The organism is Cellulomonas pakistanensis (assembly GCF_016862755.1).
GTDB classification, from domain to species: domain Bacteria; phylum Actinomycetota; class Actinomycetes; order Actinomycetales; family Cellulomonadaceae; genus Cellulomonas; species Cellulomonas pakistanensis.
The window spans coordinates 1-56,557 of record NZ_BONO01000019.1; the positions used below are offsets into that span (position 1 = coordinate 1).

Consider the following 56,557-nt stretch of genomic DNA (forward strand, 5'->3'; position numbering starts at 1 on the left):
CGACCACCGACACGGCCCGCCCTGCGAGTCCGCGCCTGGGGACGACGCACGCCCCCTGCTCCTGTGGTCGTCTCGGCGCCCGCCCACCGTCAGGCGCGGGTGTCGCCACCCTGCGCGGGCGGCGGCTCCGACGGCGCAGGCGCCGCGGTCGACGCAGCCCCCGGTGCCCCGGACGCCGCCCCCGCCGCGGACCCCGCTCCCGCCGCGGACCCCGCTCCCGCCGCGGACCCCGCTCCCGCCGCGGACCCTGCCCCCGCCGCGGACCCCGCCCCCGCCCCGGACGCCGCCCCCGCCCCGGACGCCGGCGGCGCCACCCCCGCAGCGGAACCCGGGACCGCGACCGCCGACACCACGGCCCCCGCCGCCATCAGCCCCGCGCACCAGAGCATCGCCACGGGGTGCGCGTCCGCCAGCACGCCGGGGTCGGACAGCCCGGCGCCGACGCCCGCGACCAGCGGCAGCACCGCCACCGCGAGCAGGCCGGCCACCCGGGCGACCGCGTTGTTGGTCGCCGACGCCACGCCCGCGAGGTGGTCCGGCGCCGCGGCGAGCGCGGTCGCGGTGAGCGGGGCGACCGTCAGCACCAGGCCGACGCCGACCAGCAGCACGCCCGGGAGGACGCCGAGCAGGTAGCCCGTGTCCGTCCCGATGCCGGCGAGCAGCACGGCCCCGGCGCCCGCGAGCAGCGGCCCGACGGTCATCGGGATCCGCGGGCCGATCCGGGCACCGAGCGCCCCGCCCTGCGCGGACAGCAGCAGCATGAGCAGGGTGACCGGCAGGGACGCGATCCCGGCGGTCAGCGGCGACCACCCGGTGACCACCTGCAGCGTCACCGGCAGGAAGAAGAAGATGCCGCTGAGCGAGGCGTACACGAGCAGCGTCGCGAGGTTGACGGCCGCGAACGGTCGCCACCGGAACAGCCGCAGCGGCAGCGCGGGGTGGTCGGACCTGGCCTCGGCGAGGACGAAGGCGGCCAGCGCCAGCACGCCGACCGCGCCCACGGCGGCCACGGACCCGGTCAGCCCCTCCTCGGACCAGGCCGTCAGCGACCAGGTGAGCGCGCCGAGCCCGATGCCCGCGAGGACGGTGCCCAGCACGTCGAGCCGCCCCGACGCCTCCGGGTCGGCGGACTCGGGCACGTAGCGGACCGCGACGGCGACGACGAGCGCCGCCAGCGGGATGTTGATGCCGAACACCCAGCGCCAGCCGACCTGCTCGACGATCCAGCCGCCCAGGAACGGGGCCACCGCGCCGGCCGCGCCGCTCAGCCCCGACCAGGCGCCGATCGCCTTGGCCCGGTCCTCGGCCACGAAGGTCGCCTGCAGGATCGCCAGCGACCCCGGGGTGAGCAGCGCGCCGCCGACGCCCTGCAGGGCGCGCGCGGCGACCAGCAGCCCGACGGTCGGGGCGACGGCGCAGAGCACGGACGCGGCGGCGAACGCGACCGTCCCGACCAGGAACACCCGGCGCCGGCCGTACCGGTCGCCGAGCGACCCGCCGAGCAGCAGCAGCGCCGCCAGGGTCAGCGCGTAGCCGTTGACGGTCCACTGCAGCCCGGCGGTGGTCGCGCCGAGGTCGGCCGCGATGGCGGGCAGCGCGATGCCGACCACGGTGCCGTCGAGGAACACCAGCGCCGACCCGAGGACGGTGGCGAGCAGCGTGCCGCGGCCGGCGGGGGAGCGGAGCTCGAGCGCGCGCGGCGCGGGGGACGAGGTGGGCACGGGACCTCCTGCGGCGGCTGGGGCGTCGACGCGCGGCGCCCGGGGCAGGGCGCCCGGAGGGGCGTCGTGCCCTGCGACAGTACGGCCGCGACGGCCTCGCGGACAGCCCTCCGGGGGGCCCGGAGCACCTACCCGGCGTGTCGTTCGGTCAGCGGAGACGCGCCGCGTCGGGCACAGTAGGCGGGTGGGTGACGTCAGGGACCTTCGTTCGGCGCCGGGTGCGAGGCGTGCGGACGCGCGCGCGGAGCACGACGAGCTGGTCCTCGACGCGCGCCGATCCGCCCCGCGCGCGGCGCGGCACTGGATCATGCACCGGGTCGCCGCGTCCGGCGTCGCCGGGTCGGCCAACCAGGTGATCGAGCTGCTCACGGGCGAGGTCGTGGCCAACGCCGTCGTGCACGGGCCCGAGCACGGACGAGTCCGCGTGGCCGTCCGGATCGACCACCGCGGCGTGCGCGTGGCCGTCACGGACGAGAGTCCCGCGCGCCCGCAGGTGCAGCACCCCGCGCCCACCGCGGTCAGCGGCCGCGGCATGGCGCTGGTCGAGGCGCTGTCCCGCACCTGGGGCGTGGACGAGCACGGCGACGAGGGCAAGACCGTCTGGTTCCTGGTCGACCCCGAGGCCGACTGACCCCTCCCGCCCCGCGGCGACGACGCCGCCGCGCGGCCGGGCCCGCCGGTCAGCCGCGCCGCCGGCCCCCGCCGAGCGCCAGGTCCACCACCAGCGCGCGGTGGTCCGACATGCCCGTGTCGACGGCGACCGGCTCGCTCGACGGCTCGACCGGCCCGTCCAGCAGCACGTGGTCGATCTGCCGGTCGGGCACCTCGACGGGGAACGTGTTCACCCGGCCGACGGAGCGCCAGCCCGAGATCCGCTGCGGCGTCGCGCCCTCGAGGTTGAGGTCGCCGGTCACGGCGATCGGCCGCGGCAGCGCACGGCACGCGCGCACCAGGTGCCGCAGCTGGACGACGTTCCACGCGGTGATGAACGTGAGGTGGGTGGCGACCACGGTCAGCGGCCCCTCCGGCGTCTCGACGACCGCGGCGAGCGCGGCGCGCTGCTCGTCCTGCACCATCGACGGCCGGCGGTTCCCGCGGTGCACCATCGGCACCCGGCGGCGCAGGGTCGGCAGCGTCAGCACCCGCCAGGCGCTGACCGGGTGCCGGCTCAGCAGGGCGATGCCGTAGGCGGCGATCGCCGGCTGGTCCTCGCCGGTCGCGGCGGTCCAGGTGCCGGGGTGGCCGTGCAGCGTGGCGACGAACCGGTGCGCCTGCGCGCCCATCGCCTCGGCGGCGACCGCCGTCAGGTCGGCGCCGTGCGACCGGGGCTGGTCGCGGTCGACCTCCTGGAGCGCGAGGACGTCGGCGTCGAGCCCCCGCACGGCGGAGGCGAACCGGTCCAGGTCCACCTTGCCGTCGGTCAGGCTGCGCCCGTGCAGGATGTTGAACGTCGCGAGTCGCACGTCGGCGATTCTTCCCGTCGTCCTGCGGACGCGCGCGTCGTCGTGCAGACTCCGGGGGCATGACCTCCGAAGCCGCCACCGCGTCCGCCGCCGGCGCCGGGGTCGGACCCGGCGCCGCCGACCCGCCCGACCCGCGCACCGCGCTGCAGGACGCCCTGAGGATGGCGGCCGTCGCCCTCGAGGACGCGGGCATCCCGTTCGCCCTGGTCGGCGGGTACGCCGCGTGGGCGCGGGGCGCGCCGGAGCCCGACCACGACGCCGACTTCGCGATCTCCGAGGAGGACGTGCCGCAGGCCAAGGCGGCGCTGGCTGCGGCGGGCCTCGACGTGCAGGACCCGGCGGAGAACTGGCTGTTCAAGGCGTTCCACCACGGCGCGCTCGTCGACATCCTGTTCCGGATGGTCGGCGAGCCGATCGGCCGCGACATGCTCGCCCGGTCGGACACCATGGAGGTGCTGGCGGTCCGGATGCCGGTGCTCGACGCGACCGACATCATCTCCGCGAAGATGCGGGTGCTCGGGGAGCACTACTGCGACTTCACGCGGATGATCGCGATCGTCCGGGCGCTGCGCGAGCAGATCGACTGGGAGCGGGTCCGGGACGAGACGGCCGAGACGCCGTACGGCCGGGCCTTCCTGCTGCTGGTGCACGAGCTCGGGATCTCGCCGGTCGGGCCCGCGACGCGCTGACGGCACGCAGGGATCTCCCGGGTGCCTGCAAGGACGGGCCCGGCCGCGACACAGTAGGGGCACGGGTGCGCCTGCCGGCGCGCCCGCCGACCCCGAGGGGACCGCGAGTGCCGAGCCGTCAGCAACCCGCCGGGCCGAGCGCCGGCGCGACCGCCGGGCGCCCGGACGCCCCGGCGACCGAGCCGCGCGCGCCGGAGCCCGCCGACCCGACCCGCGAGCCGCCCGCCGGCCCCTCGGCGCCCGGACGGGACGCCGCGTGGTTCGAGGCCCTGTTCGCCGCGCACGCCACGGCCGTGCACCGGTACCTGCTGCGCCGCGGCGCCGGGGACGACGCCGAGGACCTGGCCGCCGACGTCCTGACGGTCGCCTGGCGGCGCCGCGCGGAGGTGCCGGACGAGCGCGAGCTGCCCTGGCTGTACCGCACGGCGGGCTTCGTGCTGGCCAACCATCGCCGCAAGGGCCGACCCGTGCCGGTCGAGGAGGTCCCGGACGAGCCGGACCCGGACGACCCGGCCGTGCGCGCGGTCCGCGACGAGCGGGTCCGCGAGGCCCTCGGCCGGCTCAGCGCCCGCGACCGGCAGGTCCTGCTGCTCACCGCGTGGGAGGGGCTGACCGGGGACGACCTGGCGCTCGTGCTCGGGGTGTCCCGCGGCGGGGCGGACGCGGCGCTGTCCCGGGCCCGGGCGCGGCTGCGGGAGGCGTGGGCCGCGGACTGACGGCGGCCCGCGCCGCGCGTTCTTCCCACGCGCCGTGCAAGGCCCAGGCGCCCGGCGACACAGACGGGGTGGACGCGCCCCGCGATGCACCGCCGGGGCGCACGGACCCGAGGAGACCGACGTGGACGAGCACCGCGACCACCAGCACGACCCGGCCGCCGGCACCGGCGACGACGAGGCGCTCGCGCGGCTCCGGGCCGCCGACCCGGCCGCCGGCTCCGCGCTCGACGCGGCCGCGCTCCGGGCCGAGGTCGCGCGCCGGACGGCCGAGGACCCCGCGGACCGCGACCCGGGCGCCGTCGTGCCGCTGGCCGGCCGCCGCCGGTCGCGCTGGCTGCAGGCCGCAGCCGTCGCCGCCGCGGCCGCCGTGGTGGCGGGCGCGGGCGGGTACGCCGTCGGCGCGGCGGGCGGCGACGGGGGGAGCACCGTCACGGCGGAGGCGCCGATCACGCTGTCCGGACCGGCGGCGGAGCGGGCGACGACGCTGGACGGCGCCGCGTCGACCGCCGACCTGCGCATCGCGCCGTGGTTCGGCGGTCGCACCGTGTTCTCGTCGTCCGGCCTGGCCGACGACGCCACGTCCGGGCACGCCTGGGCGTTCGACGCGGCGTCGGTCTTCTCGGCGGAGACGGCGGCCCGCGTCGCGGGCGTCCTGGGCGTCGCGGGCGAGCCGGCGCAGCAGTTCGGCGCCTGGACGGTCGGCCCGCAGGACGGGTCCGGCCCGACCGTGACCCTGCAGCCCGACGGCACCGCCGGCATCAGCTACTACGACCCGACGCGCGACCCGTGGTCCTGCGCCGCGTCCGCGCCCGACCAGACCGACCAGCCCGACGCGGGCGCGGGCGACGGGACCGCGACGCCCGAGCCCGGCGCCGCGACCCTGGACCCGTCGCTCGTCGACCCGGCGCTGCCGACGGTCGTCGCGCCGACCTGCGACCCGGCGGCGGGCCCGGCCCCGACCGGCGACGCCGCGACGTCCGCGGTGCGGGACCTGCTCGGCTCCCTGGGGGTCGACCCGGACCGCTTCCAGTACGAGGCCCTCGAGGGCGACGCCCGCGCGTCGACGGTCACGGCGTACCAGGTGCTCGACGGCCGGCAGACGGGCGTCACCTGGTCCGTCACGCTGGTCGAGGGCGGCGTGCAGTCCCTCTACGGGTCGCTGGCCCCGCTGGTCGACCTGGGGGAGTACCCGGTGGTCGGCGCGGCGACGGCGGCCGAGCGGCTGAACGACCCGCGGTTCGGCGCCGGCGGCGGTGGCGTCGTGCCGCTGGCGCGGGCCGAGGCGGCGGACGGCGGGGCCGCCGGGGCGCTGCGCGACGGGGCGTCCGACGACGCCGTGGCGCTCCCGGCGCCGGAGCCGGGCGACCCGACGGTCCCGCCGACGGCCGAGCCCGGCGCGGCGATTCCGTGGCCGGTGCAGCAGGTGACGCTCACCGGCGCGCGGCTCGGCGTCAGCATGGTGACCGGCGCGGACGGCGCGGCCCTGCTGGTGCCGGCCTACGAGCTCACCGACGCGGACGGCTCCTCGTGGAGCGTCGTCGCGGTCGAGGAGGGCTCGCTCGACCTCGCCGGGTGACCGGCGACGCACCCGGCCGCGGAGGGCGGCCGGGTGGGCAGCGGGCGCCGCAGGGGGCCCGGCGCGGGCGGGGAGCCGTGGAGGGACGGCTCCCCGCCCGCGGTGCGGGGCGGCGAGCCGGGCGACCGCGGGCGCCGGCGTCGGCGTCGGCGTCGGCGCAGCGTGCCGTGCGGTCCGGGCCGCGCCAGGGGTTGCCGAGCGGCCCGCCGCACGGCACGGTCGGTGGATGGGCCGACGACACGACCGCACCGTTGACCGCACGCGCGACCGCCGGGGCTGGGTGCCCGGCGACCCGACCGTCGCGCTGCCGCCCCCGCCGCCCGGGCGCCTGGGCACCGCCCCCGGGCTGCTGCTGCGCAGCGCGGTGCTCGGCGTCGCCGCCGGACTCCGGGCGTCCGTGGCGCTCGCGGGCCCGACTCTGGCCGACCCGTCGAACGGCACGCTCAAGCGCCTGACCGCCCGCGTCGGCGTCCTCGCGGAGCTGACCGGCGACAAGCTGCCGAGCACGCCGAGCCGCCTGGTCCCGCCCGGTCCGCAGAGCCGCGCGGTGGCGGCGGCCCTCGGTGGCGTGGCGCTCGCCCGGCAGCGGCGGCGCTCGGTCGTCCTGCCCGCGGCGACCGCGGCGCTGTTCTCCCTCGCCGGCACCACGGGCGGCGCCGCGTGGCGGGCCTGGGCCGGGCAGCGCGGGCCGGACTGGCGCGGCGCGCTCGCCGAGGACGCCGTGGCCCTGACCCTCGCGACCCTGGCGTCCCGCTCCCGCGCGCTGTAGCCGCACGCCTGCCCGCGGCGCGACCCGCCGCCTCAGCCCGCCGCGCGCGCCGTCGCCACGCGGACGTGCGCCGCCATGCCGCCGTCCCCGAACGTCGGCTCGCCGAGGGGCAGCGCCGGGTCGGCCGCGACCAGCGCCTCCCAGTCCGCGAGCCGGCGGATCGCCGTCGCCTCCTGCGCGAGCAGCACGTCCGTCAGGTGCGCCGCGTAGGCCGCGCGGTGCTTCTCGACGAGCCCGCGCACGAGGTCGAGCCGATGCTCCATGCTGCGGACGTTCGCCGACGCGGGCGCGGTCCGGTACCGGATGAGCGCCTCGGGCTCGATCGCGACCCGTCCGCCGCGGGCGAGCATCCCGAGGTACAGGTCCCAGTCCTCGAACCCGGCGCGCAGCGACTCGTCGTACCCGCCGGCCCGCTCCCACGCCGCGCGCCGCAGCACGGCGGTCCCCGGGCAGGCGTTCCGGTGCAGGAAGTCGACCAGCCGACCGCCGACCGGCCGCGCGACGCCCGTCGCGACGCCGAACAGCCCGAGCCAGGACGACGCGGCCACCACGTCGGGGTCGTCGAGCAGCGGGACGACGCGCTCCAGGAACGCCGGCGCCAGCCGGTCGTCGCCGTCGAGCACGAGCACCAGCGGCGCGCGGGTCGCGGCGATCCCGGCGTTGCGGGCCGCGCTCACCCCGGCGTTGGCCTGCCGCAGGACCCGCACGCCCTCGGCGCGCAGCCGGTCGAGCACCGCCAGCGAGCCGGAGTCGGCCGACCCGTCGTCGACGACGACGAGCTCGGCGCACGGCGCGGTCTGCGCGCGCACGGACGCGACGGCCTCCACGACCAGCTCGCGCTGGTCGTGGGCGGTGACGACGACGGCGACCTCCATGCCGGGCACGCTAGCGCCCCGCGCCGCCCCGGCTCCGCCCGCCCCGGCTCCGCCCGCCCCGGACCCGCCCGCCCCGGACCCCACGACGCCGCGGCCGGCCGGGCCCGTCGGAGGGACGGGCCCGGCCGGCCGCGGCGTGTCGGGAGGGGGACGGGTCAGCGCGCGACCTCGATCACCCGCACCTGCCCGCCGGGCACCTTGGCGGTGCCGGCGAAGGTCTCGCCGGTCAGCAGGTCGGTGCCGGTCGCGGGCAGCTCCGCGGCCTCGGCGCCGTGGTTCACGGCGACGACGTAGTCCGAGGTGTCGCCGTGCCGGCGCACGACCTCGAGCTCCGCCGGCAGGCCCGACGGCGCGAGGCCGGCGTCGGCGTACACGGCGGCGAGCAGCGGCGCCAGGCCCTCGACGGAGGGGCAGGTCGAGACGTACCAGCCGGTGCCCTCGCCGTGCGCGTGCCGGGTGACGGCGGGGGCGCCGGGCAGCGGGCCGTCGGCGTAGGTCGCGACGACCTCGGCGCCGTGCAGCACCAGGTCCTCGGTCCACACGCCCGCGGGCGTCGGGTCAGTGCCGGCGAGCGCGCCCGTCCAGGCGACCTCGACCTGCTCCCCGGCGCGCAGCGGGGCGTGCTCCTCGACCGTCACGCCCAGCGCGGGGCGCAGGAACGCCGCGAAGCCGCCCGCGGGCACCGCGTCGTCCTGGTCGACGACGCCGGAGAAGCAGCCGACGACCAGCGTGCCGCCGCCGGCGACGTAGCCGTCCAGGTTCGAGCCGGCCTCCTCGGTGAGCAGGTAGGACGCCGGGGCGACGACGAGGCGGTAGCCCGACAGGTCGTCCTCGGGGTGCGCGAAGTCGACGGTGAGGCCGTCCTGCCACAGGCGGTCGTAGTACGCGCGGATCCGCTCGCGGTGGCCGAGGTCGACCGACGGCCGCCACTCGAGGTCCTGGGCCCAGAACGACTCCCAGTCCCACAGGATCGCCACGTCGGCCCGCACCCGCGAGCCGCGGACGGGCGCGAGCTTCTGCAGGTCGGCGCCGAGCTGGACGACCTCGCGGAACACCCGGGAGCCCGTGCCGGCGTGCGGCAGCATCGCGGAGTGGAACTTCTCGGCGCCGCGGCGGCCCGCGCGCCACTGGAAGAACAGGATGCCGTCGGCCCCGCGGCCGAGGTGGGTCAGGGAGTTCCGCGCCATCTCGCCCGGGCGCTTCGCGAGGTTGCGCGGCTGCCAGTTCACGGCCGAGGTGGAGTGCTCCATCAGCAGCCACGGCTTGCCGCGGGCGACCGAGCGGGTCAGGTCGGCGGCGAGCGCCAGGCCGACGTGGCTGCGGTGGTCCTCGGCGGTCAGGTAGTGGTCGTCGGAGACGATGTCGACCTCGTCGGCCCACTTCCACAGGTCGACGGCGGGGCACTCGGCGGCCATGAAGTTCGTGGTGACGGGGATCGTCGAGTGCGCGCGGACGGCCTCGCGCTCGGCGACGAAGCACTCCCGCAGGGCGTGGTCGGTGAACCGCGCGAAGTCGAGCCGCTGCGCCGGGTTGGTCACCGACGGGGTCAGCCGCGGGACGTCGACGTGCTCCCAGGTGCCGTAGCGCTGGCCCCAGAACGCGGTGCCCCACGCGGCGTTGAGCGCGTCGAGGGTGCCGTACCGGGCCTGCAGCCAGGACCGGAACGCCGCGGCGGACGTCTCGGAGTAGTCCTCGGAGACCGGGGCGCCGTACTCGTTGTGCACGTGCCACAGGGCGATCGCCGGGTGCGAGCCGTAGCGCTGCGCGAGCTCGGTCGTGATCCGGACCGCGGCGGCGCGGTACTCGGGGGACGACGGGTTCGCCATGCCGCGGGAGCCGAAGCCGAGCACGGTGCCGGAGCGGTCGACGACCCGGGTGTGCGGGTAGGTCGCGAAGAACCAGGCCGGCGGGGAGGCGGTCGGGGTGCCGAGGTCGACCCGGATGCCGTTCGCGTGCAGCAGGTCGATCACGCGGTCGAGCCAGCCGAAGTCGAACACGCCCTCCTCGGGCTCCAGCAGCGCCCACGAGAAGATCCCGATGCTGACGAGGTTCACGCCGGCCTCGCGCATGAGCCGCACGTCCTCGGCCCAGACCTCCTCGGGCCACTGCTCGGGGTTGTAGTCGCCGCCGTAGGCGATGCCGTCCAGGCCCAGGACCCAGGGGGTGTCGGGGTGGGCGGACGTGGGCTGCGCGGTCATGGATCTCCTCGGGCGACGCTGCTTCGGGCTGAGCACGGTCCCAGTCGCAATCGCCGGGACACGAGTAGGTAACAGGAGCCTGGGCCGTGTTGACAAGCCCTGCGCCTCGCATCGTACTGTGACCGTGCACAGCCGATGTGCACAGACACAGCGCGGTGATCGCCCGCGGTGTGACGCCCCGCCGCGAGGACGCGGCGGGTCCTTGACGAGGAGGACCGATGCGCCTGCACACAGCGATGAAGACCGCAGCCGTGGTCGCCGCGACCGCGATGCTCGCGGCCGGCTGCGGCGGCGGCTCCGAGGGGGACGGCGGCTCCGCGGCCGACGGCCCCGTGGAGCTCACGTTCTGGACCTGGGCCCCCGGGATGGAGGAGACGGTCGCGGAGTGGAACGCCGCGAACCCCGACATCCAGGTGACCGTCAACAAGCAGGACGGCGGCGACCCGGCCATCACCAAGCTGCTGACCGCCATCAAGGCGGGCTCCGGCGCGCCGGACCTCATGCAGACCGAGTACCAGAAGATCCCGACGCTGGTCGCCGCGGACGCGCTCGCCGACCTGTCGGACGTGCTCCCCGAGGACCTCGCCGACCGGTACGCGGACGGCACCTGGGAGTCCGTGACGCTCGGCTCCGACGCCGTCTACGGCGTGCCGCAGGACTCCGGCCCCATGCAGTTCTACTACCGGGCCGACATCTTCGAGCAGCTCGGCCTCGAGGTCCCCGAGACCTGGGACGAGTACGCGCAGGTCGCCGAGCAGCTGCACACCGCCGACCCGAGCAAGTACCTCGGCACGTTCTCCGCGAACGACGCCGGCTGGTTCACGGGCCTCGCGCAGCAGGCCGGCGCCTCCTGGTGGGGCATCGAGGGCGACTCGTGGTCGGTCGACATCGACTCCGAGCCGACCCAGAAGGTCGCCGAGTACTGGGGCGGCCTCGTCGAGCAGGGCGTCATCGACAACAAGCCGATGTACACCCCCGAGTGGAACGCGGCGCTGAACGACGGCTCGCAGGTCGGCTGGCTGTCGGCCATCTGGGCGCCGGGCGTCCTCGAGGGCAACGCCCCCGACACCGCCGGCAAGTGGGCCATGGCCCCGATGCCGCAGTGGGAGGCCGGCGACACCGCGACGGGCAACTGGGGCGGCTCCGCCACCTCCGTGACCTCGCAGTCGGAGCACCCGGAGCAGGCCGCCGAGTTTATCGCCTGGATGAACGGCAGCCAGGAGGGCGTGAACGCCCTCGTCGAGTACGGCAGCCTGTACCCGGCCGACCTCGACGCCCAGGGCGAGGCGCTCGCCGAGCCGCCGGCCTTCTTCTCGCAGCAGGCCGACTTCTACGACATCGCGGCCGAGACGGCGCAGGGCGTGCAGCCCTTCACCTACGGCCCGAACGTCAACGTCGCGTACTCCGCGTACAACGACGAGTTCGGCAAGGCCACCGAGGCCCGGACCGCCGACGCGTTCCTGGCCGCGGTCGAGGCCATGCAGACCGCCACGGTCGACGACCTGAAGAACGCGGGCTTCTCGGTCGCCGAGTGAGCTCCCGGCCGGGGCGGGGCGCCGCACGCGTCCCGCCCCGGCCCGGCACGCCGCACGACCCCGGACACCCCCACCGCTCCCGCGGAAGGACCCCCTCGTGACCACCACCGAGCCGCGCGCGACGACCCCCGCGCCACCCGCGTCCGTCGAGCCGCGCCGCCCGCGCCGGCGGCGCACCCTCGCGCCGTACGTGTACCTCGCGCCCGCGATGACGCTGTTCACGCTGTTCCTCGCGCTGCCGATCGGCTACGCCGTCTACCTGAGCCTGCGCACCGTGAAGGTCAGCGGGCTCGGCCTCGGCTCCGGCGCGCGCCAGGAGGTGTGGGCCGGCTTCTCGAACTACTCCCGCGCGCTCGGCGACCCCGAGTTCCTCGCGTCCGTCGGCCGCGTCGCGCTGTACGGCCTCGTGCTGGTCCCGACGATGCTCGGCCTGGCCCTGCTGTTCGCGCTGCTGCTCGACGCGAAGCGCACCGGGGTCAAGGGCTTCTCCCGCGTCTCGATCTTCCTGCCCTACGCCGTGCCGTCGGTCATCGCGTCGCTGCTGTGGGGCTTCCTGTACCTGCCGCGGGTCAGCCCGTTCGAGTACGTGGCCGAGTCGCTGGGCCTGCCGACCGCCGACGTGCTGTCGTCGAACGTGATCCTGTTCGCGATCGCCAACATCGGCCTGTGGGGCGGCGTCGGCTTCAACATGATCGTCATCTACACGGCGCTCAAGGCGATCCCGCAGGAGCTGTACGAGGCCGCCCGGCTCGACGGCGCGACCGAGCGCGGCATCGCGTGGCGGATCAAGATCCCGATCGTCGCGCCGTCGCTGATCCTCACGTTCCTGTTCTCGATGATCGCGACGCTCCAGGTGTTCGCCGAGCCGACCACGCTCCGGCCGCTGACCAACACCATCTCCACCACGTGGAGCCCGCTGATGAAGGTGTACCGCGACGCCTTCACCCGCGACGACATCTACTCCGCCGCCGCGACCTCCGTCGTGATCGCGCTGGCGACGTTCGTGCTCTCGTTCGGCTTCCTGCGCCTCGTGCAGCGCCGCGCCTTCGCCCAGGAGAACGGCTGACCCATGGCGACCCTGACCTCCTCCCGCCCCGCCGCGCGCCCCGCGCGCCGGTCCGCCGGCCTCACCCCCGTCCGCGAGCGCGCGCAGCGCCCGTCGTTCTGGCCGACCGCGATCCTGCTGCTCGGTGCCCTGTACTGCCTCTTCCCGGTGCTGTGGGTGCTGATCGCGTCCACCAAGAGCGCGGGCGAGCTGTTCTCGACGTTCACGCTCGCCCCGTCCACGCACCTGTGGGACAACATCACCGAGCTGTCCGCCTACCGCGACGGCGTGTTCTGGCGGTGGATGGCGAACACCGCGCTCTACGCCGGCGTCGGCGGCCTGCTGTCCGTCGTGGTGTCGGCGATGGCGGGCTACGGCCTGGCGAAGTTCCGGTTCGCCGGCAAGTCGGCGATCTTCAACATCATCCTGGCGGGCGTGCTGGTCCCGGGCGTCGTGCTGGCGATCCCGCAGTACCTGCTGCTGGCGCAGGTCGGCCTGACCAACACGTACTGGTCGGTGCTGCTGCCGAGCATCATCAGCCCGTACGGCATCTACCTCGCGCGCATCTACGCCGCGGCCTCGGTGCCGGACGACGTGCTGGAGGCCGCCCGCACCGACGGCGCCCGCGAGTGGCGGGTGTTCACGTCGATCTCCATGCCGATGATGGTGCCCGGCCTGGTGACGGTGTTCCTGTTCCAGTTCGTCGCCATCTGGAACAACTTCATGCTGCCGTACATCATGCTCGGCGACGACCGGCTGTTCCCGCTCACGGTCGGCCTCTCGGGCCTGCTGAACCAGGGCGCCTCGCAGCCCGCCATGTACACCTCGGTGATCACCGGCGCGCTGCTGTCGATCCTGCCGCTCGCGGCGCTGTTCCTCACCCTGCAGCGGTACTGGCAGGTCGACCTCGCGGCCGGCGCCGTGAAGGCCTGACGTGCCCGTAAGGTCAGGGGTCGTGGACACGACCGCCCGCCGCCGACCCACGATCCGCGACGTCGCGGCGGCCGCCGGCGTGTCCCGCGGGACCGTGTCGCGGGTGCTGAACGGCGGGCACTGGGTGTCGCCCGAGGCGCTCGTGGCCGTGCAGGAGGCCATCCGGACGACCGGGTACTCGGCGAACCAGCACGCGCGCAGCCTGGTGACCGGCCGGGCGAACTCGGTGGCGTTCCTGCTGACCGAGCCGCAGCACCTGCTGTTCGAGGACCCGACGTTCTCGATCCTGCTGCGCGCCGCGGCCGAGGCGCTGGCGGCGCGCGAGATGCCGCTGCTGCTCATGGTCGCCGGCACGCAGCAGGAGCGGCGGCGGATCACCGACTACGTCGCGGCCGGGCACGTCGACGGCGTGCTGCTCATCTCCTCGCACCGGGGCAACCCGGTGGTCGGCGACCTGCTGCGCCAGGGCGTCCCGACGATCGCCTGCGGCGAGCCGCTCGGGTACGAGGACCGGATCGGCTGGGTGTCCGCGGACGACGAGGGCGGCGCCCGGCGGATGACCGAGCACCTGCTCGCGCGCGGCCGGTCGCGGGTCGCGACGATCACCGGGCCGATGGACACCCCGGGCGGACTCCGGCGGCTCGCCGGGTTCCGCGCGGCGCTCGGCGACGCGTACGACGAGGCGCTGGTGGCGCACGGCGACTACTCGCGGGCCTCGGGCCAGGCCGCGATGCGCGAGCTGCTCGAGCGGCGGCCCGACCTGGACGCGGTGTTCGTGGCGTCCGACCTCATGGCCGCGGGCGCGCTGGTCGCGCTGCGCGAGGCGGGCCGCTCGGTGCCGGGCGACGTGGCGGTCGGCGGGTTCGACGACTCCGGCCTGGCTGCCACCCTCGAGCCGCCGCTGACGACCATGCGGCAGCCGTTCGAGCGGATCGCGTCCGAGATGGTCCGGCTGCTGCTCGAGGTCGTCGAGGGCGCCGAGCCCGCCCGGATCACGCTGCCGACGGCCCTGGTGGAGCGCGCCTCGGCGTGAGCCCCCGCCGACGGGCGGGTCCTGCCACACTCGGGGCATGGCCGACCGTCACGCGCTGATGCTGCTCGACTCCGCGTCCCTGTACTTCCGGGCGTTCTACGGGGTCCCGGACTCGGTGAAGGCGCCCGACGGTTCGCCGGTGAACGCCGTGCGCGGGCTGCTCGACATGATCGCCCGCCTGGTCACCGACCACCGGCCCGACCGGCTGGTCGCGTGCTGGGACGAGGACTGGCGCCCGGCGTTCCGGGTCGCGGCCATCCCGTCGTACAAGGCGCACCGCGTGGTCGGCGGGGCCGAGGCGGCGGCGGCCGCGTCGTCGGACGGCGTCACGGTCGCCGAGGAGGTGCCGGACGCCCTCGCGCCGCAGGTGCCCGTCATCGCGGAGGTGCTCGCCGCGCTCGGCATCGCCCGCGCCGGCGCACCGGGGTACGAGGCCGACGACGTGATCGGCACGCTCACCGCCCGCGAGGTCGCCCGGCCGGCGGGGGAGCGGTCGCCGGTGCTGGTCGTGACCGGGGACCGGGACCTGTTCCAGCTCGTCGACGACGACGCGCCCGTGAGGGTGCTCTACACGATCCGCGGGATCAAGGACGTCGAGGTCGTCGACGGCGCGCGGCTGCGGGAGAAGTACGCCGTGGCGTCGGGCGGCGCGTACGCGGACATGGCGGTGCTGCGCGGGGACCCGAGCGACGGCCTCCCGGGCGTCGCCGGCATCGGCGAGAAGACCGCCGCCGCGATGCTCGCGAAGTACCGCGACCTGCCCGGGCTGCTGGCCGCGCGGGACGCCGGCGACCCGGGCCTCACCGCCACGCAGCGCCGGCGGCTGGTCGAGGCGGACGACTACCTCGCCGTCGCGCCCGGCGTGGTGCGGGTGGCCGCGGACGCGCCCGTGCGGCTGGCCGGCGGCGCGGACCCCGCGGCGGCGGACGCGTTCGCGCTGCCGCGGCAGCCCGTGGACGGCGCCGCGCTGGTCGACCTGACCGAGCGCTGGGGCCTGGAGTCGAGCGTCCGCCGGGTGCTGACGGCCCTCGCCAACCGCTGACGGCGCGCCCACGCGGCGCCGCCCCCGACGCCGAGTGGGCAGCGGACACGTCGAGCGGGCATCCCCTGGTTGCCCGCTCGACGCGTCGCGTGCCCACTCGGCACGCGCCGCGTCGCCGGCGCACGCGAGAGGGGGGTCACCGCCCCCCGGTGACCCCCCTCGCGGCGCGGCCGGTCCTGGATCTCCCCGGCCCGTCCGCGCCGCCCTCCCGCGCGGGGTGCGGTCCGGCCGGGGCGGGCGACCCCCGCGCCCGCCCCGCCGTGCCGCACCCGCGCGTGCGCGCCTCAGCGCACCTTCAGCACCCCCACGGTGAGCGTCGGGGTGTAGCCGCCGTCGCCGGTGTACAGCGCGGTGACCGTGGTGGTCCGGCTGACCTTCGGCAGGGTCACCGTCGCCGAGCCGTCGGTCAGCGGCACGGTCGCGACGGGCCGGACGCCCGCCAGCACCGTGATCTTGCCGCCGGCGGTCGGGGCGCCCTCGGGACCCGCGACCGTGACGGTCACCGCGGGCGTCGCGCCGCGGGAGACCGTCCAGGACGGGGTGTCGAGCGTGATCGTCGGGAACGTCGCCAGCACGCGGTAGGCCCGCTGGGTCTGCGAGCCGTCGACGTCCGCGCTGCCCGTGTACACCGCGGTGAGGGTGTGCGACCCGGCCTTCAGGTCGCGGGGCAGGGCGATCGTCGCGGTCGCCTGCGTGCCGGTGCCGGGCGCGAGCTCGCCGGTCGCGAGGACGGTGCCGCGCTCCCGGATCTCGACGGTGCCGGCCGGGACCGCGCCCTGGCCGGTGACGGTCACGGTCGCGCTCGCCTCGGAGCCGTACCGGCCCGAGTTCTGCGACAGCGTGACCTTCGTGGTCGAGCCGGCCTTCGCCACGTCCACCGTGACCGGCGCCGACTCGGACCCGGCGAACGCCGCGCTGTCCGGGGTGAACACCGCCGTCAGCGCGTGCGACCCGCCGCCCAGCCGGACCGTCGCGGTGGCCGTCCCGCCGGCGACCGGGGCCGTGGCGACCTCGGTGCCGTCCACGCGGAACGACACGGTGCCGGTGGCCTCCGCCGGGTCGACGGTCGCCGTGAGCGTGAGGTCCTTCCCGACCTTCGCCGGGCCGCGCACCTCCAGCGCGGTGGTCGTCGGCGCGGCCGCGGGCACGGCGACGTCGAGCACCTGGGCCCGGGTCGTCGGGTCGGCGTTGTGGCTGTGCAGGACCAGCAGCTGCTCGGCGGGCGCCGCCGTCGTGGTCGACCGGTGCACGGTGAGCTCGGTGGCGTCGGACGCCGCGAACCACAGCGCGTCGGTCACGCCGCCGTCGAACCAGTAGGGCGGGTCGAACGGGTCGACCGTGAACGCGTCGGCCGCGTCGACCTGGCCGCCCGGGTCGGCGGCGTAGTCCGAGAACGTCCACACCGTCGCCGTCGGGGTGGCGCCGGGCTCGAGGCCCAGCGCGCCGATCCCGACCGGCGCGACCAGCACCGAGCTGTCGAACACCGTGGTGTCGACGTCGCCGAACGCGCCGTTCACGCCCTGCACGTCCAGGGTGTCGCCGGTCTCGTAGTCGAACGTCGCGGCCACCGTGACGTCGGCGGCGTCGCTCAGCTTCTGCACCACGGTCTGCGCGTCGGTCGCCCCGTCGCCGTCGACGTCCCAGTCGATGACCGGGAGCACGGCCTGGCCGAGCGTGGCCCAGTCGCCGTCGACCGCGATGCCGACGCCGAGGTACCCGTCGGCCGGGTCGCCGCCCGCGGCGGCCTGCTGCGGGGCGGTGGACGTCCAGCCGACCCAGCGCAGGTCGCCGGACGCCACCGCGGACTCCGAGGTGACGAACCCGGGGACGTCCTCGAGCTTCGGGCTCGTGGCGCCGAGGGTCAGCGGCGCGACCAGCGACGTCCAGCCGCCGGAGTCGACGCCCCGGCCCGACAGGGTCAGCGCGGCGGTCTCCGCGCCGGCGTCCGCGAACGACACCGGGTCGGCGGTGAGCTCGGAGACGAGGCGCGGCGCGGCCTGCACCGGGACGCGGAGCTCGTCGGAGCCCGAGGTCAGCACCAGCCGGCCGGACAGCGACGCCACGTACTCGCGCGGCACGCCGCCCTGGGTGGTGGCCTGCGTCGGGTCGATCTCGCGCTCGAGGGTCGCCGGGTCGGCGGTGAGCGTCAGCGTGACCAGCCCCTGCCGGCCCGCGGGCACGGTCAGCGTCGCGGGGGAGGTGGTGATGGTTGTTGCACCGGTGGTGGTCGACGCGGCGAACGCCGTGCCGTAGGTGACGTCCTCGGTGCCGGTGTTGTGCACCGTGACCGTCTTCTTCAGCGTGACCGGCTCGTCCGCCACGTCCACGACGCCGAAGGTCACGGACACCTGGTCCGGGTCCTCCGACCCGTACGCGAGCACGGTGTCGGCGACCGCGGCGCGGGCGTCGACGCGGCCGGAGCCGACCCGCTGCGGGCCGTACGCGGTGCCGGACTGGTTCGCGCCGGTCCAGATGTCGTGCGTCGCGGTGTTCATCACCGCGGCCTTGACCTGCGCGGGCGTCCAGCCGGGCTGCGTGGCGCGGACCAGGGCCGCGATGCCGGCGACGTGCGGCGCGGACATCGAGGTGCCGGAGAGCGACTGGGCCGCGGTGCCGGTGCCGGACGCCGCCGAGAAGATCAGCGTGCCGGGCGCGGCCACGTCGGGCTTGATGATCCCGAGCGAGCCGTGCGCCCCGCGGGACGAGCCCGGGTTCAGGGCGTCGCCGATCTCGTCCGACGTGACCGAGGCGGCGAGCGACGGGCCGAGGTGCGCGACGACCCCGCCGGCCTGGATGGCGGGCAGCAGCGCGTCGGTCGACGAGGCGGTGAGCTGCGCGCCGGGGATGGTCGCGTTGCCGGCGATGCCCGCGGCGAACACGGTCGACTCGGTGCCGATCAGCACGCCGGCCGCGCCCGCGGCCTCGGCGTTGTTCCACCGCGCGCCGGAGCCGCACGCCCGGGTCGCGTCGTCGTCGTCCCACCACAGGTAGGCGATGTTCCCGGCGAGCCGGTCGGCGTACTCGGTGAGCGGGGCGCAGCCGTCCACGTTGTCGCCCAGGTACACCACGGGGGCGGTCACGTCCGCGGTGCCCGCGTAGGAGATGGAGTTCTGCGCGGACCAGGTGCCGACGAGCGCCGGGTCGGGCGCCTCGGTGACCTCGACGCCGTCGTAGGTCTGCGGGCTGCCGACCGAGTTGGCGACGGTGAGGCCCGACGCCGCGGAGCCGGGGGAGCCGCCGACGTCCGTGATGTCGGCGGAGTTGCCCGCGGACAGCACGGCGAGCGTCCCGAGGTCGGACAGCCGGTCGATGAGCAGGTTGTCCGGGTCGTCGGACGGGGTGGCCGAGGCGCCGAGCGACAGGTTGACCACGTCGAGGTGGTCGCCGAAGTCGCCGTCGCCGTCGGGGTCGGCCGCCCAGTCGAGCGCCACGCCGGTCAGGTCGGTGGACCCGCCGATGTCGCCGAACACCTTGAGCGCGTAGACGCCGGCCTCCGGTGCGGAGCCCGGGCCGACCTCCCAGTCCGTCAGGTCGGTCAGCGTGCCGTAGTCGCCGGTGAACGTCGTGCCGTCGGGCTGCACGCCGTAGCCGGCGGCGGTGCCGGCGACGTGGGTGCCGTGGCCGGAGTTGTCCGACGTGTACAGGCTGTCGATCGGGTTGGCGTCCGGCGTCGGCGTGAGCGTGGCGCCGGGCAGCTCGGAGGCGGGGTCGGCGTCGTACAGCGGGCCGGCGAAGTCGTAGCCGCCCAGGTACTTGGCCGGGTCGTACAGGCCCTCGGGGACGGGCTGCGTGCCGTCCTCCCCGTAGGCCTGCTGGTACGCCTCGACGGTGCCCGGGCCGCCGAACGCGGCGTGGGTGTAGTCGAGACCGGTGTCGATGACGCCGATCCGGACGCCCTCGCCCGTCTGGCCCGTGTCCTGCCACACCTGCAGCGCGCGCGTGAACGCGTCGGTGGAGGAGTTGTCGGCGGTCTTGGTGGTCACCCGGTACACCGCGACGACGCTGTCGGAGGTGGCGAGCTCCCGGACCTGCGCCGCGTCGCCGGTGACGAGCGCGCCCGAGACGAGGTTGGACAGGGTGGCGATGCGCTCCGGCGCCACGGCGGCCGTGCGGGCGGCGGGGTCGGCCTCGGCGGGGACGACCGCCTCGGCGACCTGCTCGACCTGCGCGGTCGCCTCCTGGACCGCGGCCGCGTCGCCGCCGTCCTCCGCGACGTCGAGGCCGGACGGGGCGTCCAGCTGCACGAACGCGGTCACGGTGCCCTCGGCGTCGGCCAGGCCCGAGGAGACCTTGCCCTCGGTGCCGGCGAGGACGTCGTCCGAGGCGACCGGGTCGCCCGCGCCGGCCGTCAGCCCGGGGTCGAGGGGGAGGGGCGGTGACGCGGCACCCGGCCCCGCGGCGGACGCGGTGGCGCCCGCTCCGAGAGTGGTGGTGGCGGCCAGCGCCAGGACGGTCAACGAGGCACGGAGCGGGCGACGCGTCATGGGGTTCCGTTCATCGGGCAGGGGCGGGCGTGCACCGCGTCGTGACTTGACGTCACGACGGAGGGTGACTGCCGCCACACGGTACGCACTTCTGGGCGATTCGTCACGGTTCCGCCACACATTCGTCGCTCAGCGCGCGCACAGGCGTCGCTAGCATGGGTGACCCGGGCCACAGGAGCGGCTGATGACATGCCTGGCCAGGGCGGCAGCCGACGCCGCGCACCTGAGGGTGGCGCGTGTGCGGATCTCGTGAAGATCGGGCCCCGGCATCGTCACGGGATCTTCGCGCGCTGGTCGCGCCGTCCTTGAACGACCCCGAGGTCCGCTGCCTAACCTCGACGACCGTGAGTGACAGCATGCCCGCCGCGCGGCGCACGTCCCGCGGCCGGCACGCAGCCCCGCGCGACGAGCGCGACCCCGCGGCCCCGGCCGCCGCGACGACACCCACGCCCGCCTTCCCCGGGGAGGTGGGCGCGGTCGTGCCCACCGGCCGGAACGACGCCCCCGGCACCCCCGCCGGCCCGAGCGCGTCGCCCGCCCCGTCCCCGATCGAAGGTGCAGCACCCGAGCCCGTGACGTCCTCCACCCCCTCCCCCCGCACGTCCCCCGACACCACGACCCCCGTCGACCACGCCCCCGTGCGCGCCCGCGGCCGCCGCGCGGCCGGCCCGGCGCAGGACGGCCCCGGCGACCTCCCCGCCCGGCGCGCGTCGGCCCCCTCCGGCCGTCGTGCCGCCGCGGCCGGCGGCCGCCGCGCCGCCGAGCCGACCGGCGGGCGCGTGTCGCACCGCGCCGACGGCCGCGCCTCGGTGCGCACCCCGGCCCGCGGCGTCCCGGTCGCGACGCTCGCGTCCGCCGACGCGCCGAACCGCGCCGAGCGACGGCGTCGCCGCGCCCCCCGCCGGTCCGCCGCGCGCATGGCGCAGGGCGCCGTCGCCGTGGGCCTGGCGCTCGGTGTCGGTGGCTTCGCCATCGCCCCCACGGCCGTCGGTGCGCGGGCGCTCGCGGGCGCCGACGCGGAGCCGACCGCCTCGCCGAGCCCGGGCGACGCCGCGACCACCGCGGCCCTCGCGCCCGAGGTCGTGCAGGAGCGCGGCGCGGCCGTCGTCCTCGCGGCCACCACCGTGCAGGAGGCCGGCGACGCCAAGGCCGACGCCGTCGCCGCCGCCGTGCCGGCCGACGCCACCGCGGCGCTCGACACCGCGGTCGCCGAGCTCGACACCCTGATCGCGGCGACCCAGGCCGAGCAGCCCGCGCTGCAGGCCCTGCAGCCGGCCGCGCCCGCCGCGCCGGTGCTCTCCGGCGAGGCCCTCGACCGGGCGGTCGCCGAGGTCGGCGCGTCCGCGCTGGCGGACGCCGCCGCCGCGGCGGGCGCCGAGTCGGCGTCCGACGACGTCGCCGCGGCGGACCCGTCCGCCGCCCCGACCGAGCCCACCGGGTCGGCCGCGGACGTCGCCGAGACCCCCGACGACCCCACCGCCGCGCGCCTGACGGCCGCGATGGGCGAGGTCGCCACGCTGACCGCCGAGCTGCAGGTCGTCACGCAGCAGGCGCAGGAGGCCCAGGCAGCGGCCGCCGCTGCCGCCGCGGCCGCCGCCGAGGCCGCCCGCAAGGAGGCCCAGCGGACGTCGCTCGAGGGCTACAGCAACGGCCAGATCCCGTCGTCGGCGCTGTGCGGCCTCGACTTCGCGCCCGGCCAGGAGCTGCGCTGCGACGCGGCCGAGGCGCTCGAGCAGCTGAACGTCGCGTTCACGCAGGCGTTCGGCACCAACCTGGTCATCACGGACTCCTACCGGTCGTACAGCCAGCAGGTCGCCTGCCGCGCGCAGAAGGGCAGCCTGTGCGCGACGCCCGGCACGTCGAACCACGGTGGCGGCGTCGCGATCGACCTGGGCGGCAACGCCTACTCGTTCGGCACCGACCAGCACGACTGGATGCTGGCGCACGCCGAGGAGTACGGCTGGACGCTGCCGGAGTGGGCCCGCGCGACCGGCTCGAAGCCGGAGCCGTGGCACTGGGAGTACGTGGGCTGACGCCCCCGCGGGCCCCGGAGGGCGCGGCGTGCGTCGGCGGTCGCGGCGTCCTACCGTGAGCAGCGCGGCGGCCGCCCGGCCGTCGAGCCACCCCTCGTGAGGAGCCCCGACATGCCCACTCGCACCGCCCGCACCGCCTGGAACGGCACCCTGAACGAGGGCGGCGGCCAGGTGGAGCTCACCAGCTCGAAGGTCGGCACCTACGACGTGTCGTTCCCGAAGCGCGCGGCCGACGAGGCCGGCGGCACCACGAGCCCCGAGGAGCTCATCGCGGCGGCGCACTCGTCCTGCTACGCGATGCAGCTCTCGGCCCTGATCGGCGAGGCGGGCGGCACGCCCGAGTCCCTCGAGGTCACCGCCGACGTGACGCTCGGCCCGGACTCCGCGGGCGGCTTCCGGATCAGCGGCATCGCGTTGACGGTCCGCGCCGAGGTCTCCGGCCTGGACGAGGCCGGCTTCCTCAAGGCCGCCGACGACGCCAAGGCGACCTGCCCGGTCAGCAAGGCGCTCACCGGCACGGAGATCACGCTGGACGCGGCGCTCGAGTCCTGAGCCGCGCCACCCCGACGCCCCCGGTCCCGCCCCTCGGCGGGCCGGGGGCGTCGTCGCGTCCGGGGGCGCGCGTCGCGGCGTCCGGGCCTCGGACGCGGGGGCACCCACCCCCGGCGCGGTGGAACACTGGCGCCGTGCCGACCGCCACGTCCCTCCCCCCGGGCGCCGATCCCCGCACGCCGCCGGGCGCCGACGCCGCCGAGCTCGTCCGCGCGCTGCGCGCCGCCGTCGGGGGAGCGGTGGACGACTCGTCACGCCGCCGCGCGGAGTACTCCACCGACGCGTCGAACTACCGGGTGGTCCCGTCCGTCGTCGTGTTCCCGCGCGACGTGGACGACGCCCTGGCCGCGCTGGAGGTCGCGCGCGGGCTCGGTGCCCCCGTGACGTCTCGCGGCGGCGGCACCTCCGTCGCCGGCAACGCCGTCGGCACGGGCGTCGTCCTCGACTGGTCCCGGCACGTGAACCGGGTGCTCGACGTCGACCCCGAGGCGCGCACCGCGCGCGTCGAGCCGGGCGTCGTCATGGCGATGCTCCAGCAGACCGCCGCGCCGCACGGGCTGCGGTTCGGCCCCGACCCGTCGACCCAGGCGCGCGCCACGCTCGGCGGGATGATCGGCAACAACGCCTGCGGGCCGCGCGCGGTGGCGTACGGGCGCACGGCGGACAACGTCCTCGAGCTCGACGTCGTCGACGGGCGGGGGCGGCGGTTCACCGCGGGGAAGGGCCTCGACCCGGTCGACGGCCTCGACGCGCTGGTTCGCGCGGAGATGGCGACGATCCGCACCGAGCTGGGCCGGTTCGGCCGCCAGGTGTCCGGGTACTCGCTCGAGCACCTGCTGCCGGAGAACGGCGCCGACCTGGCGAAGGCGCTGGTCGGCACCGAGGGCACGGTCGTCACGCTGCTCGGCGCGACCGTGCGGCTGGTGCCGGTGTCCGCCGCGCCGGTGCTCGTCGTCCTCGGCTACCCCGACATGGCGACCGCCGCGGACGCGGTGCCCGCGCTGCTGGCGCACAAGCCGCTGGCCGTCGAGGGCATGGACGCCCGGCTCGTCGACGTCGTGCGCCGGGTCAAGGGCGCCGCCGCCGTGCCGCCGCTGCCCGAGGGCGCCGGCTGGCTGATGTGCGAGGTCGGCGGCGACACCGTGGACGACGCGCTCGCCCGCGCGCAGGCCCTCGCGGCCGACGCCGGCACCCGGGCGGTCGGCGTGTTCCCGCCCGGGCCCGAGGCGGCGGCGATGTGGCGCATCCGCGAGGACGGCGCGGGCCTCGGCGGCCGGACGCCGTCCGGGGAGCAGGCCTGGCCCGGGTTCGAGGACTCCGCGGTCCCGCCCGAGCGGCTCGGCGCGTACCTGCGCGAGCTCGAGGCGCTCATGGCGCGGCACGGCGTCGACGGCCTGGCGTACGGGCACTTCGGCGACGGCTGCGTGCACCTCCGGCTCGACGTCCCGATGGAGCGGTCCGGTGACCCGATGCGCGCGTTCATGACGGACGCCGCGCACCTGGTCGCCTCGCACGGCGGCTCCCTGTCCGGCGAGCACGGCGACGGCCGGGCCCGGTCCGAGCTGCTGCCGGTCATGTACTCCCCGGAGGCCATCGGCGCCTTCGAGGCGTTCAAGGCGCTGCTCGACCCCGACGACCTGCTCAACCCCGGCGTGCTCGTCCGGCCCCGGCCGCTCGACGCCGACCTGCGCCGCCCGCACGCCCGGCCGGTCCCCGCGGGGCACGGCGGCTTCGCGTTCGGCCACGACCACGGGGACTTCACCACCGCGGTGCACCGGTGCGTGGGCGTCGGCAAGTGCCGCGCGGACTCGTCGGCGGCCGGCGGGTTCATGTGCCCGTCCTACCTCGCCACCAAGGACGAGAAGGACTCCACCCGCGGCCGCGCGCGCGTGCTGCAGGAGATGGCGAACGGCACGCTGGTGACCCGCGGCTGGTCCTCGCCCGAGGTGCACGACGTCCTCGACCTGTGCCTGTCCTGCAAGGCGTGCTCCTCGGACTGCCCGGCCGGGGTCGACATGGCCCAGTACAAGGCCGAGGTGCTGCACCGCACCTACCGCGGGCGGCTGCGCCCCGTGAACCACTACGCGCTCGGCTGGCTGCCGCGGTGGACCCGGCTCGTCACCGGGGTGCCCGGGCTCGCGCGGCTGGCCAACGCGGTGCTGGGCGTCCGGCCGCTGGCGAAGGTCGTGCTGAAGCTCGGCGGCATGGACACGCGCCGGGAGATGGTCTCGTTCGCGCCCGCGCCGTTCCGCGCGCGGGTCCGGCGGGGCGAGGTCGCGGCGCGCCGCGGCTCGGCGCCCGCGTCCCAGGGCGCGGGCGCGCTCTCGGTCACCGGCACCTCCGGCCGCCCGCCGGTGCTGCTGTGGACCGACTCGTTCAGCGACGGCCTGGCGCCCTCGGTGCCCGTCGCCGCCGTGCAGGTCCTGCGCGCCGCCGGGTACGAGGTCCTGGTCCCCGAGCAGGAGGCCTGCTGCGGGCTCACCTGGATCTCGACCGGCCAGCTCGACGGCGCGCGCAAGCGGCTCACGCACCTGCTCGAGGTGCTCGGGCCGTACGCGGTGAACGGCGTGCCGATCGTCGGCCTCGAGCCGTCCTGCACGGCCGTGCTGCGCTCCGACCTGCTCGACCTGCTGCCCGACGACCCGCGCGCCGTCGCGGTCGCCCGGGCCACCCGGACGCTCGCCGAGCTGCTCACCGCCCCCGCGCCGGTCGGCCCGGGGGACCGGTGGCAGCTGCCCGACCTCTCGGACGTCACGGCGGTCGTGCAGCCGCACTGCCACCACCACAGCGTCATGACGTACACCGCGGACCGCACCCTGCTGACCGAGGCCGGGGCCTCGTTCTCGACGCTCGCCGGCTGCTGCGGGCTCGCGGGCAACTTCGGCATGGAGGCGGGGCACTACGACGTGTCGGTGCAGGTCGCCGAGCGGGCGCTGCTGCCGGCGCTGCGCGAGGCCGCGCCGGGCGACGTGTACCTGGCCGACGGGTACTCCTGCCGCACCCAGGCCGACCAGCTGGCGGGCGTCCGGGGCGTGCACCTGGCCGAGCTGCTCGCGGCCCACCTGCCGGCGGCGGCCGAGCGGACGCCGAGGTAGGACGCGCGCGCCGAGGTCGGGTCCGGTGCGGTCCTCCCGCGGTGCGACGGTCCTCCCTCGGCGCTCGTGCACGCCGCCGGGCTGCGGATTTGGGCCAGGCCGCCGCGTGCCGTACTCTGGTCGTTGCCCAAGACCGCAGGTCGTCGGCCCCCGTGCTCTCCCCGCCTCCGTGGGGTGCGCGCGAGAGCCGCCCGAAGTCCCGCTCACGCGGAGGCCCGCGCAGGTGATCGATGTTCGATGGTGACGCGTGCGAGCGCGTCCGCTGCGAGCCCCGGCGCCTGCGCCGGGGCTCTTTCCGTGCCGGGGCCGAGGACGACGCCCGGCGGCACCACCATCGGAAGGATTGCCATGGCGAGGCCGGACAAGGCAGCCGCAGTCGCCGAGCTCACGGACCAGTTCCGCGACTCGAACGCTGCCGTGCTGACCGAGTACCGCGGGCTCACCGTCGCGCAGCTCAAGCAGCTGCGCCGGTCGCTGAGCGGCAACGCGAACTACGCCGTGGTGAAGAACACGCTGACCGCGATCGCGGCCAAGGAAGCCGGTATCGAGGGGATCGCCGACGAGCTCAAGGGCCCGTCCGCCATCGCCTTCGTCACCGGTGACCCGGTCGAGGCCGCCAAGGGTCTGCGTGACTTCGCCAAGGCGAACCCCGCGCTGGTCATCAAGGGTGGTGTCCTCGACGGGCGCGCCCTGACCGCCGCGGACGTCACCAAGCTCGCGGACCTCGAGTCCCGCGAGGTCCTGCTGGCCAAGGCGGCCGGTGCGATGAAGGCCAAGCTGTTCCAGACGGCCTACCTCTTCACCGCGCCCGCCTCGAAGGCCGTGCGCACCGTCGAGGCGCTCCGCGCCCAGCAGGAGACTGCCGACACCGCGGCCTGAGCCACCCCGGCTCAGACGCTCCCCACACTCACCCCGCCGGTCGCCGTGACCGGAGGGGATCGATCGGAAGGAACCGCCATCATGGCGAAGCTCACCACCGCCGAGCTCATCGACGCGTTCAAGGAGCTCACCCTCATCGAGCTCTCCGAGTTCGTGAAGGCGTTCGAGGAGACCTTCGAGGTCACCGCCGCGGCCCCGGCCGCCGTCGCCGTCGCCCCGGCCGCCGGCGGTGCCGGTGCCGACGCCCCGGCCGAGGAGGAGAAGGACGAGTTCGACGTCATCCTCGAGGCCGCCGGCGACAAGAAGATCCAGGTCATCAAGGAGGTGCGCGGCCTCACCTCGCTCGGTCTGAAGGAGGCCAAGGACCTCGTCGACGGCGCGCCGAAGCCGGTCCTGGAGAACGTCAACAAGGAGACCGCGGACAAGGCCAAGGCCGCCCTCGAGGGCGCTGGCGCCACCGTCACCCTCAAGTGACCCGCTCCGGGTCCGGCGCGCTCGCGCGCTGAGACCCGGGTCGCCTCGCGCGCAGGCCCGTACCCCCTGGTGGGGTGCGGGCCTGCGCCGTGCGCGGGGCCGCCCGCGCGAGGGTGCACGAGACACGTCGAGCGTGCCGTCGCTGAGGGCACCCTCGACGTGTCTCGTGCACCCCCGTGGTGGCCCGCGGCGGCGCGCGGAATGCGCGCGGGGGAGGGGGTGTTGCAGATCCGTGGAGGCACGACGGCGTGCCCCGGTTCGGACCGCGCAGGCCCGGCGCGCCGCTCGCCCACCAGGTGTGGCGCACGCCCCATACCACGAGCGCTGGACTTGCCGCCACGTCTGTACTACGCTAGCGCTTTGCGCTGGCCTGTGCCCGCGACCCCGTATAACCCGCGCCCGACGGCATCGTAGTACGCGATGCCCGCAGGGCCTGAGGCCGGGGGGTCGCGAACCGCCGGGCCCGTCGCAGGGAACTCGATCTGCTGGGAAGGACCCCTCTTGGCTGCCTCGCGCACCTCCTCCGCAACGTCCGAAGCCATCGCGAACCGCACCATCTCCCGCCGCGTCTCGTTCGCCCGGATCGACGAGCCCCTCGAGGTCCCGGACCTCCTCGGGCTCCAGACGGAGAGCTTCGACTGGCTGCTCGGCAACGAGAAGTGGCAGGCCCGCGTCGCCGCCGCCCTCGAGAACGGCCGGCAGGACGTCCCGGAGACCGCTGGACTGGAGGAGATCTTCGAGGAGATCTCCCCCATCGAGGACTTCGGCGGCACCATGTCGCTGTCGTTCCGCGAGCACCGTTTCGAGCCGCCGAAGTACACGGCCGACGAGTGCAAGGAGAAGGACTTCACCTACGCGGCGCCGCTGTTCGTCACCGCGGAGTTCGTCAACTACACCACCGGTGAGATCAAGAGCCAGACGGTCTTCATGGGCGACTTCCCGCTCATGAGCGAGCGCGGCACCTTCATCATCAACGGCACCGAGCGCGTCGTCGTGTCGCAGCTCGTCCGCTCCCCGGGCGTGTACTTCGAGCGCACCGCCGACAAGACGTCCGACAAGGACATCTTCTCGGTCAAGATGATCCCGAGCCGCGGTGCGTGGCTGGAGTTCGAGATCGACAAGCGCGACAACGTCGGCGTCCGCGTCGACCGCAAGCGCAAGCAGAACGCCACCGTGCTGCTCAAGGCCCTCGGCATGACCGAGTCGGAGATCCGCGAGGAGTTCGCGCAGTTCCCGGCCGTCATCGACACCCTGGAGAAGGACCACGTCCAGACCCAGGACGAGGCGCTGCTCGACCTCTACCGCAAGATCCGCCCGGGCGAGCCGCCGACCGTCGAGGCCGGCCGCGCGCTGATCGAGAACTTCTACTTCAACCCGAAGCGCTACGACCTCGCGAAGGTCGGCCGCTACAAGCTGAACAAGAAGCTCGGCATCGACGTGCCGCTCGCCGACTCGGTGCTGTCCAAGGACGACATCGTCGCCGCGATCAAGTACATGGCCGCGCTGCACGCCGACGTCGCCACCCTGCCGGGGCAGCGCAACGGCGAGGCGATCGAGGTCCGCGTCGAGACGGACGACATCGACCACTTCGGCAACCGCCGCATCCGCGCCGTGGGCGAGCTCATCCAGAACCAGGTCCGCACCGGCCTGTCCCGGATGGAGCGCGTCGTGCGCGAGCGCATGACGACCCAGGACGTCGAGGCGATCACGCCGCAGACCCTGATCAACATCCGCCCCGTCGTGGCCTCCATCAAGGAGTTCTTCGGGACGTCCCAGCTGTCGCAGTTCATGGACCAGAACAACCCGCTCGCCGGCCTGACGCACAAGCGTCGCCTGTCCGCGCTGGGCCCGGGTGGTCTGTCCCGCGACCGCGCCGGCATGGAGGTCCGTGACGTCCACCCGTCGCACTACGGCCGCATGTGCCCGATCGAGACCCCCGAGGGCCCGAACATCGGCCTCATCGGCTCGCTCGCGACCTTCGGGCGGATCAACCCGTTCGGCTTCGTCGAGACGCCGTACCGCAAGGTCGAGTTCGGCCGCGTGACGGACGAGGTGCACTACCTCACCGCCGACGACGAGGACCGCTACGTCATCGCCCAGGCCAACGCGGCCGTGGACGCCGACGGCAAGTTCGCCGACGAGACCGTCCTGGTCCGCGTCAAGGGCGGCGACACCGAGGACGTCCCGGCCGAGACGGTCGACTACATGGACGTCTCGCCGCGCCAGATGGTGTCGGTCGCGACGGCCCTCATCCCGTTCCTCGAGCACGACGACGCCAACCGCGCGCTCATGGGCGCGAACATGCAGCGCCAGGCCGTGCCGCTGGTCCGTTCCGAGGCGCCGCTGGTCGGCACCGGCATGGAGTGGCGCGCGGCGGTCGACGCGGGCGACGTCATCGTGGCGAGCAAGCCCGGCGTGGTCACCGAGGTGTCCGCCGACCTCATCACGGTCGCGAACGACGACGCGACGACGAGCACCTACCGCGTGGCGAAGTTCCGCCGCTCGAACCAGGGCACGTCGTACAACCAGCGCGTGCTGGTCGACCAGGGCGCCCGCGTCGAGGTCGGCTCCGTGCTGGCCGACGGCCCGGCGACGGACGAGGGCGAGCTGTCCCTCGGCCGCAACCTGCTGGTCGCGTTCATGTCGTGGGAGGGCCACAACTACGAGGACGCGATCATCCTGTCGCAGCGCCTCGTGCAGGACGACGTCCTGTCCTCGATCCACATCGAGGAGCACGAGGTCGACGCCCGCGACACCAAGCTCGGCCCCGAGGAGATCACCCGGGACATCCCGAACGTCTCCGAGGACGTGCTGGCGGACCTGGACGAGCGCGGCATCATCCGCATCGGCGCCGAGGTCTCCGCGGGCGACGTGCTGGTCGGCAAGGTCACCCCGAAGGGCGAGACCGAGCTGACCCCGGAGGAGCGCCTGCTGCGCGCCATCTTCGGCGAGAAGGCCCGCGAGGTCCGCGACACGTCCCTCAAGGTGCCGCACGGCGAGTCCGGCACGGTCATCGAGGTGCGCACGTTCAACCGCGAGGACGGCGACGAGCTGCCCGCCGGCGTGAACGAGCTCGTCCGGGTGTACATCGCCCAGCGCCGCAAGATCACGGACGGCGACAAGCTCGCCGGCCGCCACGGCAACAAGGGCGTCATCTCGAAGATCCTGCCCGTCGAGGACATGCCGTTCCTCGCGGACGGCACCCCGGTGGACATCGTCCTCAACCCGATGGGTGTCCCGGGCCGCATGAACGTCGGCCAGGTGCTGGAGGTCCACCTCGGGTGGATCGCCAAGCAGGGCTGGAACGTCGAGCTGGCCGAGGGCGACCTGTCGTGGGTCGACGAGGTCCCGGAGATCGCCAAGTCCTCGCAGCCGGGCGTCCCGGTCGCGACGCCGGTGTTCGACGGCGTGCCGGAGGAGACCCTCACCGGTCTGCTCGGGTCGACCCTGCCGAACCGCGACGGCGAGCGCATGGTCGGCGTGGACGGCAAGGCGCGGCTGTTCGACGGCCGCTCCGGCGAGCCGTTCCCGGACCCGGTGGCCGTCGGCTACATGTACATCCTCAAGCTGCACCACCTCGTGGACGACAAGATCCACGCCCGGTCGACCGGCCCGTACTCGATGATCACGCAGCAGCCGCTGGGTGGTAAGGCGCAGTTCGGCGGCCAGCGGTTCGGCGAGATGGAGGTGTGGGCCCTCGAGGCGTACGGCGCGGCCTACACGCTGCAGGAGCTCCTGACCATCAAGTCGGACGACATCCCGGGCCGCGTGAAGGTGTACGAGGCCATCGTCAAGGGCGAGAACATCCCCGACTCGGGCATCCCGGAGTCCTTCAAGGTGCTCCTCAAGGAGATGCAGTCCCTCTGCCTGAATGTGGAGGTGCTGTCCTCCGACGGCGTGTCGATCGACATGCGGGAGAACGACGACGAGGTGTACCGCGCCGCCGAGGAGCTGGGCATCGACCTCTCGCGCCGCCCGAACGCCGCGAGCACCGTCGACGAGATCTGACGCCGAGCGTCCGCCGGCCCCCTCACCGGGGCCGGCGGGCCGCCCGCACCCCTTGCAGCATCTCCATTCCGCCGGACGCAGGCGCCCCGAGCGCCCCGGCATGCGAAGGAAGTAGGACCCCTTGCTCGACGTCAACGTCTTCGACGAGCTGCGCATCGGCCTGGCCACGGCCGACGACATCCGGACCTGGTCGCACGGCGAGGTCAAGAAGCCCGAGACCATCAACTACCGCACCCTGAAGCCGGAGAAGGACGGGCTCTTCTGCGAGAAGATCTTCGGCCCCACCCGGGACTGGGAGTGCTACTGCGGCAAGTACAAGCGCGTGCGCTTCAAGGGCATCATCTGCGAGCGCTGCGGCGTCGAGGTGACCCGCTCGAAGGTGCGCCGTGAGCGCATGGGCCACATCGAGCTCGCCGCGCCGGTCACGCACATCTGGTTCTTCAAGGGCGTGCCCTCGCGCCTCGGCTACCTGCTCGACCTCGCCCCGAAGGACCTCGAGAAGGTCATCTACTTCGCGGCGTACATGATCACGTGGGTCGACACCGACGGCCGCCAGGAGGACCTCCCGAACCTCCAGAACGAGATCGACCTGGAGCGCAAGGAGATCGCGGACCGCCGCGACAACGACATCAACACCCGCGCGTCGAAGCTCGAGGCCGACCTGGCCGAGCTCGAGGCCGAGGGTGCCAAGGCGGACGCGCGCCGCAAGGTCCGCGACTCGGCCGAGCGCGAGATGGCGCAGATCCGCAAGCGCGCGGACGCCGAGATCGAGCGCCTGGACACCATCTGGGACAAGTTCAAGAACCTCAAGGTCGCCGACCTCGAGGGCGACGAGCTGCTCTACCGCCAGCTGCAGGACCGCTACGGCAACTACTTCGAGGGCTCGATGGGCGCCGCGGCGATCCAGAAGCGCCTCGAGGCGTTCGACCTGGACGCCGAGGCCGAGAACCTGCGCGAGATCATCCGCACCGGCAAGGGCCAGCGGAAGACCCGCGCGCTCAAGCGCCTCAAGGTCGTCAACGCGTTCCTCACCACGACGAACTCGCCGACCGGCATGGTGCTGGACGCCGTCCCGGTCATCCCGCCGGACCTGCGCCCGATGGTGCAGCTCGACGGCGGCCGGTTCGCCACGTCCGACCTGAACGACCTGTACCGCCGCGTCATCAACCGGAACAACCGCCTCAAGCGGCTCCTGGACCTGGGCGCGCCGGAGATCATCGTCAACAACGAGAAGCGGATGCTCCAGGAGGCCGTGGACTCGCTGTTCGACAACGGCCGCCGCGGCCGCCCGGTCACGGGCCCCGGCAACCGTCCGCTCAAGTCGATCTCCGACATGCTCAAGGGCAAGCAGGGCCGGTTCCGCCAGAACCTGCTCGGCAAGCGCGTCGACTACTCGGGCCGTTCGGTCATCGTCGTCGGCCCGCAGCTCAAGCTGCACCAGTGCGGTCTGCCCAAGCAGATGGCGCTCGAGCTGTTCAAGCCGTTCGTGATGAAGCGCCTGGTCGACCTGAACCACGCGCAGAACATCAAGTCGGCCAAGCGCATGGTCGAGCGCGCCCGCCCGGTCGTGTGGGACGTGCTCGAGGAGGTCATCACCGAGCACCCGGTGCTGCTGAACCGTGCGCCCACGCTGCACCGTCTCGGCATCCAGGCGTTCGAGCCCCAGCTGGTCGAGGGCAAGGCGATCCACCTGCACCCGCTCGTCTGCGGCGCGTTCAACGCCGACTTCGACGGCGACCAGATGGCCGTGCACCTGCCCCTGAGCGCGGAGGCGCAGGCCGAGGCCCGCATCCTCATGCTCTCGAGCAACAACATCCTGAAGCCGTCGGACGGCCGTCCGGTGACCATGCCCTCGCAGGACATGATCATCGGCCTGTTCCACCTGACGTCCGACAAGGACGAGGCGAAGGGTGCCGGCCGGGCGTTCAGCTCGGTGTCCGAGGCGATCATGGCCTTCGACCAGGGCTCGCTGGACCTCAACGCGGTCGTGAAGATCCGCATGGAGGGCCTCGTGTTCGGCCCCGGCCAGGAGCCCGAGGGCTTCTCGGCCGACGAGCCGTTCCTGTTCGAGACCTCGCTCGGCCGGGCGCTGTTCAACGAGCTGCTGCCGGTGGACTACCCGTACGAGAACGGCGTCGTCGACAAGAAGCGCCTCTCCGTCATCGTCAACGACCTCGCGGAGCGGTACCCGAAGGTCGAGGTCGCCGCCTCGCTGGACGCCCTGAAGGAGGCCGGCTTCCGCTGGGCCACCCGCTCGGGCGTGACCATCGCGATCTCCGACGTGGCGGCCCCGTCCGCCAAGCAGGAGATCCTGACGGACCACGAGGCGCGCGCGGCGAAGGTGCAGGGCCAGTACGACAAGGGCCTCATCACCGACGACGAGCGTCGCCAGGAGCTCATCGAGATCTGGACGCAGGCCACCGACAAGGTCGCCAAGGCGATGCAGGAGAACTTCTCCGCCCGCAACACCGTGTTCCGGATGGTCGGCTCGGGCGCGCGTGGTAACTGGATGCAGGTCCGCCAGATCGCCGGCATGCGCGGCCTCGTGGCGAACCCGAAGGGCGAGATCATCCCGCGCCCGATCAAGTCCAACTACCGCGAGGGCCTGTCGGTCCTGGAGTACTTCATCGCGACGCACGGCGCCCGCAAGGGTCTGGCGGACACCGCGCTGCGGACCGCCGACTCGGGCTACCTGACCCGTCGTCTGGTGGACGTCTCCCAGGACGTCATCGTCCGCGAGGAGGACTGCGGCACCGAGCGCGGCCTGACCATGCCGATCGGCGTGGCCGCCGGCGACGGCACGCTGCGCCGGCACGACAAGGTCGAGACCAGCGTCTACGCGCGGACCCTGGCCACCGCCGTCGAGATCGACGGCGAGGTCATCGGGAACTCGGGCGACGACGTCGGCGACGTCCTGCTCGACCGCCTGCTGGCGGCCGGCGTCGAGTCGCTCAAGGTCCGCTCCGTGCTGACCTGCGAGTCGCGCGTCGGCACCTGCGCCAAGTGCTACGGCCGCTCCCTGGCCACCGGCAAGCTGGTGGACATCGGCGAGGCCGTCGGCATCATCGCGGCGCAGTCCATCGGTGAGCCCGGTACGCAGCTGACCATGCGGACCTTCCACACCGGTGGTGTCGCGTCGGCCGAGGACATCACGCAGGGTCTGCCGCGTGTCCAGGAGCTCTTCGAGGCCCGCACCCCCAAGGGTGAGAGCCCCATCGCGGAGTTCTCCGGCCGCATCGCCATCGACGAGGCGGACCGCACGCGGCGCATCGTGCTGACGCCGGACGACGGCTCGGAGGAGATCGCCTACCCGATCACCAAGCGCTCGCGCCTGCTCGTGTCCGACGGCGACCACGTCGAGGTCGGCACGCAGCTGGTCCAGGGTGCGGTGGACCCGAAGAAGGTCCTGCGCATCCTCGGCCCGCGCGCCACGCAGAAGCACCTGGTGGACGAGGTCCAGGAGGTCTACAACTCCCAGGGCGTGGACATCCACGACAAGCACATCGAGGTCATCGTGCGGCAGATGCTGCGTCGCGTGACCGTGCTCGACTCGGGTGACACGGACCTGCTGCCGGGCGAGCTGGCCGAGCGCGGCCGGTTCGAGGACGCGAACCGCCGGGCGGTCGCCGAGGGCGGTCAGCCGGCCTCGGGTCGTCCGGAGCTGATGGGTATCACGAAGGCGTCGCTCGCGACGGACTCGTGGCTGTCGGCGGCGTCCTTCCAGGAGACGACCCGCGTCCTCACCGAGGCCGCGATGTCGGGCCGGTCCGACCCGCTGCTGGGCCTGAAGGAGAACGTGATCCTCGGCAAGCTGATCCCCGCCGGCACCGGTCTGCCCCGGTACCACGAGGTGGCGGTCGAGCCGACCGAGGAGGCGAAGGCCGAGCTGTACCCGTCCTTCGGCTACGACGAGATCGACTTCCCCGCCCTGGGCCTCGGCTCGGGCGAGGCGATCCCGCTCGAGGACATCGACTTCGGCGACTACCGCTGATCGAGACCCTCATCCGGTCCGAGGGGGTCCGGCCGCGCCGCGTGCGCGACCGGGCCCCCTCGGCCGTGCGGGGCCGCGCGGGAACACCCGCGCGGTCCCCGCTGTTGTGATGGACGTCCCACCGTCCGACCGTCACCAGGTGCTTTGACCCTGGGGTGACGGCCGAGTAACGTGGGACACCGTGCCCGCGCCGTCGGGCTCTCGCGCGCGCTCACGTGGTCACCACGTGGGGCGCCGGGTGGATCGCCCCCCACCGCACCCGTCCCCGGACCTCCGGGACCCGGTGTGCGGAGCAGGACGGGGTCGACACGCCCGGGTGCGGGGGCCGGAGCGGGACGCAAGACCTCTCGGGGTAGTCGCGCGACGGGCGACGATCCGGACCATTGCCGGCCGTCCAGGGTGACGGGTGCCGGTCAGACCAGACTCATCAACAAGACGGAGACGTAGTGCCTACGATCCAGCAGCTGGTCCGCAAGGGCCGGCAGGCGAAGACGAACAAGTCGAAGACGCCTGCCCTCAAGGGCAGCCCGCAGCGGCGCGGTGTGTGCACCCGCGTCTACACGACCACCCCGAAGAAGCCGAACTCGGCTCTCCGCAAGGTCGCGCGCGTCAAGCTCTCCTCGGGCATCGAGGTCACCGCGTACATCCCCGGTGAGGGCCACAACCTGCAGGAGCACTCGATCGTGCTCGTGCGCGGCGGTCGTGTGAAGGACCTCCCCGGTGTGCGCTACAAGATCATCCGTGGTGCTCTGGACACCCAGGGCGTGAAGAACCGTAAGCAGGCGCGCAGCCGCTACGGCGCGAAGAAGGGCTGAACCGATGCCTCGTAAGGGTCCCGCCCCCCGCCGGCCGCTGATCGTCGACCCCGTCTACGGCTCGCCGGTCGTCACGCAGCTCATCAACAAGGTCCTCCTCGACGGCAAGAAGTCCGTCGCCGAGGCCATCGTCTACGGCGCGCTCGAGGGCGTCCGCGAGAAGACCCAGGGCGACCCGGTCGTCGTGCTGAAGCGCGCGCTGGACAACGTCCGCCCGTCGCTCGAGGTCCGCTCCCGCCGCGTCGGTGGCGCCACCTACCAGGTCCCGGTCGAGGTCCGCCCCGTCCGCCAGACCACGCTCGCGCTGCGCTGGCTCACGGACTACTCGCGCGCTCGCCGCGAGAAGACCATGACCGAGCGCCTCATGAACGAGATCCTCGACGCCAGCAACGGCCTGGGCGCCGCGGTGAAGCGCCGCGAGGACATGCACAAGATGGCCGAGTCCAACAAGGCGTTCGCCCACTACCGCTGGTAATCCCAGCAGTAGGGCGGACCCCACTACCGAGGGGCTGAACCTGTGGCACTGGACGTGCTCACGGACCTGAACAAGGTCCGGAACATCGGCATCATGGCGCACATCGATGCCGGCAAGACCACGACGACCGAGCGGATCCTGTACTACACGGGCGTCAACTACAAGATCGGCGAGACCCACGACGGCGCGTCGACCACGGACTGGATGGAGCAGGAGCAGGAGCGTGGCATCACGATCACGTCCGCTGCTGTGACCGCCTTCTGGAACAAGGGCAAGTCGAACGAGACGCAGATCAACGTCATCGACACCCCCGGTCACGTGGACTTCACCGTCGAGGTGGAGCGCTCGCTGCGCGTGCTCGACGGCGCGGTCGCGGTGTTCGACGGCAAGGAGGGCGTGGAGCCCCAGTCGGAGACCGTGTGGCGCCAGGCCGACAAGTACGAGGTCCCCCGCATCTGCTTCGTCAACAAGATGGACAAGCTGGGCGCGGACTTCTACTTCACGGTCGACACGATCGTGAACCGCCTCAAGGCCAAGCCGCTGGTCATCCAGCTGCCGATCGGCTCCGAGAACGACTTCATCGGCGTCGTCGACCTGGTCGAGATGCGCGCGCTCGTGTGGCGCGGCGAGACCGAGATGGGCGCGAAGTACGAGATCGAGGAGATCCCGGCCGACCTCCAGGAGCGGGCCGAGCAGTTCCGCAGCGAGCTGCTCGAGGCCGTCGCCGAGACGGACGACGAGCTGCTCGAGAAGTTCCTGGGCGGTGAGGAGCTCACGGTCGCCGAGATCAAGGCCGGCATCCGCAAGCTCACCATCTCCGGCGAGGCCTTCCCGGTCCTCTGCGGCTCGGCGTTCAAGAACAAGGGCGTCCAGCCCATGCTCGACGCCGTCGTCGACTACCTCCCGTCGCCCCTCGACGTCCCGGCCATCCAGGGCCACGACGTCAAGGACGCGGACGTCGTCATCGAGCGCCACCCGGACGCCACCGAGCCGTTCTCGGCCCTGGCGTTCAAGATCGCCGCGCACCCGTTCTTCGGCAAGCTCACCTTCATCCGCGTGTACTCGGGGAAGGTCGTGCAGGGCGCCCAGGTCATGAACTCGACCAAGGGCAAGAAGGAGCGCATCGGGAAGATCTTCCAGATGCACGCCAACAAGGAGAACCCGGTCGACGAGGCGACGGCCGGCCACATCTACGCGTTTATCGGCCTGAAGGACGTCACCACCGGTGACACCCTGTCGGACATGGGCTCGCAGGTCATCCTCGAGTCGATGACCTTCCCCGAGCCGGTCATCGACGTGGCCATCGAGCCGAAGACGAAGGCCGACCAGGAGAAGCTCTCCACGGCGATCCAGAAGCTCGCTGAGGAGGACCCGACCTTCCGCGTCCGCCTGGACGAGGAGACCGGCCAGACCGTCATCGGCGGCATGGGCGAGCTCCACCTCGACATCCTCGTCGACCGCATGCGGCGCGAGTTCAAGGTCGAGGCGAACGTCGGCAAGCCGCAGGTGGCGTACCGCGAGACGATCCGCCGCAAGGTGGAGAAGATCGACTACACGCACAAGAAGCAGACGGGTGGCTCGGGCCAGTTCGCGAAGGTCCAGATGACCTTCGAGCCGCTGGAGTCCGAGGACGGCGAGCTGTACGCGTTCGAGAACGCGGTCACCGGTGGTCGCGTCCCGCGCGAGTACATCCCGTCGGTCGACCAGGGCATCCAGAGCGCCATGCAGCTCGGCGTGCTGGCCGGCTTCCCGCTGGTCGGCATCAAGGCCACGCTGCTCGACGGTGCGGCGCACGACGTCGACTCGTCCGAGATGGCGTTCAAGATCGCCGGCTCGATGATCCTCAAGGAGGCCGTCCGCAAGGCGGACCCGGTCCTCCTAGAGCCGGTCATGGCCGTCGAGGTGCGGACGCCCGAGGACTACATGGGCGACGTCATCGGCGACATCAACTCGCGTCGCGGCATGATCCAGTCCATGGAGGACGCGACGGGCGTGAAGGTGATCCGCGCCCAGGTGCCGCTCTCCGAGATGTTCGGCTACGTCGGCGACCTGCGGTCCAAGACCCAGGGTCGTGCGGTGTACTCGATGCAGTTCGACAGCTACGCCGAGGTTCCTCGGAATGTTGCCGACGAGATCATCAAGAAGACCCGGGGCGAGTAGTCCCACAGGTCGAACCAAGAACGACCACCCAAACCGACCCGTAGGACCGCACGTCCGCGGGGGGCCGCTCCGGCCCCCCGCATCGTTCGGCAATCTCTACACCAGAGTCCTGAGGAGGACCCAGTGGGCAAGGCGAAGTTCGAGCGGACCAAGCCGCACGTCAACATCGGGACCATCGGTCACGTCGACCACGGCAAGACGACGCTGACCGCTGCCATCTCGAAGGTGCTGCACGACAAGTACCCGGAGCTGAACCCCTTCACGCCGTTCGACGAGATCGACAAGGCGCCCGAGGAGAAGCAGCGCGGCATCACGATCAACATCGCGCACGTCGAGTACCAGACGGAGAAGCGTCACTACGCTCACGTCGACGCGCCGGGTCACGCCGACTACATCAAGAACATGATCACGGGTGCGGCGCAGATGGACGGCGCCATCCTCGTGGTCGCCGCCACCGACGGCCCGATGGCCCAGACGCGTGAGCACGTCCTGCTCGCCCGTCAGGTCGGCGTGCCCTACCTGCTCGTGGCGCTCAACAAGTCCGACATGGTCGACGACGAGGAGATCCTCGAGCTCGTCGAGATGGAGGTCCGCGAGCTGCTGTCGTCGCAGGGCTTCGACGGCGACAACGCGCCGGTCATCCGCGTCTCCGGCCTGAAGGCCCTCGAGGGCGACGCCCAGTGGGTCAAGTCGGTCGAGGACCTGCTGGACGCCGTGGACGAGTCCGTCCCGGAGCCGGTCCGTGACATGGACAAGCCGTTCCTCATGCCGATCGAGGACGTCTTCACGATCACCGGTCGTGGCACCGTCGTCACCGGCAAGGTCGACCGCGGCAAGCTGCAGATCAACTCCGAGGTCGAGATCGTCGGCATCCGCCCGGCGCAGAAGACCACGGTCACCGGCATCGAGATGTTCCACAAGCAGATGGACGAGGCCTGGGCCGGCGAGAACTGCGGTCTGCTGCTCCGCGGCACCAAGCGCGAGGACGTCGAGCGCGGCCAGGTCGTCGTGAAGCCGGGCTCGATCACCCCGCACACCGAGTTCGAGGGCCAGGTCTACATCCTGGCCAAGGACGAGGGCGGGCGTCACAACCCGTTCTACTCGAACTACCGTCCGCAGTTCTACTTCCGGACCACGGACGTCACCGGCGTCATCACGCTGCCCGAGGGCACCGAGATGGTCATGCCCGGCGACAACACGGAGATCTCCGTGACGCTGATCCAGCCCATCGCGATGGAGGAGGGCCTCGGCTTCGCCATCCGCGAGGGTGGCCGCACCGTCGGCTCGGGCCGCGTCACCAAGATCATCAAGTGATCTGACCCCTCCGGGGGACTGATCCACCAGCAGGGCCCGGGTGCTTCGGCACCCGGGCCCTGCTGCGTTCCCGGCCGCCGCCGGCGCCCCCGGTGCACGGGACACGTCGAGGGTGCCCACACTGAGGGCACTCTCGACGTGTCTCGTGCACCCTGGCAAGGACGCGGGCAACTGGGCCTGTGGACAACCGGTCCGACCACCCTCTCGCGCGGGAGGGTGGGTGCGTGGACGGCGACGTGCAGGTGCTGACGGCGGAGGACGAGGCGCGGACCGGGCTGTCGGGTGCGGATCTGCGCGATGCGCGCGACTCCGGGTCGCTCGTGCGCGTCCGGTACGGGGCCTACGCCGACGCGGACGGGTGGGCGGCGTTGGACGCCGACGGTCGCTACCGGGCCCTGGTGGTCGCCGCGTCCCGGAGGATGCGGGACGCGGTCTTCAGCCACGCGTCCGCAGCCGCCCTGTGGCGCCTCCCGCGCCTGGGCGCTTGGCCGCAGGGCGTCGAGGTGCTGGTCGGCGCGTCGTCGACGGTGCGGTCGTCCCGCGGCGTGGTCCGGCACCGGACGGCACGTCCGCCTGCCGTCGCGCTCCGGGACGGCGTGCGCGTGACGGCGGCCGCGCGGACCGTGCTCGACCTGGCCCGCCGGGACCGGTTCGCGGCGGCGCTCGTGGCCGCGGACCACGCGCTGCGCACCGGCGTGGCCACCCCGGACGAGCTGCGGTGCGAGTCGGAGGCCGCCGGGGGTGAGCCCGGCGTGCGTCGCGCCCGTCGGGTCGTCGCGGAGGCGCGCGCCGAGGCGGAGTCGCCGGGGGAGTCGCTGAGCCGCGCCCGCATGATCGAGCTCGGGGTGCCGCGACCGGTCCTGCAGCACGAGCTCCGCGACGGCGACGGTCTTGTCGCGCGGGTCGACTTCTGGTGGGCGGACCTCGGTCTCGTCGGCGAGTTCGACGGTCGCCTGAAGTACCGGACGGACGGCGTGGCCGACCGCCGTGCCGTCGAGGAGCGGCTGTGGGCCGAGAAGCAGCGCGAGGACAGGGTGCGCGCGCTGGGTCGGCGGGTGGTCCGGTGGACCTGGGCGGACGCCCTGGACGCGAACCACCTCGCGACCCGCCTCACCACGGCGGGCCTGCGCCCGGCACGGTGACGACGACGGTGCACGATACACGTCGAGGGTGCCCACACGGGGGCACCCTCGACGTGTCTCATGCACCCTCAGGGGTCAGTGCGGGGTGGCGCGCTCCGCGCCGGCGCCCGTCAGGCTGCGCACCTCCATCTCCGCCTGCTTCAGGCGGTCCGCGTCCGAGGACGTCACCGTGCCCAGCCAGCCCGCCAGGAACCCGATCGGCACGGACACCAGCGCCGGGTTCGCCAGCGGGAACCAGGCGATGTCCGCGCCCGGGAACATCGCCGTCTCCGAGCCGGTGACCACGGGGGAGAACACGATGAGCACCAGCGCCGACAGCAGCCCGCCGTAGATGCTCCACACCGACCCGCGCGTGCTGAACCGGCGCCAGTACAGCGAGTACAGGATGGACGGGAGGTTGGCGCTGGCCGCGATCGCGAAGGCCAGCGAGACGAGGAACGCCACGTTCTGCCCGTTCGCGAGCACGCCGCCGACGATCGACACCAGGCCGACGACGACCGCCGTGGTCCGGGCGACCCGCACCTCCTTCTCCGGCGACGCCTTCCCGTCCTTGAGCACGCCGTTGTAGACGTCGTGCGCGAACGACGCCGCGGCGGTGATCGTCAGCCCCGCGACCACCGCGAGGATCGTCGCGAACGCGACCGCCGCGATGATGCCGAGCAGCAGGGTGCCGCCGAGCTCGTACGCCAGCGCCGGCGCCGCCGAGTTCGCGCCGCCCGGCGCCGCGAGGATCGCGTCCACCCCGACGAGGTACGCCGCGCCGAACCCGAGGATCAGCGTGAACAGGTAGAACGCGCCGATGAGCCCGATCGCCCACGTGACCGACCGCCGGGCCTCGCGCGCGGTCGGCACCGTGTAGAACCGCATGAGCACGTGGGGGAGCCCGGCCGCGCCGAGCACCAGGGCGATGGCGAGCGAGACGAACCCGAGCTTCGAGGCGTCCGAGGCGCCGTACTGCAGCATCGGCTCGAGGATCCGGTCGCCCTCCGGGTGCGCCGCCGAGGCCCGCTCGAGCAGCGTCGACAGGTTGCCGCCGTCGAGCACCAGCACCCACACGGTCATCACGCCGGCGCCGACGATCAGCAGCACGGCCTTGATGATCTGCACCCAGGTGGTGCCCTTCATGCCGCCGACCAGCACGTAGACGATCATCAGCGCGCCGACGACCGCGATCACCAGCGACTGCCCGAGCTGGTCCTGCACGCCGAGCAGCAGAGCGACGAGCCCGCCGGCGCCGGCCATCTGCGCGAGCAGGTAGAAGAACGACACCGCCAGCGTCGAGATCGCGGCCGCGGTGCGCACGGGCCGCTGCCGCATCCGGAAGCTCAGGACGTCGGCCATCGTGTACTTGCCGGTGTTGCGCAGCGGCTCGGCGACCAGCAGCAGCGCCACCAGCCAGGCGACGAGGAAGCCGATGGAGTACAGCAGCCCGTCGTACCCGTACACGGCGACGGCGCCGGCGATGCCGAGGAACGACGCGGCCGAGAGGTAGTCGCCCGCGATCGCGATGCCGTTCTGCCGCCCCGTGAACGCGCGGCCGCCGTGGTAGAAGTCGCCGGCCTGGCGCGGCCCGCGGGACACCCGCACGACGACCACGAGCGTGACGGCGACGAACGCGCCGAAGATCGCGATGTTGACCCAGGGGTTGCCGACGTCCATCAGGCGTCCCCCTCGAGCTCGCCGCGCATCCGGTCCGCCAGCGGGTCCAGCCGCCGGTTCGCGTGCCGCACGTACAGCCAGGTGATGAGGAACGTGGACACGAACTGGCCGAGCCCGAGCAGCAGCCCGACGTTGAGCGCGCCCACGACGCGGGTGCTCATGAGGTCCTCGGCGTACGTCGACAGCAGCACGTAGAGCAGGTACCAGCCCAGGAACGCCGCCGTCATCGGGAACGCGAACCGGCGGAACCGGGAGCGCAGCTCCGCGAACTCGGGGGACGCCTGCGCGCGGACCCAGTCGTCCGGCCCGGGCGGAGCGGGCGGGCCGCCCGTCGTGGTGCCGGCGCGCGCGGGCAGGTCGGGGTCGTGCGACATCGGCGTCGCCCTTCCGTCGTGGACCCGCGCCCCCCGCGGGTACCGTGGTCACGACCCTGACGGGGCAGGCGCTCGCCGGTCAAGGCCCCCGGGCCGCCCGTGCCGCCCCGGGGCCCGGCTCCGCGGCCCGCGCGCCGCGTGATCACGCGGGTGTGACGCAGGTCCGGTTGGACCTTTCGGGCCCCGCCTGGCACACTAGACAAGTTGCCCGACGACGGGGGTGTCTGCGCGCGTGCGCCCGGACGCCCCGACGAGCGGGCACGGGACGCGTGCGAGTCCAGCAGCAAGCCCGGGGTCACCCGGCGTCGGACTCATCACCAAACGAAGACCTCGTCCCGGCCGGCGCGCGCCCTGCGCACCCGGACGGGACCGGCGCTGAGGAACGTCGCGAAACGCGACACGCCCGAGCGCGGGGGTCGGACTCCAGTAGTTCGAGAGAGAGAAGCAGACGACGCCATGGCGGGACAGAAGATCCGCATCCGGCTCAAGTCCTACGACCACGAGGTCATCGACAGCTCGGCGCGCAAGATCGTCGACACGGTGAGCCGCGCTGGTGCGACGGTCGTGGGCCCGGTGCCGCTCCCGACGGAGAAGAACGTCTTCGTCGTCATCCGGTCGCCCCACAAGTACAAGGACAGCCGCGAGCACTTCGAGATGCGCACGCACAAGCGGCTCATCGACATCATCGATCCCACGCCGAAGGCGGTCGACTCGCTCATGCGTCTCGACCTGCCCGCGGACGTGAACATCGAGATCAAGCTCTGACGCTGGGAAGGAACTGATCTTCATGGTTACCCAGCAGAACGCGCGCCCCGTCACGGCGGTGCTCGGCACGAAGCTCGGCATGACGCAGGTCTGGGACGACAACGGTCGTCTCGTCCCCGTCACGGTCGTCTCGGTCGGCACCAACGTCGTGACCCAGGTGCGCTCCGCTGAGGCCGACGGCTACGCCGCGGTGCAGCTGGCCTACGGCCAGGTGGACCCGCGCAAGGTCACGAAGCCGCTCAAGGGCCACTTCGAGAAGGCCGGGGTCACCCCCCGCCGGCACGTGGCCGAGATCCGCACGTCGGACGCCGCCGAGTTCACGCTCGGCCAGGAGATCACCGCGGCCGCCTTCGAGGCCGGCACGCTGGTCGACGTGATCGGCACCACCAAGGGCAAGGGCACCGCCGGTGTCATGAAGCGCCACGGGTTCGCCGGTGTGGGCGCCTCGCACGGTGCGCACCGCAACCACCGCAAGCCGGGCTCGATCGGTGGCGCCTCGACGCCGTCGCGCGTGTTCAAGGGCCTGCGGATGGCCGGTCGCATGGGCGCCGCCCGCCAGACCACCCAGAACCTGACCGTCCACGCGGTCGACGCCGAGAAGGGTCTGCTGCTGCTCAAGGGCGCGGTTCCGGGCCCGAAGCGCGGCGTCGTCGTCGTGCGTACCGCCGTGAAGGGGGCATGAACCTCATGTCCGAGACGCTGACCGTCGACGTGCTCGACGCCCAGGGCAAGAAGGCCGGCACCGCCGACCTGCCCGGTGAGGTGTTCGACGCGCAGACGAACGTCCCGCTGATCCACCAGGTGGTCGTCGCCCAGCTCGCCGCCGCGCGCCAGGGCACCCACGACACCAAGACCCGCGGCGAGGTCCGCGGTGGTGGCAAGAAGCCGTACAAGCAGAAGGGCACCGGCCGCGCCCGTCAGGGCTCGACCCGTGCGCCGCAGTTCGCCGGCGGTGGCACCGTCCACGGCCCGACCCCGCGCGACTACACCCAGCGGACCCCGAAGAAGATGAAGGCCGCGGCGCTCCGCGGTGCTCTCTCGGACCGCGCCCGCGCCGGCCGCGTGCACGTGGTGACGGGCTTCGGCATCGACGAGGCCCCCTCGACCAAGGCCGCGCTGCAGGTCCTGGACACGCTGTCCGGCCGCAAGCACGTCCTCGTGGTCGTGGAGCGCGCGGACGAGCTGGCCTGGAAGTCGCTGCGGAACGTCGAGCGGGTCCACCTGCTCGTCGCCGACCAGCTCAACACCTACGACGTGCTCGTCTCCGACGACGTCGTGTTCACCCAGGGCGCGCTCGACACGTTCCTCGCCGGTCCCGTCAAGGGCCGCGGCGCGACCGCCGTCGCGACGTCGTCCGAGGCCGAGGAGGACGCCAAGTGACCGCCGTCGCCAAGGACCCCCGCGACATCCTGATCGCGCCGGTCGTCTCCGAGAAGAGCTACGGGCTCCTCGACGAGGGCAAGTACACCTTCATCGTCGACCCGCGCGCGAACAAGACCGAGATCAAGATCGCCGTCGAGCAGGTCTTCTCGGTCAAGGTCGACTCCGTGAACACGATCAACCGCAAGGGCAAGACGCGGCGGACCCGTTCCGGCATCGGCAAGCGCAAGGACACGAAGCGCGCGATCGTCACCCTCCGCGAGGGCACGATCGACATCTTCGGCGGACCGGTCGGCTGACCGGGCCCGAGAGCAGATTGAGGACAGATCCCCATGGGAATCCGTAAGTACAAGCCGACGACGCCGGGGCGCCGCGGCGCGAGCGTCGCCGACTTCGTCGAGATCACGCGCTCCACGCCGGAGAAGTCTCTGGTCCGCCCGCTGCACAAGACCGGTGGTCGTAACTCGACCGGCCGCGTCACCATGCGGCACCAGGGTGGTGGCCACAAGCGCGCCTACCGCGTGATCGACTTCCGTCGTCACGACAAGGACGGCGTGCCGGCCAAGGTCGCGCACATCGAGTACGACCCGAACCGCACGGCGCGCATCGCGCTGCTGCACTACGCGGACGGCGAGAAGCGCTACATCATCGCGCCGAACAAGCTGAAGCAGGGCGACGTCGTCGAGAACGGCGCCGGTGCCGACATCAAGCCCGGCAACAACCTGCCGCTGCGCAACATCCCGACCGGTACCACGATCCACGCCATCGAGCTCAAGCCCGGTGGCGGCGCCAAGATCGCCCGCTCCGCGGGTGCCTCGGTGCAGCTGGTCGCGAAGGACGGGCCGTACGCGCAGCTCCGCATGCCGTCCGGCGAGATCCGCAACGTCGACCTGCGCTGCCGCGCCACGGTCGGCGAGGTGGGCAACGCCGAGCAGTCGAACATCAACTGGGGCAAGGCCGGCCGCATGCGCTGGAAGGGCAAGCGCCCCTCGGTCCGCGGTGTCGCGATGAACCCGATCGACCACCCGCACGGTGGTGGTGAGGGCAAGACGTCCGGTGGTCGTCACCCGGTGAGCCCGTGGGGCCAGCCGGAGGGCCGCACGCGTCGTCCGAACAAGCCGAGCGACAAGCTCATCGTCCGTCGCCGCCGCACCGGCAAGAAGCGCTGATAGGGAGCCGGGAGACATGCCTCGCAGCCTGAAGAAGGGGCCCTTCGTCGACGGGCACCTGCAGAAGAAGGTCGACGCGCAGAACGCCGCCGGCACCAAGAACGTCATCAAGACGTGGTCGCGTCGTTCGATGATCACCCCGGACTTCCTGGGCCACACGTTCGCGGTGCACGACGGCCGCAAGCACACGCCGGTGTTCGTGACGGAGTCGATGGTCGGGCACAAGCTCGGCGAGTTCGCCCCGACGCGCACGTTCCGCGGCCACGAGAAGGACGACCGGAAGGGCCGTCGCCGCTGACCCCCGGGTCAGCCGAGCGACTGCCCCGACGGCAGAGACAAGAAGGCAGGACAGCAATGGAAGCCAAGGCGAAGGCGCGGTTCGTCCGTGTCACGCCCCAGAAGGCCCGGCGCGTCGTGGACCTCATCCGTGGCAAGCAGGCCGGCGAGGCCGTGTCGACGCTGAAGTTCGCGCCGCAGGCCGCTGGTGAGACGGTCCTCAAGGTCGTCGAGTCGGCGATCGCGAACGCCCGCGAGGGCGCCAAGCGTGCCGGTGAGCGCTTCGACGAGGGCAACCTCTACGTGGCCGAGGCGTTCGTGGACGAGGGTCCGACGCTGAAGCGGTTCCGCCCCCGGGCGCAGGGCCGCGCGAGCCAGATCCTCAAGCGCACGAGCCACATCACCGTGGTCGTCGCCGAGCGTGAGACGAAGGGAAGGGCCTGACAGTGGGACAGAAGGTCAACCCGCTCGGGTACCGCCTGGGCATCACGACCGACCACCGCTCGCGGTGGTTCGCCGACTCGACCAAGCCGGGTCAGCGGTACCGCGACTACGTCCGCGAGGACGTGCAGATCCGCAAGCTCATGAGCACGGGTCTCGAGCGCGCGGGCATCGCGAAGGTGGAGATCGAGCGCACGCGTGACCGCGTCCGCGTCGACATCCACACCGCGCGCCCGGGCATCGTCATCGGCCGCCGCGGCGCCGAGGCGGACCGCATCCGCGGCGAGCTCGAGAAGCTCACGGGCAAGCAGGTCCAGCTCAACATCCTCGAGGTCAAGAACGCCGAGATCGAGGCGCAGCTGGTCGCGCAGGGCATCGCCGAGCAGCTCGCGTCGCGCGTGTCCTTCCGTCGTGCGATGCGCAAGGGCATGCAGTCCGCGCAGCGCGCCGGCGCCAAGGGCATCCGCGTGCAGGTCTCCGGCCGCCTCGGCGGCGCGGAGATGAGCCGCACGGAGTTCTACCGCGAGGGCCGCGTGCCCCTGCACACGCTCCGCGCGAACATCGACTACGGCTTCTTCGAGGCCCGCACGACCTTCGGCCGCATCGGCGTGAAGGTCTGGGTCTACAAGGGCGACATGACCGAGCGCGACTTCGCCCGCGAGCAGGCCACGCAGGCCCCGCGCCAGTCCCGCGGCCCCCGTGGGGACCGTGGCGACCGCGGCGGCGACCGTGGCCCGCGTGGCGGCGGCCGCCGGAACGAGCGGACCGAGGCCCCCGCGGCCGAGGCCACCGCTGCTCCGGCCGCCGAGGCGACGTCCGCTCCTGAGACCGGAACGGAGGCCTGAGCCGTGCTGATCCCGCGCAGGCTGAAGCACCGCAAGCAGCACCACCCGGGGCGCTCCGGCGCCGCGACCGGTGGCACCGCGATCTCGTTCGGCGAGTTCGGCATCCAGGCTCTGGAGCCGGCCTACGTCACGAACCGCCAGATCGAGGCTGCTCGTATCGCGATGACCCGCCACATCAAGCGTGGCGGCAAGGTCTGGATCAACATCTACCCGGACCGTCCGCTCACCAAGAAGCCCGCCGAGACCCGCATGGGTTCCGGTAAGGGTTCGCCGGAGTGGTGGATCGCCAACGTCAAGCCCGGCCGAGTGATGTTCGAGCTCGCCGGCGTCCCGGAGCCCCTGGCTCGCGAGGCCATGCGCCGCGCGCAGCACAAGCTCCCGATGAAGACCCGTTTCGTGGTTCGCGAGGGTGGTAACTGATGGCTATCGGCACCAAGGACCTGGCTCCCACCGAGCTGGACGCCTTCGACGACGAGCGCCTCGTGGCCGAGCTGAAGAAGGCCAAGGAGGAGCTGTTCAACCTGCGCTTCCAGTCGGCCACCGGTCAGCTCGAGAGCCACGGCCGCCTCAAGGCCGTGCGTCGCGACATCGCCCGGATCTACACGATCCTGCGCGAGCGCGAGCTCGGCATCCGGACCGCGCCCAGCGCGAGCGAGTGAGGACTCGATGAGCGAGAACACCAACGAGGCCACCACCGCCACGGGGACGACCCGTCCCTACCGCAAGACGCGGCGCGGCTACGTGGTCAGCGACAAGATGGACAAGACCGTCGTGGTCGAGGTCGAGGACCGGGTCAAGCACCCGCTCTACGGCAAGGTCATCCGGCGGACCAGCAAGGTCAAGGCGCACGACGAGGCCAGCACGGCCGGCGTCGGTGACCTGGTCCTCATCATGGAGACCCGCCCGCTCTCCGCCACCAAGCGGTGGCGTCTGGTGGAGATCCTCGAGAAGGCGAAGTAAGGCGCCCGCCTTCTCGTCCACTATCCGTTCGGCCAGGCTCGCCCAGCGCGAGAACCGGCAGACGACAGGAGTTCGATAGATGATTCAGCAGGAGTCGCGACTTCGGGTCGCCGACAACACGGGTGCGAAGGAGATCCTCTGCATCCGCGTTCTCGGTGGCTCGGGCCGTCGCTACGCCGGTATCGGTGACGTGATCGTCGCCACCGTCAAGGACGCGATCCCCGGCGGCAACGTCAAGAAGGGCGACGTCGTCAAGGCGGTCGTCGTGCGCACCCGCAAGGAGCGCCGGCGCGTGGACGGCTCGTACATCAAGTTCGACGAGAACGCCGCCGTGATCCTCAAGAACGACGGTGAGCCCCGTGGCACGCGCATCTTCGGCCCCGTGGGCCGCGAGCTGCGCGACAAGAAGTTCATGAAGATCATCTCGCTGGCGCCGGAGGTGCTCTGACATGGCGAAGATCAAGAAGGGCGACCTCGTGGTCGTCATCTCCGGCTCCCGCAAGGACCGGGGCAAGCAGGGGCGCGTCCTCGAGGTCCTGACGGACCGCGACCGCGTCCTCGTCGAGGGCGTGCACCGCATCACGAAGCACACCAAGGTCGGCCAGAGCCAGCGCGGCTCCCGCACCGGTGGCATCGAGACGGTCGAGGCCCCCATCCACATCAGCAACGTGATGCTGGTCGACCCGGAGACCAAGCGCGGTACCCGGGTCGGCTACCGCACCGAGCAGGTCGAGCGCGACGGCCGGACCCGCACCGTTCGGGTCCGCGTCGCCAAGCGCTCCGGTAAGGACATCTGATGACCGCCACCGACGAGACGACGCGCGCCTACCCGGTCCCGCGCCTGAAGGTCCGGTACAACGACGCCATCCGCACGGCGCTCCGCGAGGAGTTCTCCCACGAGAACGTGAACCAGGTCGCGCGCCTGGTGAAGGTCGTCGTGAACATGGGTGTCGGCGACGCGGCCAAGGACTCGAAGCTGATCGAGGGCGCGATCCGCGACCTCCAGCAGATCACGGGTCAGAAGCCGCAGGTCACCAAGGCCCGCAAGTCCATCGCGCAGTTCAAGCTGCGCGAGGGCATGCCGATCGGCGCGCACGTCACGCTGCGCGGCGACCGTGCCTGGGAGTTCCTGGACCGCCTGCTGTCGACCGCGCTGCCGCGCATCCGCGACTTCCGCGGGCTGTCGCCGAAGCAGTTCGACGGCCACGGCAACTACACCTTCGGTCTGACCGAGCAGTCGATGTTCCACGAGATCGACCAGGACAAGATCGACCGGGTCCGGGGCATGGACATCACGGTGGTCACCACCGCGACCACGGACGCGGAGGGCCGGGCGCTGCTGAAGCACCTGGGCTTCCCGTTCAAGGAGGAGAACTGACATGGCGAAGACCGCCCTGATCAACAAGGCCGCGGGCAAGCAGAAGTTCGCCGTGCGGGCCTACACCCGGTGCCAGCGCTGCGGGCGTCCGCACTCCGTGTACCGCAAGTTCGGCCTGTGCCGGATCTGCGTGCGCGAGATGGCCCACGCGGGCCAGCTCCCCGGTGTGACCAAGAGCAGCTGGTAAACAACGACGTCGCAGGTCCGCGGCGCGCCGCCCTCACGGGCGGCCGCCGCGGAAACCACGGCGAGGAAGGGCGATAGCCCCCATGACGATGACCGACCCGATCGCAGACTTCCTGACGCGTCTGCGCAACGCGAACTCGGCGCACCACGACACGGTGACCATCCCGTACTCGAAGCTGAAGTCGCACATCGCGGAGATCCTGCAGGCCGAGGGCTACATCTCCGGCTGGACCACCGAGGACGCCCGCGTGGGCAAGAACCTCGTGGTCGAGCTGAAGTACGGCCCGAGCCGCGAGCGTGCGCTCGCCGGCATCAAGCGCGTGTCGAAGCCCGGCCTCCGGGTGTACGCGAAGTCCACCAACCTGCCGAAGGTCCTCGGCGGCCTGGGCGTGGCGATCCTGTCCACGTCCTCCGGTCTCCTGACGGACAAGCAGGCCGCCAAGAAGGGCGTGGGTGGGGAAGTCCTCGCCTACGTCTGGTAATTCCGAGACGGAAAGGAGCTAGCCAATGTCTCGTATCGGCAGAATCCCCGTTTCGGTCCCGGCCGGCGTGGATGTTTCCATCAACGGCGCCGTCGTGACGGTGAAGGGCCCCAAGGGCACCCTCACGCACACGGTCGCGTCGCCCATCGAGGTCGCCCGCGACGACGAGGGGGCCCTCGTGGTCACCCGTCCGAACGACGAGCGCCTCTCGCGGTCGCTGCACGGCCTCACGCGCACCCTCCTGGCGAACCTCGTCACCGGCGTCACCGCCGGCTACGAGAAGAAGCTGGAGATCGTCGGCACCGGTTACCGCGTGACGGCCAAGGGTGACGCGCTCGAGTTCGCGCTCGGCTTCAGCCACCCCGTGTCCGTGACGCCGCCCGCCGGCATCACCTTCGCGGTCGAGTCCCCGACCAAGTTCTCGGTCTCGGGCATCGACAAGCAGCAGGTGGGCGAGGTCGCCGCGAACATCCGCAAGATCCGCAAGCCCGAGCCGTACAAGGGCAAGGGCGTGCGCTACGCCGGCGAGAACGTCCGCCGCAAGGTCGGAAAGGCTGGTAAGTGAGCCATGGCGATCAGCATCATCGGTAAGGGCAAGTTCAAGGCCCGTCGGCGCCGCCACCTCCGGCTGCGCAAGAAGGTCGCCGGCACCGCCGCGCGTCCCCGCCTGGTCGTCACCCGGTCGAACCGCAACCTCGTCGCGCAGGTCGTCGACGACGCCGTGGGCCGCACCCTGGTCTCCGCCTCGACCCTCGAGGTGGACCTGCGTGCCGCCGAGGGCGACAAGACGGACAAGGCCCGTCGCGTCGGCGAGCTGATCGCCGAGCGCGCCAAGGCGGCCGGCATCGACGCGGTGGTCTTCGACCGCGGCGGCAACAAGTATCACGGACGGGTGGCCGCGGTCGCCGACGCCGCCCGCGAAGGCGGCCTGGCGCTGTGACGACGACCATTCCCGCACGGAAGAAGAGGATCCACTGATGGCTGCTCCTCAGCGCAGCAACACGGGCGGAGCTCCCCAGGGCCAGGGCGGCGGTGACCGCCGCGACGGCGGTCGTCGCGACGGCCGCCGGGGCGACGCCGCCGAGAAGAGCGCGTTCCTCGAGCGCGTCGTCTCCATCAACCGCGTCGCCAAGGTCGTCAAGGGTGGCCGTCGCTTCAGCTTCACCGCCCTGGTCGTCGTCGGCGACGGCGACGGCACGGTCGGTGTCGGCTACGGCAAGGCCAAGGAGGTGCCCGCGGCGATCGCCAAGGGTGTCGAGGAGGCGAAGAAGAACTTCTTCCGCGTCCCCCGCATCCAGGGCACCATCACCCACCCCATCCAGGGTGAGGCCGCCGCCGGCGTCGTCTTCCTGCGCCCCGCGTCCCCGGGTACCGGCGTGATCGCCGGCGGTCCGGTGCGTGCGGTGCTCGAGTGCGCCGGCGTCCACGACATCCTGTCGAAGTCCCTCGGCTCCTCCAACGCGATCAACATCGTGCACGCCACGGTCGCCGCGCTGAAGGGTCTCGAGGAGCCGGCCGCCGTCGCCGCGCGCCGTGGTCTGCCGCTCGAGCACGTCGCCCCGGCGTCGCTGCTCAAGGCGCAGGCCGCGGGTCGTGCCGCGAAGACGGAGAAGGTGGGTGCCTGATGGCCCGCCTCAAGGTGACCCAGACGAAGTCCGCCATCGGCGGCAAGCAGAACCAGCGCGACACGCTGCGCACCCTGGGCCTCAAGCGGATCGGCGACGTCGTCGTCAAGGAGGACCGTCCTGAGATCCGCGGCATGGTCAAGACGGTGACGCACCTGGTCGCGGTCGAGGAGGTGGAGTGACGATGGCGGAGAAGGAGACCGAGAAGGTCGAGGAGACCGCTGCCGCGGCTCCCAAGGCCACGCGCGCCAAGAAGGCGACGGCGACCGAGTCGTCCGCCGCCGAGAAGCCGGCCCGCAAGGCCCCGGCCCGCACGAGCAAGGCGAAGGCCGAGGCCGAGGCGGCTGCCGAGGAGAAGCCGGCTGCGAAGGCGAAGGCCCCGAAGGCCGCCGCCGCCAAGGCCGACAAGGCCGAGGCGAAGGCGACCGAGGGTGCCGGCGGCACGCTCAAGGTGCACCACCTGCGTCCGGCCCCGGGTGCCAAGACCGCCAAGACCCGCGTGGGTCGTGGTGAGGCGTCCAAGGGCAAGACCGCCGGTCGCGGTACCAAGGGCACCAAGGCCCGGTACCAGGTGCCGGAGCGCTTCGAGGGCGGGCAGATGCCGCTGCACATGCGGCTGCCCAAGCTCCGCGGCTTCAAGAACCCGTTCCGGGTCGAGTACCAGGTCGTGAACCTGGACAAGCTGTCGGCGCTGTACCCCGAGGGCGGCGACGTCACGGTGGCGGACCTCGTCGAGAAGGGCGCGGTCCGCAAGGGCCAGCCCGTCAAGGTGCTCGGCACCGGCGAGCTCACGGTCAAGCTGACCGTGGCCGTCGACGCGTACTCCGGCTCGGCCAAGGAGAAGATCCTGGCCGCCGGCGGCAGCGTCGCGCAGGACTGACTCCCTGACGAACGGGGTCGGCGAGGGCTCCACGCCCCGCCGGCCCCGTTCGGCTTTTCCGGGGGACCGGGACCGACCGCCGCGTCGGACTCGTCCCCCACGCGCCCCCGCCGCACGGCCGCGGGGCGATGCCCACCCTGCGGCGGAAGTCCGTTAGGGTTCGGCAGGGCGTCGGGCGCTCCGAGCGCCCGGCCGACGGCGGACCGGCGCGCGAGAACCCGGCCGGTCACCACTCGACATCCCGCTTCGGCGGAGCAGGAGGACACGTGCTCAGCGCATTCGTGCGGGCGTTCAGGACACCCGACCTGCGGCGCAAGCTGCTGTTCACCGTCGGGATCATGGTGGTCTTCCGGGTCGGCTCGTTCCTGCCGACGCCGGGCGTGTCCTACCCGAACGTGCAGATCTGCATCGACCAGACCGAGTCCAACTCGCTGCTGGGCCTGGTGAACCTGTTCAGCGGCGGTGCGCTGCTGCAGCTGTCGGTGTTCGCGCTCGGGATCATGCCCTACATCACCGCGAGCATCATCATCCAGCTGCTGCGCGTGGTGATCCCGCGGTTCGAGGCCCTGCACAAGGAGGGCCAGTCCGGCACCGCGAAGCTCACGCAGTACACGCGGTACCTGACGATCGGCCTCGCGGTCCTGCAGTCGACGACCGTCATCATCACGGCCCGCAACGGCCAGCTGTTCCCGGGCTGCGGCGTCGACGTGATCCCGGACGGCAGCATCACGACGACGCTGCTCATGATCATCACGATGACCGCGGGCACCGGGCTCATCATGTGGCTGGGCGAGCTCATCACCGAGCGCGGCGTCGGCAACGGCATGTCGCTGCTGATCTTCACCTCGATCGCCGCGTCCTTCCCGGGCGCCATGTGGTCGATCGCGGGCGGCTCCGGCGGCATCGGCGCGTTCCTCGTCGTCATGGCGATCATCGTCCTGGTGATCGCGCTGGTCGTCTTCGTCGAGCAGTCCCAGCGCCGGATCCCGGTGCAGTACGCCAAGCGCATGGTCGGCCGCCGCACCTACGGCGGGTCCTCGACCTACATCCCGATCAAGATCAACATGGCCGGCGTCATCCCGGTGATCTTCGCGTCCTCGCTGCTGCAGGTCCCCGCGCTGCTCGCCGGCTTCGGCGACCAGACGGCCGGCTGGCGCGTGTGGGTCGCGAACAACCTCGCCGACCCGGGCGCCCCGCTGCACATCGCGCTGTACGTCGTGCTGATCATCTTCTTCTGCTACTTCTACACGGCGATCACGTTCAACCCGGACGAGGTCGCGGACAACATGAAGCGGTACGGCGGGTTCATCCCCGGCATCCGCGCCGGCCGCCCGACGGCCGAGTACCTGGACTACGTGATCACCCGCATCACCGCGCCCGGGTCCATCTACCTCGCGCTGGTCGCGCTGATCCCGACGATCGCCTTCATCGTCCTGGGCGTCGGCACGAACATCCCGTTCGGCGGCTCGTCGATCCTCATCGTCGTGGGCGTCGGCCTCGAGACGGTGAAGCAGATCCAGTCGCAGCTCGAGCAGCGCCACTACGAAGGGTTCCTCCGATGAGCTCCGCCTCCGGCTCCACCGCCCGTCTCGTCCTGCTGGGTCCCCCCGGGGCCGGCAAGGGCACCCAGGCCGCGCGCCTGGCCGAGCGGCTCGGCGTCCCGGCGATCTCGACCGGCGACATCTTCCGCGCCAACATCAAGGGCGGCACCGAGCTCGGCCGCACCGCGCAGGAGTACACGGCGCGCGGCGAGCTCGTCCCGGACGAGGTCACCAACGCGATGGTGCGCGACCGGCTCGCGCAGCCGGACGCCGCGCAGGGCTTCCTGCTCGACGGCTACCCGCGCAACGTCGCCCAGGTCGGCGAGCTCGACGCGATCCTCACGGACGCCGGCCGCGCCCTGGACGCCGCGCTGGAGATCACGGCCGACGCGGACGTCGTCGTCGAGCGGCTGCTGAAGCGCGCCGAGATCGAGGGCCGCGCGGACGACACCGAGCCGGTGATCCGCCGCCGGCTGGACGTCTACGCGGAGCAGACGGCGCCCATCTCGGGCGTCTACGCCGAGCGCGGCCTGCTGGTGCGGGTCGACGGGATCGGCGAGGTCGACGAGGTGACCGAGCGCCTGCTCGGGGCCCTGGCCTCGCAGGTCGGCTGACCGCGGGGGTCGTCGTGTTCGGACGCGAGAAGATCGAGCTCAAGACGCCGGAGCAGGTGCTGCTCATGCGGCGCGCCGGCCTCGTGGTCGCGGACGCCCTGGCGGCGGCCCGCGCGGCCGCGGTCCCGGGCGCCACGACGGCGGACCTGGACCGCGCCGCCGCCGCGGTGATCGCCGACGCCGGCGCGCAGCCGTCGTTCCTGGGGTACCACGACTACCCGGCGACCATCTGCGTGTCGGTGAACGACGAGGTCGTGCACGGCATCCCGTCGGGCCGGGCCCTCGAGCCCGGCGACGTGGTGTCGATCGACTGCGGCGCCATCGTCGAGGGCTGGCACGGCGACTCGGCGCTCACCCTGGTGCTGCCCGAGGCCGACCCGGCCGACGTCGCGCTGGCCGAGCTGACCGAGCGGGCCATGTGGGACGGGATCGCCGCGCTCGCCGGCGAGGGCGGCGGCCTCGCCGACCGGCTCGCGGTGGTGGGCGACGCCGTGGAGGACGCGGTCGCGGCCACGGACCCGGCTCTGAACGGCGGCGTGCCGTTCGGCATCGTGCAGGACTACGTCGGGCACGGCATCGGCTCCGCCATGCACCAGCCGCCGGACGTGCTGAACTACCGCTCGCGGGACCGCGGGCCGAAGCTGCGCGCCGGCATGTGCCTGGCCGTCGAGCCGATGATCACCCGCGGCGGTCACGCCACCGAGGTGCTCGACGACGACTGGACGGTCGTGACGGCGGACGGCGCCCGCGCGGCGCACTGGGAGCACTCGGTCGCGCTGCACGACGGCGGCATCTGGGTGCTCACGGCCGTGGACGGCGGCGCCGCGGAGCTCGCGGCGCGCGGCGTGACGGTGGCGCCGCTCGGCTGACGCCGCCCGCGCGCGGCGCCGCGCCGGACCCCGTCGCCGGGGCGCATCCGGGCCGCGGGGAAGAACCCGGCCGCCGGCGGCGTTGACGACGGCGTG

The 56,557-nt window shown here is 73.1% G+C and carries 53 protein-coding genes; 46 read left to right on the forward strand and 7 right to left on the reverse strand.

Annotated features, from left to right (window positions below):
* Positions 1-89: 89 nt before the first annotated feature.
* Positions 90-1,721: a DHA2 family efflux MFS transporter permease subunit gene (locus Cpa01nite_RS12560; protein ID WP_203669117.1), complete on the reverse strand. Its 1,632-nt coding sequence runs from the start codon at positions 1,719-1,721 to the stop codon at positions 90-92.
* Positions 1,722-1,905: 184 nt separating this feature from the next.
* Here Cpa01nite_RS12560 and Cpa01nite_RS12565 point away from each other — a divergent pair, with 184 nt between their 5' ends.
* Positions 1,906-2,352 (forward strand): ATP-binding protein, encoded by a 447-nt coding sequence (locus Cpa01nite_RS12565; RefSeq protein ID WP_203669186.1) that lies wholly within the window; start codon positions 1,906-1,908, stop codon positions 2,350-2,352.
* Between the two features lie 49 nt (positions 2,353-2,401).
* On the opposite strand, the gene Cpa01nite_RS12570 is transcribed toward Cpa01nite_RS12565, so the two are convergent.
* Positions 2,402-3,184, reverse strand: coding sequence for an endonuclease/exonuclease/phosphatase family protein (locus Cpa01nite_RS12570; protein ID WP_203669118.1), 783 nt, complete (start codon positions 3,182-3,184; stop codon positions 2,402-2,404).
* Positions 3,185-3,243: 59 nt separating this feature from the next.
* Between Cpa01nite_RS12570 and Cpa01nite_RS12575 the strand changes: the two genes are divergently transcribed.
* The 4 genes from Cpa01nite_RS12575 to Cpa01nite_RS12590 all read left to right on the forward strand — a co-directional run bounded on the left by Cpa01nite_RS12575 (position 3,244) and on the right by Cpa01nite_RS12590 (position 6,934).
* Positions 3,244-3,873, forward strand: a complete 630-nt coding sequence (locus Cpa01nite_RS12575; protein ID WP_203669119.1) for a nucleotidyltransferase family protein — start codon at positions 3,244-3,246, stop codon at positions 3,871-3,873.
* Between the two features lie 107 nt (positions 3,874-3,980).
* Positions 3,981-4,589, forward strand: a complete 609-nt coding sequence (locus Cpa01nite_RS12580) for an RNA polymerase sigma factor (protein WP_203669120.1) — start codon at positions 3,981-3,983, stop codon at positions 4,587-4,589.
* Positions 4,590-4,710: 121 nt separating this feature from the next.
* Positions 4,711-6,165 (forward strand): hypothetical protein, encoded by a 1,455-nt coding sequence (locus Cpa01nite_RS12585; protein WP_203669121.1) that lies wholly within the window; start codon positions 4,711-4,713, stop codon positions 6,163-6,165.
* Positions 6,166-6,391: 226 nt separating this feature from the next.
* Entirely contained in the window at positions 6,392-6,934 is a 543-nt protein-coding gene (locus Cpa01nite_RS12590; protein ID WP_203669122.1) for a hypothetical protein, read from the forward strand.
* A 32-nt stretch (positions 6,935-6,966) separates the two neighbouring features.
* Here Cpa01nite_RS12590 and Cpa01nite_RS12595 read toward each other — a convergent pair whose 3' ends face one another.
* Positions 6,967-7,809, reverse strand: a complete 843-nt coding sequence (locus tag Cpa01nite_RS12595) for a glycosyltransferase family 2 protein (protein ID WP_203669123.1) — start codon at positions 7,807-7,809, stop codon at positions 6,967-6,969.
* 155 nt (positions 7,810-7,964) lie between these two features.
* Positions 7,965-10,007 carry a beta-galactosidase gene (locus Cpa01nite_RS12600; protein ID WP_203669124.1) on the reverse strand — a complete coding sequence of 681 codons (2,043 nt, stop codon included), beginning with the start codon at positions 10,005-10,007 and terminating at the stop codon, positions 7,965-7,967.
* Between the two features lie 218 nt (positions 10,008-10,225).
* Between Cpa01nite_RS12600 and Cpa01nite_RS12605 the strand changes: the two genes are divergently transcribed.
* The 5 genes from Cpa01nite_RS12605 (at position 10,226) to Cpa01nite_RS12625 (ending at position 15,595) form a co-directional block, all read left to right on the forward strand.
* Entirely contained in the window at positions 10,226-11,542 is a 1,317-nt protein-coding gene (locus tag Cpa01nite_RS12605; RefSeq protein WP_203669125.1) for an ABC transporter substrate-binding protein, read from the forward strand.
* Between the two features lie 97 nt (positions 11,543-11,639).
* A complete protein-coding gene (locus tag Cpa01nite_RS12610; protein ID WP_373307411.1) occupies positions 11,640-12,608 on the forward strand; it encodes a carbohydrate ABC transporter permease in 969 nt (322 codons plus the stop codon).
* A 3-nt stretch (positions 12,609-12,611) separates the two neighbouring features.
* Complete coding sequence (locus Cpa01nite_RS12615) at positions 12,612-13,520, forward strand: carbohydrate ABC transporter permease (protein ID WP_203669126.1); 909 nt, start codon at positions 12,612-12,614, stop codon at positions 13,518-13,520.
* Between the two features lie 22 nt (positions 13,521-13,542).
* Positions 13,543-14,553, forward strand: coding sequence for a LacI family DNA-binding transcriptional regulator (locus tag Cpa01nite_RS12620; protein WP_203669127.1), 1,011 nt, complete (start codon positions 13,543-13,545; stop codon positions 14,551-14,553).
* Between the two features lie 37 nt (positions 14,554-14,590).
* Positions 14,591-15,595 (forward strand): 5'-3' exonuclease, encoded by a 1,005-nt coding sequence (locus Cpa01nite_RS12625; RefSeq protein ID WP_239068750.1) that lies wholly within the window; start codon positions 14,591-14,593, stop codon positions 15,593-15,595.
* A gap of 284 nt (positions 15,596-15,879) precedes the next feature.
* On the opposite strand, the gene Cpa01nite_RS12630 is transcribed toward Cpa01nite_RS12625, so the two are convergent.
* The gene (locus tag Cpa01nite_RS12630) at positions 15,880-20,079 is read right to left on the reverse strand and encodes a S8 family serine peptidase (RefSeq protein WP_203669128.1); all 4,200 of its coding nucleotides are present in this window, start codon (positions 20,077-20,079) and stop codon (positions 15,880-15,882) included.
* A 572-nt stretch (positions 20,080-20,651) separates the two neighbouring features.
* Between Cpa01nite_RS12630 and Cpa01nite_RS12635 the strand changes: the two genes are divergently transcribed.
* The 12 genes from Cpa01nite_RS12635 (at position 20,652) to Cpa01nite_RS12690 (ending at position 41,017) form a co-directional block, all read left to right on the forward strand.
* Positions 20,652-22,112: a M15 family metallopeptidase gene (locus tag Cpa01nite_RS12635; protein ID WP_203669129.1), complete on the forward strand. Its 1,461-nt coding sequence runs from the start codon at positions 20,652-20,654 to the stop codon at positions 22,110-22,112.
* Between the two features lie 111 nt (positions 22,113-22,223).
* Positions 22,224-22,664, forward strand: a complete 441-nt coding sequence (locus Cpa01nite_RS12640) for an OsmC family protein (protein ID WP_203669130.1) — start codon at positions 22,224-22,226, stop codon at positions 22,662-22,664.
* A gap of 134 nt (positions 22,665-22,798) precedes the next feature.
* Positions 22,799-25,759 (forward strand): FAD-binding and (Fe-S)-binding domain-containing protein, encoded by a 2,961-nt coding sequence (locus tag Cpa01nite_RS12645; RefSeq protein WP_203669131.1) that lies wholly within the window; start codon positions 22,799-22,801, stop codon positions 25,757-25,759.
* A gap of 348 nt (positions 25,760-26,107) precedes the next feature.
* On the forward strand, positions 26,108-26,638 hold the full coding sequence (gene rplJ, locus Cpa01nite_RS12650) for a 50S ribosomal protein L10 (protein WP_203669132.1): 531 nt from the start codon (positions 26,108-26,110) through the stop codon (positions 26,636-26,638).
* Positions 26,639-26,719: 81 nt separating this feature from the next.
* Positions 26,720-27,112, forward strand: coding sequence for a 50S ribosomal protein L7/L12 (rplL, locus tag Cpa01nite_RS12655; RefSeq protein ID WP_203669133.1), 393 nt, complete (start codon positions 26,720-26,722; stop codon positions 27,110-27,112).
* A 501-nt stretch (positions 27,113-27,613) separates the two neighbouring features.
* The gene (gene rpoB, locus Cpa01nite_RS12660) at positions 27,614-31,120 is read left to right on the forward strand and encodes a DNA-directed RNA polymerase subunit beta (protein ID WP_203669134.1); all 3,507 of its coding nucleotides are present in this window, start codon (positions 27,614-27,616) and stop codon (positions 31,118-31,120) included.
* A 121-nt stretch (positions 31,121-31,241) separates the two neighbouring features.
* On the forward strand, positions 31,242-35,111 hold the full coding sequence (locus Cpa01nite_RS12665) for a DNA-directed RNA polymerase subunit beta' (RefSeq protein WP_203669135.1): 3,870 nt from the start codon (positions 31,242-31,244) through the stop codon (positions 35,109-35,111).
* Between the two features lie 446 nt (positions 35,112-35,557).
* Positions 35,558-35,926: a 30S ribosomal protein S12 gene (gene rpsL / locus Cpa01nite_RS12670; RefSeq protein ID WP_147794366.1), complete on the forward strand. Its 369-nt coding sequence runs from the start codon at positions 35,558-35,560 to the stop codon at positions 35,924-35,926.
* Positions 35,927-35,930: 4 nt separating this feature from the next.
* Positions 35,931-36,401: a 30S ribosomal protein S7 gene (gene rpsG / locus Cpa01nite_RS12675; RefSeq protein ID WP_122147699.1), complete on the forward strand. Its 471-nt coding sequence runs from the start codon at positions 35,931-35,933 to the stop codon at positions 36,399-36,401.
* 42 nt (positions 36,402-36,443) lie between these two features.
* Positions 36,444-38,561 (forward strand): elongation factor G, encoded by a 2,118-nt coding sequence (gene fusA, locus Cpa01nite_RS12680; RefSeq protein ID WP_203669136.1) that lies wholly within the window; start codon positions 36,444-36,446, stop codon positions 38,559-38,561.
* Positions 38,562-38,684: 123 nt separating this feature from the next.
* Positions 38,685-39,875, forward strand: coding sequence for an elongation factor Tu (gene tuf / locus Cpa01nite_RS12685; protein ID WP_147794364.1), 1,191 nt, complete (start codon positions 38,685-38,687; stop codon positions 39,873-39,875).
* 224 nt (positions 39,876-40,099) lie between these two features.
* The gene (locus Cpa01nite_RS12690) at positions 40,100-41,017 is read left to right on the forward strand and encodes a hypothetical protein (RefSeq protein ID WP_203669137.1); all 918 of its coding nucleotides are present in this window, start codon (positions 40,100-40,102) and stop codon (positions 41,015-41,017) included.
* Positions 41,018-41,092: 75 nt separating this feature from the next.
* On the opposite strand, the gene Cpa01nite_RS12695 is transcribed toward Cpa01nite_RS12690, so the two are convergent.
* Together Cpa01nite_RS12695 and Cpa01nite_RS12700 are read right to left on the reverse strand one after the other, a co-directional pair.
* Positions 41,093-42,676, reverse strand: a complete 1,584-nt coding sequence (locus Cpa01nite_RS12695) for a monocarboxylic acid transporter (protein ID WP_203669138.1) — start codon at positions 42,674-42,676, stop codon at positions 41,093-41,095.
* Positions 42,676-43,050, reverse strand: a complete 375-nt coding sequence (locus Cpa01nite_RS12700) for a DUF485 domain-containing protein (protein ID WP_203669139.1) — start codon at positions 43,048-43,050, stop codon at positions 42,676-42,678. The genes Cpa01nite_RS12695 and Cpa01nite_RS12700 overlap by 1 nt, the downstream gene beginning before the upstream one ends.
* A gap of 456 nt (positions 43,051-43,506) precedes the next feature.
* Here Cpa01nite_RS12700 and rpsJ point away from each other — a divergent pair, with 456 nt between their 5' ends.
* The 24 genes from rpsJ (at position 43,507) to map (ending at position 56,461) form a co-directional block, all read left to right on the forward strand.
* The gene (gene rpsJ / locus Cpa01nite_RS12705; RefSeq protein WP_122147693.1) at positions 43,507-43,815 is read left to right on the forward strand and encodes a 30S ribosomal protein S10; all 309 of its coding nucleotides are present in this window, start codon (positions 43,507-43,509) and stop codon (positions 43,813-43,815) included.
* A gap of 22 nt (positions 43,816-43,837) precedes the next feature.
* Positions 43,838-44,497, forward strand: a complete 660-nt coding sequence (gene rplC, locus Cpa01nite_RS12710) for a 50S ribosomal protein L3 (RefSeq protein WP_203669140.1) — start codon at positions 43,838-43,840, stop codon at positions 44,495-44,497.
* A gap of 5 nt (positions 44,498-44,502) precedes the next feature.
* Positions 44,503-45,195, forward strand: coding sequence for a 50S ribosomal protein L4 (gene rplD / locus Cpa01nite_RS12715; protein ID WP_203669182.1), 693 nt, complete (start codon positions 44,503-44,505; stop codon positions 45,193-45,195).
* The gene (rplW, locus tag Cpa01nite_RS12720) at positions 45,192-45,494 is read left to right on the forward strand and encodes a 50S ribosomal protein L23 (protein WP_203669141.1); all 303 of its coding nucleotides are present in this window, start codon (positions 45,192-45,194) and stop codon (positions 45,492-45,494) included. Before rplD ends, rplW begins: the two co-directional genes overlap by 4 nt.
* 33 nt (positions 45,495-45,527) lie before the next feature.
* Entirely contained in the window at positions 45,528-46,364 is an 837-nt protein-coding gene (gene rplB / locus Cpa01nite_RS12725; protein ID WP_147794359.1) for a 50S ribosomal protein L2, read from the forward strand.
* Between the two features lie 16 nt (positions 46,365-46,380).
* On the forward strand, positions 46,381-46,662 hold the full coding sequence (gene rpsS, locus Cpa01nite_RS12730) for a 30S ribosomal protein S19 (protein ID WP_146838615.1): 282 nt from the start codon (positions 46,381-46,383) through the stop codon (positions 46,660-46,662).
* A gap of 56 nt (positions 46,663-46,718) precedes the next feature.
* Entirely contained in the window at positions 46,719-47,084 is a 366-nt protein-coding gene (rplV, locus tag Cpa01nite_RS12735; RefSeq protein WP_147794357.1) for a 50S ribosomal protein L22, read from the forward strand.
* 2 nt (positions 47,085-47,086) lie between these two features.
* Positions 47,087-47,926, forward strand: coding sequence for a 30S ribosomal protein S3 (rpsC, locus tag Cpa01nite_RS12740; protein WP_203669142.1), 840 nt, complete (start codon positions 47,087-47,089; stop codon positions 47,924-47,926).
* Positions 47,927-47,929: 3 nt separating this feature from the next.
* Entirely contained in the window at positions 47,930-48,346 is a 417-nt protein-coding gene (rplP, locus tag Cpa01nite_RS12745) for a 50S ribosomal protein L16 (RefSeq protein ID WP_122147685.1), read from the forward strand.
* Positions 48,346-48,585 carry a 50S ribosomal protein L29 gene (gene rpmC / locus Cpa01nite_RS12750; protein ID WP_109130752.1) on the forward strand — a complete coding sequence of 80 codons (240 nt, stop codon included), beginning with the start codon at positions 48,346-48,348 and terminating at the stop codon, positions 48,583-48,585. Before rplP ends, rpmC begins: the two co-directional genes overlap by 1 nt.
* Before the next feature lie 7 nt (positions 48,586-48,592).
* On the forward strand, positions 48,593-48,886 hold the full coding sequence (gene rpsQ, locus Cpa01nite_RS12755; protein ID WP_203669143.1) for a 30S ribosomal protein S17: 294 nt from the start codon (positions 48,593-48,595) through the stop codon (positions 48,884-48,886).
* Positions 48,887-48,965: 79 nt separating this feature from the next.
* Positions 48,966-49,334, forward strand: coding sequence for a 50S ribosomal protein L14 (rplN, locus tag Cpa01nite_RS12760; protein ID WP_146838605.1), 369 nt, complete (start codon positions 48,966-48,968; stop codon positions 49,332-49,334).
* Position 49,335: 1 nt separating this feature from the next.
* Positions 49,336-49,683 carry a 50S ribosomal protein L24 gene (gene rplX / locus Cpa01nite_RS12765; protein ID WP_154728251.1) on the forward strand — a complete coding sequence of 116 codons (348 nt, stop codon included), beginning with the start codon at positions 49,336-49,338 and terminating at the stop codon, positions 49,681-49,683.
* The gene (rplE, locus tag Cpa01nite_RS12770) at positions 49,683-50,264 is read left to right on the forward strand and encodes a 50S ribosomal protein L5 (RefSeq protein WP_147794353.1); all 582 of its coding nucleotides are present in this window, start codon (positions 49,683-49,685) and stop codon (positions 50,262-50,264) included. The genes rplX and rplE overlap by 1 nt, the downstream gene beginning before the upstream one ends.
* A gap of 1 nt (position 50,265) precedes the next feature.
* Positions 50,266-50,451, forward strand: coding sequence for a type Z 30S ribosomal protein S14 (locus Cpa01nite_RS12775; RefSeq protein ID WP_122147680.1), 186 nt, complete (start codon positions 50,266-50,268; stop codon positions 50,449-50,451).
* Positions 50,452-50,533: 82 nt separating this feature from the next.
* Positions 50,534-50,932, forward strand: a complete 399-nt coding sequence (gene rpsH, locus Cpa01nite_RS12780; protein WP_147794352.1) for a 30S ribosomal protein S8 — start codon at positions 50,534-50,536, stop codon at positions 50,930-50,932.
* 25 nt (positions 50,933-50,957) lie between these two features.
* The gene (gene rplF, locus Cpa01nite_RS12785; protein ID WP_203669144.1) at positions 50,958-51,497 is read left to right on the forward strand and encodes a 50S ribosomal protein L6; all 540 of its coding nucleotides are present in this window, start codon (positions 50,958-50,960) and stop codon (positions 51,495-51,497) included.
* A 3-nt stretch (positions 51,498-51,500) separates the two neighbouring features.
* Complete coding sequence (rplR, locus tag Cpa01nite_RS12790) at positions 51,501-51,872, forward strand: 50S ribosomal protein L18 (protein ID WP_203669145.1); 372 nt, start codon at positions 51,501-51,503, stop codon at positions 51,870-51,872.
* 37 nt (positions 51,873-51,909) lie between these two features.
* Positions 51,910-52,557, forward strand: a complete 648-nt coding sequence (rpsE, locus tag Cpa01nite_RS12795; RefSeq protein WP_203669146.1) for a 30S ribosomal protein S5 — start codon at positions 51,910-51,912, stop codon at positions 52,555-52,557.
* Positions 52,557-52,739 carry a 50S ribosomal protein L30 gene (gene rpmD / locus Cpa01nite_RS12800; RefSeq protein WP_146838591.1) on the forward strand — a complete coding sequence of 61 codons (183 nt, stop codon included), beginning with the start codon at positions 52,557-52,559 and terminating at the stop codon, positions 52,737-52,739. The genes rpsE and rpmD overlap by 1 nt, the downstream gene beginning before the upstream one ends.
* Positions 52,740-52,741: 2 nt before the next feature.
* Positions 52,742-53,437, forward strand: a complete 696-nt coding sequence (gene rplO / locus Cpa01nite_RS18690; RefSeq protein WP_239068751.1) for a 50S ribosomal protein L15 — start codon at positions 52,742-52,744, stop codon at positions 53,435-53,437.
* Between the two features lie 266 nt (positions 53,438-53,703).
* Positions 53,704-54,999, forward strand: a complete 1,296-nt coding sequence (secY, locus tag Cpa01nite_RS12810; protein ID WP_203669147.1) for a preprotein translocase subunit SecY — start codon at positions 53,704-53,706, stop codon at positions 54,997-54,999.
* Positions 54,996-55,592: an adenylate kinase gene (locus tag Cpa01nite_RS12815; protein WP_203669148.1), complete on the forward strand. Its 597-nt coding sequence runs from the start codon at positions 54,996-54,998 to the stop codon at positions 55,590-55,592. The genes secY and Cpa01nite_RS12815 overlap by 4 nt, the downstream gene beginning before the upstream one ends.
* A gap of 14 nt (positions 55,593-55,606) precedes the next feature.
* The gene (gene map / locus Cpa01nite_RS12820; protein ID WP_203669149.1) at positions 55,607-56,461 is read left to right on the forward strand and encodes a type I methionyl aminopeptidase; all 855 of its coding nucleotides are present in this window, start codon (positions 55,607-55,609) and stop codon (positions 56,459-56,461) included.
* Positions 56,462-56,557: the final 96 nt, after the last annotated feature.

What these genes read in the sequence shown, in the direction of transcription:
- Cpa01nite_RS12575 (WP_203669119.1), top strand. Translation starts at nt 3,244, where the DNA reads ATGACCTCCGAAGCCGCCACCGCGTCCGCCGCCGGCGCCGGGGTCGGA.
- Cpa01nite_RS12590 (WP_203669122.1), top strand. Translation starts at nt 6,392, where the DNA reads ATGGGCCGACGACACGACCGCACCGTTGACCGCACGCGCGACCGCCGG.
- Cpa01nite_RS12595 (WP_203669123.1), bottom strand. Translation starts at nt 7,809, where the DNA reads ATGGAGGTCGCCGTCGTCGTCACCGCCCACGACCAGCGCGAGCTGGTC.
- Cpa01nite_RS12600 (WP_203669124.1), bottom strand. Translation starts at nt 10,007, where the DNA reads ATGACCGCGCAGCCCACGTCCGCCCACCCCGACACCCCCTGGGTCCTG.
- Cpa01nite_RS12605 (WP_203669125.1), top strand. Translation starts at nt 10,226, where the DNA reads ATGCGCCTGCACACAGCGATGAAGACCGCAGCCGTGGTCGCCGCGACC.
- Cpa01nite_RS12615 (WP_203669126.1), top strand. Translation starts at nt 12,612, where the DNA reads ATGGCGACCCTGACCTCCTCCCGCCCCGCCGCGCGCCCCGCGCGCCGG.
- Cpa01nite_RS12625 (WP_239068750.1), top strand. Translation starts at nt 14,591, where the DNA reads ATGGCCGACCGTCACGCGCTGATGCTGCTCGACTCCGCGTCCCTGTAC.
- Cpa01nite_RS12630 (WP_203669128.1), bottom strand. Translation starts at nt 20,079, where the DNA reads ATGACGCGTCGCCCGCTCCGTGCCTCGTTGACCGTCCTGGCGCTGGCC.
- Cpa01nite_RS12640 (WP_203669130.1), top strand. Translation starts at nt 22,224, where the DNA reads ATGCCCACTCGCACCGCCCGCACCGCCTGGAACGGCACCCTGAACGAG.
- rplJ (WP_203669132.1), top strand. Translation starts at nt 26,108, where the DNA reads ATGGCGAGGCCGGACAAGGCAGCCGCAGTCGCCGAGCTCACGGACCAG.
- rplL (WP_203669133.1), top strand. Translation starts at nt 26,720, where the DNA reads ATGGCGAAGCTCACCACCGCCGAGCTCATCGACGCGTTCAAGGAGCTC.
- rpsG (WP_122147699.1), top strand. Translation starts at nt 35,931, where the DNA reads ATGCCTCGTAAGGGTCCCGCCCCCCGCCGGCCGCTGATCGTCGACCCC.
- Cpa01nite_RS12695 (WP_203669138.1), bottom strand. Translation starts at nt 42,676, where the DNA reads ATGGACGTCGGCAACCCCTGGGTCAACATCGCGATCTTCGGCGCGTTC.
- Cpa01nite_RS12700 (WP_203669139.1), bottom strand. Translation starts at nt 43,050, where the DNA reads ATGTCGCACGACCCCGACCTGCCCGCGCGCGCCGGCACCACGACGGGC.
- rpsJ (WP_122147693.1), top strand. Translation starts at nt 43,507, where the DNA reads ATGGCGGGACAGAAGATCCGCATCCGGCTCAAGTCCTACGACCACGAG.
- rplC (WP_203669140.1), top strand. Translation starts at nt 43,838, where the DNA reads ATGGTTACCCAGCAGAACGCGCGCCCCGTCACGGCGGTGCTCGGCACG.
- rplD (WP_203669182.1), top strand. Translation starts at nt 44,503, where the DNA reads ATGTCCGAGACGCTGACCGTCGACGTGCTCGACGCCCAGGGCAAGAAG.
- rplB (WP_147794359.1), top strand. Translation starts at nt 45,528, where the DNA reads ATGGGAATCCGTAAGTACAAGCCGACGACGCCGGGGCGCCGCGGCGCG.
- rpsS (WP_146838615.1), top strand. Translation starts at nt 46,381, where the DNA reads ATGCCTCGCAGCCTGAAGAAGGGGCCCTTCGTCGACGGGCACCTGCAG.
- rplV (WP_147794357.1), top strand. Translation starts at nt 46,719, where the DNA reads ATGGAAGCCAAGGCGAAGGCGCGGTTCGTCCGTGTCACGCCCCAGAAG.
- rpmC (WP_109130752.1), top strand. Translation starts at nt 48,346, where the DNA reads ATGGCTATCGGCACCAAGGACCTGGCTCCCACCGAGCTGGACGCCTTC.
- rpsQ (WP_203669143.1), top strand. Translation starts at nt 48,593, where the DNA reads ATGAGCGAGAACACCAACGAGGCCACCACCGCCACGGGGACGACCCGT.
- rplN (WP_146838605.1), top strand. Translation starts at nt 48,966, where the DNA reads ATGATTCAGCAGGAGTCGCGACTTCGGGTCGCCGACAACACGGGTGCG.
- rplX (WP_154728251.1), top strand. Translation starts at nt 49,336, where the DNA reads ATGGCGAAGATCAAGAAGGGCGACCTCGTGGTCGTCATCTCCGGCTCC.
- rplE (WP_147794353.1), top strand. Translation starts at nt 49,683, where the DNA reads ATGACCGCCACCGACGAGACGACGCGCGCCTACCCGGTCCCGCGCCTG.
- Cpa01nite_RS12775 (WP_122147680.1), top strand. Translation starts at nt 50,266, where the DNA reads ATGGCGAAGACCGCCCTGATCAACAAGGCCGCGGGCAAGCAGAAGTTC.
- rpsH (WP_147794352.1), top strand. Translation starts at nt 50,534, where the DNA reads ATGACGATGACCGACCCGATCGCAGACTTCCTGACGCGTCTGCGCAAC.
- rplF (WP_203669144.1), top strand. Translation starts at nt 50,958, where the DNA reads ATGTCTCGTATCGGCAGAATCCCCGTTTCGGTCCCGGCCGGCGTGGAT.
- rplR (WP_203669145.1), top strand. Translation starts at nt 51,501, where the DNA reads ATGGCGATCAGCATCATCGGTAAGGGCAAGTTCAAGGCCCGTCGGCGC.
- rpsE (WP_203669146.1), top strand. Translation starts at nt 51,910, where the DNA reads ATGGCTGCTCCTCAGCGCAGCAACACGGGCGGAGCTCCCCAGGGCCAG.
- rpmD (WP_146838591.1), top strand. Translation starts at nt 52,557, where the DNA reads ATGGCCCGCCTCAAGGTGACCCAGACGAAGTCCGCCATCGGCGGCAAG.
- rplO (WP_239068751.1), top strand. Translation starts at nt 52,742, where the DNA reads ATGGCGGAGAAGGAGACCGAGAAGGTCGAGGAGACCGCTGCCGCGGCT.
- Cpa01nite_RS12815 (WP_203669148.1), top strand. Translation starts at nt 54,996, where the DNA reads ATGAGCTCCGCCTCCGGCTCCACCGCCCGTCTCGTCCTGCTGGGTCCC.